Here is a 57,671-nt window from a genome sequence, read left to right as displayed (position 1 = left end):
CGACGCCGTGATCGCGCCAGCAGCCAGTGCTTCCTTGAGCATGAGTATCACTCCGTCGACTCCGTGACTGTTCCGGGGAACACCCGGACGCACGGAGCGCGAATCGATCCATCGAACCTTGGATCCAGACCCTGATTCTCACGCTAGAGGTAACAAAAGGCTCCGTCACCCAGCAATGCGCAAACAACCGCTTTCCGCAACAGAAAACAAATGCGATCGGAGGCGTTGTCGGGCCATTTCCCCGTGCCGACAATCCCTTTACGCCGGTCCCTGGATTCCTGCCACATCATTGAGGCGCATTGGTTGCGATCGCACATGTTCGGCCGAGCCCCGTCTCCGGTCCCTTCCGGGTCGTCACGGTGAATCGCTGACCGAAACCGCGCGGGTCCTCGAGGTTGCCATGACCGCCGTCAGGAAAGCGGGGCCGGTGAACGCCTCACTCGTCGCACGGCCGGCTATTCCGGTTCGGGGACCAGGTCACGGCTGCCGTGCTCCGCCGGCGAGGCCGCGCTCGTACGCGGCAGGACGGTGAAGGCGATGAGGACGGCGCCGACCAGGAGCACCGCGCCGAGTGTCATGCCGAGCGCGTACCCCTCGGTGAGACCCTCCATCGTGGTGGTCTCGCCGGTGCGCGCATGGGCGGCCGTGCCGAGAGCGGCCAGCCCGAGTGAGGCGCCGATCTGGCGTGAACTGGCGAGCCAGCCTGAGGCGGTGCCCGTCTCGCTCGGCGCGACACCGACGGTGGCGGCTGAGACGACCGGTCCGAGGCAGAGCCCGAAACCGACGCTGGTGACGAGCGACGGACCCAGGACGTCGGCGAGGAAGGAGCCGTCGGCGCTGATCAGGCCGAACCAGGCGAACCCGGTCGCGGTCACCAGCCCGCCGATGACCAGCATGGTGCGGAGCGGGAGACGGTAGCCGAGTTTGACGGCGACGGCGGCGCCGGCGATCACACCGATCGCGAAGGGCAGCAACTCGATCCCGGCCACGGTCGGACTGGCATGGAGCACCTGCTGGAGGTAGAGGGACGCGAAGTAGAACGACGACGCCATGGCAGCGCCGAGGAGAAGGTTGTAGGAGTTGGCGCCGGCGACCGAGCGGTTGGCCAGCAGGCCGAGCCGGATCAGCGGATCGCGGCCGGTGGTCCGCTCGACGTGGACGAACGCGGCCAGCAGCGCGGCGGCGATCGTCAGGGTCGCCAGGGTGACCGGCGAGGTCCACGCGTACTGGTCGGTGCGGACGACGCCGAACACGAGCAGGGACATCCCCGCAGTGGCCAGGACGGCGCCCGGCACGTCCGGGCGGCCGCCGGGAGCCGTGGGCGGAGCGGAGGCGACACCCCGCCAGGCCAGGGCCAGCGCGACGGCGGCCATCGGGACGCTGACGAACATCACCCAGCGCCAGCCCGCGTACTCGGTCAGCACACCGCCGATCAGGACGCCGAGGGCGCCGCCTGCGGCGTTCACCGCGCTCCATATCCCGTAGGCCCGGACGCGGGCCTTGCCGGAGGGGAAGGTGACGGTCAGCAGCGCCAGCGCGGCCGGAGACAGCGCGGCGGCCCCGATGCCCTGCAGGGCGCGGCCGGCCACCAACTGGCCGGGCTCCTGCGCGAAGCCGCCGGCGAGGGAGGCGAGGCCGAAGACGGCGAGCCCGAGCAGCAGCACCCGCTTGTGCCCGTAGCGGTCGGCGATCTTGCCGCCCAGGAGGAGCAGCCCGCCGAATGTGAGGGCGTAGGCGTGGATCACCCAGGTCAGGCCGATCACGCCGAAGCCGAGGCCGGCGGCGATCCGCGGGAGTCCGAGGTTCACGACCGACAGGTCCACCGACACCATGAACTGCACCACGCCACCGCGGCAAGGGTGAGCCCTGGCCGAGCGGCCGTGTGGACGACCGGTTGTCCGCTCGCCGATTTCGTGTCCGTCACCGTTCCCCCATCCTCTGGCCGGTTCTCGTGAGCATTTTCGTACACGTACCGAAAGTACCTCGGAACCGGTTCGGTGTCGACGGCCGAAGCCCCGGTTGGCGGAGGGGAGTGGCCGGACGGAATGATGGGACGGTGTCCCGACGCAATGCCTCGCACGGCCGCACCGGTCGTCCACCGGTGACCTCCCGGGCGGAGATCCTGGAGGCGGCCCGCCGACTCATCGACCGGGACGGCTGGGAGAAGCTGAGCATTCGCCGACTGGCCGTGGAGCTCGGTATCGGGACGATGACCCTGTATCACCATGTACGGGACAAAGAGGACCTGCTGCTTCTGCTGATCACCGAGTACGCGGACCAGGTCCCGCAGCCCGACCTGCCCGGCGAACCGCGGGACCGCATCGTCGCGACCGCCACCCTGATCCACGACGCCCTCGCGGCCTGGCCGTGGGCCGCGGAGGTCCTCACGCCGACGGGTTCGTCGGCCGGCTGGGCGAATCAGTGTGGATGGTCGAAACCATCGTGGCCGGAGCCATCGACCACGGATGCACGCCCGAACAGGCCGTGCACGTCTTCCGCCACATCTGGTACTACACCGTCGGCGAGATCCTCGTTCGCGCCCACTCCGCTCGGCAACCGGCGGACGCCGGGCGACCCACGGACGGCGACCCCCTCTTCAGCGGCCTCGACACGTCGCGGATGCCACGCCTGGTCGCCATCGGCGACCGCTGGCGGACGCTGGCCGCACAGGACACCTACCCCCAGGGACTGCGGGCCCTCGTCGACGGGCTGCTCGCCCAGGCCGCGCCGGCGGCGCCGGGTGAGACGGCGTCCGCGGAGCGGGGTGAATAGGCCCTCGTCTCCCGCGCGCGAGCACTCGGGTAGGGGTGCGGTAGTCCCGGGATAGCGCACGTCCCTAATTAATGAAGTGTGCTGAGGATTCACTTCACGGTCCAGGATATGGGCCGAATTCGCATGAGTGCGGGACTCGGCCTGGTGACGGAGGGCGTGTTCGCGCTGGACCTGTTCCGGCGCAACGGGGCGTTCTTCGACGGCTGGCGCAAGCAGGTGCGTCAGCGGCTCGGGTCGCGCGTCGCGGACCTGGAGCCGCTGCTTCGCGAGCGCCGGGCACTGTCCGAACTGCTGGAGACGTTCCGGCGCGGGGCCGCGGACAGCGGCGCCGACGCCCGGGTGGCGGGACTGGTCTTCGAGTTCTGCAGCGCGGCCGTCGTCCCGTACTGGGACAGGGTGCAGAGTCGCCTCGAGGCCGAGCGGGCCGTTCGCGGCAGGATCGGCATCACGACGGGGGTCGAGGGGCTGCTCGGCACCCTGCACCCCAACGTGGAATGGCAGCCGCCACTGCTGGAGATCCGCGACGACGAGGAACGGCACGTCGAGCTACGCGGGCGCGGGCTGCTGCTCAGCCCGTCGCTGTTCCTGCGCGGCAGGTCCTGTGTGGTGATCGACGGGGGCGACGAGAGACCGCCCGCCCTCGTCTACTCCATGCGGGCCGACGTGTCCGACGTCATCGGCGTCGAGGCCCCGCCCGAGCAGGCGCTCGGCGCCTGGTCGGGCACACGAGAGCGGCGGCGCTCCAGGCGCTCGCCGAGAGCTGCACCACCGGCGAGCTCGCCCAGCGGCTGGGCATCTCGCTGGCCGGCGCCAGCAAGCACGCGACGGTCCTCCGCAGGGCCGGGCTGGCGAACGCCTCACGGAGCCGGAACACCGTGCTCCACACACTGACGCCGCTGGGCGTCGCGCTCCTGCAGCGCCGTGAGCCCGTCCAGGCTCACTGACCACGAGAAAAGGGGATCCACGATGAGCACCAACCCGTTTGAGGACCCGGACGGCACCTACCACGTCCTGGTCAACGAGGAGGGCCAGCACTCGCTGTGGCCCGCGTTCGCCGAGGTGCCCGCGGGATGGTCGGTGGCCAAGGCCGCCACCGACCGGCAGTCGGCGCTCGACTACGTCACGGCGAACTGGACCGACATGCGTCCGGCCAGCCTGATCACTTCCATGAACACACCGTGAAGGGACCGACCGTGCTCACGATCAAGCTCACCGAGAACGAGACCGCGCTCGTGCGGGAACTCGTCGAGGAACTGTGCGAACGCCACGAGAGCGTGGAGTCGCCCGAGTTCCAGCGCGAGGGCAAGACCTACGCGCAGGAGCTGCCGCGCCGGCTGCGCGCGGAGCTGAACGGATTCACGGCGGCCGAGCGCCACGGCGCCTGCGTGATCTCCGGGCTGCCCGTCGACGACGCCGAGATCGGCCCCACGCCGGCGCACTGGAAGGACAAGCCGGTGCCGTCGCCGACGCTGCGGCACGACATCGCCTTCTACCTGATGGCGTCCCTGCTGGGCGAGCCCATCGGCTGGGCCACGCAGCAGGACGGCTATCTCATGCACGACATCCTGCCCATCAAGGGGCACGAGCACGAACAGATCGGCTCGGGCTCGCAGGAGGTGCTCACCTGGCACACCGAGGACGCCTTCCACCCGCTGAGGACGGACTACCTCGGGCTGGCCTGCATGCGCAACCACGACGCGATCGCGACAACCGTCGCCGACGTCGCCGACATACGGCTGGACGAGGCCACCGCCGAGGTCCTGCGCCAGGAGCGCTTCCGGATCCTGCCCGACCACTCCCACCGGGCGGAGAACGCGCACGTGCCCGCGGAAGCGAGCGGGCTCGGCCGCAAGGCCGCCACGCTGATGCGAAGCAGCCGGGAGATCGTCGAGGAGGAACTGCGCTCGCCGACGGCGGTCGCGGTGCTGTTCGGCGATCCCGACGATCCCTACATCCGCATCGATCCGCATTTCATGCAGGGCGTTCAGGGAAGTGCGGAGCAGGAGGCACTCGATGAGGTGACCCGCGCGCTCGACGCCGCGCTCACCGAAATCGTCCTGCGGCCCGGCGACATCTGTTTCATCGACAACTACCGGATGGTGCACGGGCGGAACGCGTTCACGCCCAGGTTCGACGGCACCGACAGGTGGTTGCGCCGTCTCAACATCGCGAGGGATCTGCGCAGGTCCCGGGGCCGGCGGCTCACCGCGCGATCCCGCACTATCTACTGACCGGAATTCGAGGAAAACGGCGGAGAGCCGGACTGAGCGTCGCTCCGAGCGCCACGGCGCCCAGGGCCGCGGCGCACATCAGGAGGCTCTCCGCCCCGCCCCCGGCCAGGGTGACCGTCAGTCCGCCGGCCACCGGGCCGACCGTTCCCGCGAGATCGGCGCAGAGGCCGACGACCCCGCTCAGCCGGCCGCGCATCTCGTCCGGGGCGATCGACAACTGGTAGCTCACGATCGTGGCGTTCGTGACGGGCAGGAACACCGCGGCCAGCCCGAGCAGCGCTCCGAGCGGCACACCGCCCGGCACGAACGCCATCGACGCCGCGATCGCGGCGAAGGCCCACGACGAGCCGATGATGATCACGGGGGCGGGCAGCGCGTCCTGCAGGCGGCCGGCCACCACGGCCCCGAGCAGCCCGCCGACGCCGAAACAGGCCATCATCAGCCCGATCTCCCCGGAGGCCACCTCGGCCTCGCCCGACGCCACCAGGATGACGACGATGAGCGCGTGGAACGCGAGGTTGACGAAGACGATCCACACCGCGGTCGTCCTGATCACCGGCTGCCGCAGCAGCCAGCGGAACCCGCTCAGCAGCGCGTCCCTGGCCGGCTCTCGTCCGGCGTCCGCCGCGGACGGGACCGGGCGGCGGGGCAGCCGCAGGAGCAGCAGCGCGGCGACGGAGACGGCCATCAGGCCGGCGTCGATCGAGAACGGCCCCAGTTCGTGCACGCCGAAGGCGAACCCGGCCAGCGCCGGGCCGAGCAGGAGAGCCGCGAACGGGCGCGCGGCGTTGCGCGTGAGCGCCTCGCGAAGCTGGGAGGCGGGCACGACCTGCGGCAGCACCGCGTGCTCCGCGGGCTGGAACACCGAGCTGAAGACGCCTTCGAGCACGGCCACGAGCGCGAGATGGGGGAAGGAGTAGAACCCGAGCGGCAGCGCGATCACGACGCTGCCCATCGCCGCCCCGCGCACCACCTGTGACAGCAGCAGGATCTTCTTGCGGTCCCACCGGTCGGCCAGCACGCCCGCGGGGACGTTCGCGATCATTCGTGCCGCGGCCAGCGCCGAGGTGAGCAGCCCGACCTCCACCGGCGAGGCCGCGTGCGCCAGCAGCAACAGCGGAAAGGCGATGAACACCATCTCGCTCGCCAGCTCCGACAGGAACATGTTGCTCCACAAGATGGTGTAACCGCGGTTTCTGGACAACGGAACCGGCTCCGGCCCGTCCTGTTTCCGCGCGGCCTCATTTCGTGTCATCGCCATGTCGTGTCCTCGCAGCAGTGGAAAAACAACCGGTCCGCGTCGATGCTGCGCCGGAATTCGCCGCACGGCCAGGTATTTGACGGGTACGCGAAAGCCGAAGGCCACGCCGCCGGCGAGCCATATTTCTGCACCATTCAACTTGATTGCCCGCGGTGCCGGGCGGTCACATTCTGGAACCGCCAGACGCGTCCGCCCCGGATGCGGTGACGACAAAAGCAACTGGAGGTCATGTCGTGAATGCCGCGACGATTACCGGCACACCCGGCAGGGTGGCCGCGGGGGAGCCGGCGCTCGCCCCCGTGCGATGGTGGCCCTCGCTGGGCGTGGGCGCCGCCCTGGCCGCCATGGTCCTCGCGCTGTCCGGGCGGCACGGGTATCACCTCGACGAGCTGTACACGAGGGTGGCCGGCCGCCACCTCGGCTGGGGGCAGATCGACCAGCCGCCGCTGGTCGCGCTGGTCGCCAGGGTGGAGACCGCCGTGTTCGGCGACAACCTCACCGCCCTGCGAGTGGTGCCCGCACTGCTGATGGGCGTCACGGTGGTGCTCGTCGGGCTCATCGCCCGCGAGCTGGGCGGAAGCCAGAGGGCGCAGCTCCTGGCGACGGTCGCCGCCGCCGTGTCGGGCCTCGCCCTGATCACCGCGCACCTCCTGGGCACCAACGATTTCGACGTCCTGGTCTGGGTCGCCGTCTGCTGGCTGGCGATCCGGCTCGCCCGCACCCGTGACCCCCGGCTGTGGCTGGCGATGGGCGTCGTGGCCGGCGCCGGCCTGTACGCCAAGTACCTGCTCGTCCTGCTCCTGCTGTCCATCGGGGTCGGCATGCTGGTCGGCGGGCCGCGGCGGCTGCTGTTCCACCCGTACGTGCCGGCGGGCGCCGCGATCGCGGCCCTCATCGCCTCGCCCGTCCTGATCTGGCAGGCGACGCACGGCTGGCCGCAGTTCGAGATGGCGGACGCGCTGTCGATCGCGCTCGCGGACCTGTCGCGGATCTCGTTCCTGCCGATGCTGATCCTCGTGGTCGGGCTGTTCCTGACCCCGTTCTGGATCGCGGGCCTGGTGGCCCTGCTGCGCCGCGCGCAGTGGCGTCCGTACCGGTTCGTCGCGGTGGCCTACCTCTTCATGATCGCGCTGCTCATCGCCATCGGAGGCCAGGCGGTCTACGCCGGCGCGCTGCAGTTCGTCCTGCTGGCCGCCGGATGCGTCGTCGCGGCGGACTGGGCGCGGACCGCCGTACGCCGCTGCCTCGCCGGGGTGGCGCTGGCCGCCAACCTGGTGACGTCCGCGGTGCTGCTGCTGCCCGTCCTGCCGATCCAGGCCTACGCGGACAACCCCCTGCTGGCACAGCTCGCCATCACGCAGTTCGACCAGGCGGGATGGCCGGAGCTGACCGCCCAGGCCGCCGCCGTCTACCGCGCGCTGCCCCCGCAGGACCGGTCGCACGCGGTCTTCTACGGCAACCACTACGGCCAGGCGGGCGCCCTCGACAAGTACGGCCCCGCCTACGGCCTGCCGCCCGCCTACAGCGGGCACAACTCGTACGCCGACTTCGGCCGCCCGGCCGACGACAAGACGGTGGTCGTCACGATCGGCGTGGACCGGGCGAAGTTCTCGCAGCTGTTCGCCCAGTGCACCCCCGCCGGCCGGTTCACCGTCGACCTGCCCGTCTCGGACGCGGGCCAGGAGTTCATGGTGTGCCGCGGGCCGCGCGAACCGTGGTCGCGGCTGTGGCCCCGGCTGCGCTGGATCGGCTTCCAGTGCCCGTACACGGCCATGGCCGTGACGGCGGCGAGCAAGGAGGGGTGTGTCTGAGCCGGTCGCCGAGCCCTGGAGAGGAAGACCGCCGGGAAGTCCTTCCCGGCGGTCTCGTCGTGGTCCGGGTGCGGCCGGCGTGCGCGGTGACACCGAGGGTGGCATGACATGGAGAGGGAGGGTGAGGCGACCCCACCCTCCCTCTCGGCCGGCCGGCTCGGCGTCAGCGGAAGGCGAACGCCGACAGCAACTGCTCCGGGTCGGTGAGCCGGGGGCCCGAGGGCAGGCCGTCCTTCTCGACGAACCGCTTGAGATAACCGGCCCCCTCCGTGCCGCCTGAGCCCTTCATGTTCGGCAGGTACGTGCGGCCGAATCCGTAGTGCCTGCCCCGCCAGACCAGCAGCCGCCGTTCCAGCGCGGCGTACGCGTCGGCCACCTCGGGGTCCTCGCTGGTGCCGGCCGCGTCCCGCAGGGAGCGGAACTTCCGCAGCCGCGGATCGCCGATCACCCGGAGATGGTCGAAACGGGCGAAGGTGTCCCTCTTGCGATCGTCGTATCCGTACACCACCAGCTCCATCAGGTGGTAGTTCAGCGACTGCACCGCGCTCGCGTCCCCGGTCGCGTCGCGGAAGCCGAGGAACAGCTCGGGCGTCAGCGTCTTCAGCGCATGGAAGATCGCGTTGAGCAGTTCGGCGCACGCGTCCACCTGGTCCATCCAGAACAGGCATCCGGCCCGGTCGCGCTCGACCAGCGAGACGGCCCGGCGGGCGGCCAGCCGGGTCATGAAGAAGGTCAGCTCGCACGCCTGCACGGCCCGGATGAAGATTCGCTCGTCGTGCTTGTCCGAGCGGCGGAAACCGCAGAACCGCCTGAGCACGAGCACCTGCCGGTCGAGCCGTTCGTCGCCCGCCAGGCTCCGCACCAGGTCCGCGCCGCGCGGCGCACCCTGCGGCGTCACGGGCATGGCGGCGATCCGGTCCAGGACGGGCCCCAGGCGGCGCAGGCGTTCCGCGATGTGGCCGGGCGGCTCCCGGTGGCGCGCCGCCTCCTCGTGCTCCCGTTCCGACAGGTCGGTCAGGATCGCGTGCATCGCCAGCAGGGCGCCGCCGTAGGCGTCGTCCTGCTGGGCCAGGAACCACCCGAAGACGTGCAACCCGGTGTAGCGGTAGTACTCGGGAATCGCCAGGCGGTGACTGAACGGACGGGTCAGGAGCCGCATCTCGACGTCGTCCCCCGCCACGGCCTCGTCGTAGCGGCGGGACAGGTCGGCCAGCTCCTCCCGGCTCAGCTCGGCGAGCGCGGTCGAGGCCAGCAGGCCGGCGAGCGCCTCGCTGTGCCCGGGGAACGCCGTACGGAAGGTCTCGGTGGTCATCTCGCCCCCACTGTCACCGGGCTCCGCCGCCGACGAGCAGGTGCTTGTCGGCCGTGGAGCGGCGGACGGCGCAGTCGGCGAACCCGGCCCGCCGCAGCAGGCCCAGGTACTCCTCCGGAGTGCGGTGCCGGCCCTGGGTCTCCAGGTGCATGGACAGGTTCATCACGGCGGTCGACAGCGGGCCGCCGCGGTCGGGGTCGAAGAGGCGTTCCATGACGAGCACCCGGCCTCCGGGCCGGCAGGCGTCGTACGCCTTGCGCAGCAGCCCTTCGCAGGTCTCGTCGTCCCAGTCGGACAGGATGTAGCCGAAGGCGACGCAGTCGCCCTCGGGCAGCGGGTCGCGGAAGAAGTCGCCGCCGGCGAAGGTGAGCCGGTCGCCGAGTTCGTACGCCTTCGCGCTCTCCGCCAGGTAGGGCCCGACCTGGGGCAGGTCGAAGACCGTCGAGCGCAGGCGCGGATAGGCGAGCAGGGCCGCCACCGAGAACGGGCCGCTCGCGCCGCCCACGTCCACCAGCCGCCGGACGTCGCCGAGGTCGGCGAGCCTGGCCAGCTCGTGCGAGACATGGAAGCTGAGCTGCCACATCGCGGTCAGGAAGCGCCGGACCGAGTCGTCGTCGCGGTAGAGCGTGGCGAACGGGTCCGGCAGTACGGCGTCGACGGCGGCCTTGCCGCGCGACAGGTAGTCGTGCACCTGGCCGAACCGCTGCGCGGTGCTGCCGACCAGGTGGTCGACGAACCCCAGCAGATAGCGGGGCTCCCGGCTGTCGAGGTAGGGCCTGGTTCCCTCGGCCAGCGCGTACCGGCCTTCCCCGGTGCGGGTGAGCACCTGCAGGGAGACCAGGACGAGCAGCAGGCGCTCCAGGGTCTCGCCGTCGACGCCGAGCGCGCCGGACAGTTCGGCGGCGGTGGCGCTCCCGTGGTCGGCGAGATGGACGAACACGCCCGACCTGTCGGCGAAGTGCAGTGAATGAGTGGCGTAGATTCCGAAGACCGCGCGTTCGAGATGCACTGGGATCATGGGCGAAATCCTTGATAAGAAGATGACGTGTCCGCTCGCGCGTCGCGCTCGTTTCGCGCGGGCAGGGGGATGTCACGTCAGTTTCCGCGGGTGCGCGGCACGGCCCCAAGGATTTTTCTCCGCCGGTTAAACGCGGACGCCCGGCGTCCGCCGGGCGGTGGCATTTCGCGACCTCAGATTATTCCAGGTGCGGGCGCGGAAGGCGGCCTTGTTGACGTCTCGGTTGATAAGCGAGTTCGGAAGCGTGTTCGGGGCCGGAACGGCTGGCGGACGCTGTAATTGTCGGGCACGATGAGCAGAGTCGGGGTGCGCTCTACATAACTTTCGGGAATGGCGATGACATACGCGGTCAGGTTGGAATCCGTGAACAAGGTGTACGGAGGTGGGCGCAACGCGGTGCGGGCGCTGGACGATGTGTCGATCGCGCTGCCACGCGGGACGTTCACCGCGATCATGGGTCCGTCGGGCTCGGGCAAGAGCACGTTCCTGCACTGCGCCTCCGGTCTCGACCGGTCGACCTCCGGGCGGGTGTGGCTGGGGGAGACGGAGCTGTCGCGCCTGAAGGAGGAGCAGCTGACGGTGCTGCGCCGTGAGCGGGTCGGGTTCGTGTTCCAGGCATACAACCTGCTGGACGCGCTGACCGTCGAGCAGAACGTCACGATGCCGTTCCGCCTGGCGGACCGGCCCGTTCCGTACGACCGGCTGCGTGCCGCGCTGGCCCAGGTCGGCCTCGCCGACCGGCACGACCACTATCCGGGCCAGCTTTCCGGCGGGCAGCGGCAGCGGGTGGCCGTCGCCCGCGCGCTGATCCACGAGCCCGAGGCCGTGTTCGCCGACGAGCCGACCGGCGCGCTGGACACGCGCACCGGCCGGCAGATCCTCGAACTGTTACGGCGGATCGTGGACGACCTGCGGCAGACGGTGGTGATGGTGACCCACGATCCGGTCGCCGCCTCCTACGCCGACACGGTGGTGTTCCTCGCCGACGGCAAACTCGCCGGTGACATGAGCAAGCCCACGCCGGAGCGGGTCGCCGACCGCATGACGCGCCTTGGTGAGTGGTGACATGACGCGGCGGGTGTTGTCGAGACGTGCGCTGTCCCTGGCCTGGAGCACCATCAAGGGCCGCAAGGGCGGGTTCGTGGCCGCGTTCGTCGCGGTCGCGTTCGGGTCGGCCGTCCTCACCGCGAGCGGGATCCTGCTCGAGACCGGCCTGTCCTCCGGTGTCCCGGCCGAGCGCTATCGGGCGGCCGAGGTGGTGGCCGGCGCCCCGCAGACCTTCCCGGTCGCCGAGGACGTCGACCCCCGCTACTCCGAGCGGGTCCGGCTGCCGGCCGGGCGGGTCGAACAGGTGCGGCGCGTGCACGGCGTGCGGGCCGCGGTCGGGGACGTCAGCGTCCCGATGAGCCTGGTGACGAAGGACGGCCGGGTGCTGGCGGGTCCTGACGGCGCGCCCCTGCTGGGCCACGGCTGGCCGGCCGCGGTGCTCACCCCGTTCGCGCTGACCGCCGGACGGCAGCCGCAGACGCCGGACGAGGTGGTGCTGGAGTCCCGGCTCGCCGAGGAGGCGGGCGTGTCCGTCGGCGGCACGGTGACCCTGGCGGTCGGCACGACCTCGTCGGCCTACCGGGTGGCCGGTGTGGTGACCCCGCGCGGCGGGCCGCTGACCAGGCAGGGCGCGCTGTTCCTGACCGAAGATCGGGCACGGAGCCTCACCGGGCAGCCGGACCGGGTGGACACGGTCGGCGTGCTGGCCGCTCCCGGGGCGGACCCCGATGAACTGGCCGCGGACATCGAGAAGGCCGTACGCGGAGTCGTGACCTACACCGGGGACGAGCGCGGCGACGCCGAGATGCTCGACGTGGGGGCGACGCGGGCGTTCGTGATCGAACTGGCCCTGTCGTTCGGCGCCACCATGGTGATGGTCGTGGTGATCGTGGTCGCCGGCACGCTCGCGCTCTCGGTGCAGCAGCGGCGGCGGGAGCTGGCGCTGCTGCGGGCGATCGGGGCGACGCCCAAGCAGGTCCTCGCCATGATCGGAGCCGAGGCGACCCTCGTGAGCGCGGCCGGCGCGGTGGCCGGCGCGGTGCCGGGGATCGCCCTGGGCTTCCTGTTCCATCGGGTCTTCGCCGCGGTCGGCGTGCTGCCCGAGGACTTCGAGCTCGTGGTCGGCCCGCTGCCCGTGCTCGCGGCCATGCTGCTGTGCGTGGCCGGCGCCCGGATGGGCGGCTGGATCGCCGCCAGGCGCGCCGCGAAGGTCAGCCCGATCGAGGCGATCGGCGAGGCGGCCGTGGAGCCGCGCAAGCTGGGCTGGGTCCGGCTGACGATCGGCTCGCTGCTCGTCCCCGCCGCCCTGGCGGCCGCCGTCGTGCTGCCGATCGCGCTGCCGGGGGAGTCGGCCGTGGAGGGCGCGAGCAGTTCGGCGTTCCTGCTGGTCGTCGCCGTCGCCCTGCTCGGTCCCCGGCTGCTCACCGGCGCCGTCGTCCTGCTCGGCCCGCGGCTGAACCGCAGCCGGGGGGCCAGCGGGTTCCTCGCCGTCGCCAACGCCCGCGCCAGGTCACGGCGGCTCAGCTCGGCCACCACGCCACTGATCATGGGCGTCACGATGGCCGCCGCGCAGATCTTCAGCGCCACCACGCTGAGCGCCGCCGCGCAGGACCAGGTCGTGGACGGGCTCCGAGCCGGCTACGTCGTGACCCCCGCGACCGCCGGACTGTCACCGGAGCTGGCCGGCGTGCTGCGGAAGACGGCAGGCGTGTCGGACGTGACCCCGGTCGTACGGACGCAGACGCTGATCACCTACACCGACGGCGACAGCCGGCAGTACAAGATCTTCCCCACTCAGGGCGTCGAGCCGCGGGGCATCGCGGCGACCATGGACCTCGGCGTCCTGCGGGGCGACCTCGCCGGCCTGAGCGGCGAGGCGGTGGCGCTGAGCCGGATGGCCGCGGGCACCGTGGGGGTGGATGTCGGCGGGACCGTCGACCTGCGCCTCGGCGACGGCACGCCCGTGCGGGCACGGGTGGTGGCGATCTACGAGAAGGGCCTCGGCTTCGGCGACGTCACGCTCCCGCACGACCTGGTGATCCGGCACACCACCGACCGTCTCGACTCCTGGATGCTGGTCAGGGCGACGGGCGGGGACGCCGGGCTGCGCCAGGCCCTGGCGGCCTACCCGACGGCCCGGGTGGCCGACCGGGAGTCCTTCATGGCCGCCCAGGACGACGCCGAGGCGGGAGGCGACGCGGTCGGCCTCATACTCAACGCGGTCCTGCTCGGCTACATCGCCATCGCCGTGGTGAACACCCTGGTGATGGCCACCGCGGCGCGCGTACGCGAGTTCGCCATGCTGCGGCTGATCGGCGCCCGGCGCGAGCAGGTGCTGTCGATGATGCGCGGCGAGGCGCGCATCATCACCGTCGCCGCCGTGCTCATCGGCACGCTGGCCGCGCTTCCCTCGCTGGCCGGCATCGGCATCGCGGTGAGCAGACGGCCCCTGCCGTCGATCCCGCCGCTCGCCTACGCGGGCATCGTCGTGGCCGCCGTCCTCGTCGCCTGGCCGTCCATCATGATCTCCGCGCGCGTCGCCATGCGGCGGCGGCCGGTGGAGGCCATCGGCGCCGAATAGGCGCGAACGCGTTGACCATCCTTTTTAGCGACCCAGTCAATGACATGGATCTATCCCATCATTCCGGGCGAAGCTGGCATTCCCTGAATGGGTCAAATCCAGATTTATTCGTCGATGACGGAGGTCGACCATGTCGGTACGGGAAATCGAGGATCCGGTCCCGCTGTTATTGCCGGCCGATCGTCACCGGTCCGCGGCGGGCACGCACATCCCCGCCGCACACCGATTCACGATCACCGGAGAACTCGCCGACGAGCTGCGAAAGCTCGGCGCCCGTCATCACACCTCGCTGTTCACGATTCTGGTCGCCGCATGCCAGGTGCTGTTCGCCCGCTATTCGGGTCAGCAGGACGTCGCGGTGGGCGTGGCCACCGGCGGGGATCACCCCGGGAAACTGATCCTGCGCTCGCGGGTGGCGGGCACGCAGCCGTTCGAGGCCTTCCTGGCCACGGTGGGGGAGACGGTGCTCGCCGCCCGCGCCGAGGGCGGCGCGCCGGCCGGGACGCGCGTGCTGGTGGTGCAGGGCGAAGCGCCGGCGGATCCGGTGGACCTGGCGGTGGCCCTGAGCGAGCGGACCGGCCCGATCGAGGTGGCCGGTCCGATCGAGCTGACCATCGCCTACGACGCCGGGCTGTTCCTCGCCGGCACGGTCGAGCGGATGGCGGCCACGCTCACGACGACGCTGGCCGCGGCGGCCGCGGACCCGTCCGTACCGCTGTCCGAGTTGCCGCCGCTGACCGAGGCCGAGCGGCGGCGGGTGCTCGTGGAGTGGAACGACACGGCGCGGGACTACCCCGCCGACCGGTGCGTGCACGAACTGGTCGCCGAGTGGGCGCGGTCCTGCCCCGACGAGCGCGCAGTGATCTCCGACGATCTCACCCTCACGTACGCGGAGCTCGACGGCATGGCCGCGAGACTGGCCGGGCGCCTGACAGCGGCGGGCGTGACCGCCGAGTCCCGGGTCGGCATCCTGCAGAGCCGCGCTCCGCACGCCGTCGTGTCGATGCTCGCGGTGCTCAAGGCCGGCGGCGTGTACGTGCCCCTGCACGACAGCTATCCGGTGGACCGGATCCGCTGGGTGCTGCACGACACCGGCGCGACGGTGCTCCTCACCGACCGGGCGATGGGCGCCAAGGCACGGGAGGCCGGATTCCCGGTGATCGTGGTGGACGGCCCGGAACACGACGACGCCCCCGCCGCGCAGCAGTTGCACGATTCCTTCGCCGTGCAGCCGCACGATGTCTCCGCCGTGCAGCCGCACGAGGCCCCCGCCGCGCATGCCGGTCAGCTGGCGTACGTGATGTACACCTCGGGCTCCACCGGCACGCCGAAGGGTGTGGCGGTGACCCACCGGAACATCGTGAGCCTGGCGTGGGACCGCCACGCGCGCTCGGAGGCGCACCGGCGTTTCCTGTTCCAGTCGCCGCACGCATTCGACGCCGCGACGTACGAGGTGTGGGTGCCGCTGCTGACGGGCGGCCAGGTGGTGGTGGCCCCCGCCGAGCTGACCCCGCGCGAGCTGACGCGGGTGACCGAGGAGCACGGCGTGACCGCCGTGTTCATCACCGCCGCCCTGTTCCGCCTCTTCGCCGAGGAGTCCCCGGAGTGCTTCGCCGGGCTGCGCGAGGTGTGGACCGGGGGCGAGGCCCCGTCCCTGCCCGCCGTGGAGCGGGTCCTGCGCGCCTGCCCGGACACGGTCGTGGTCAACGTCTACGGCCCCACCGAGGTCACGACGTTCGCCGCGGCGCAGGTGCTGACGCCGGAGCACGTGCGCGCCGGCGTCGCGCCGATCGGCCCGCCGCTGGACAACACGCGGGCGTACGTGCTGGACGGGTTCCTGCGGCCGGTGCCCGTCGGCGCACCCGGCGAGCTGTACCTGGCCGGCGACGGCGTGGCCCGGGGCTACTACGGCCGCCCCGGGCTGACGGCGGGGCGGTTCGTCGCCGACCCCTTCGAGTCCGGCGGCCGTATGTACCGGACCGGGGACACCGTGCGGTGGAACGGGAACGGCGAGATCGAGTTCATCGGCCGGGTCGACAACCAGATCAAGATCCGCGGCTTCCGCGTCGAGCTCGGGGAGATCGAGACGGCGCTGCGCCTCTTCCCCGGAGTCTCGGAGGCCGTGGTCGTGGTGCACGAGGCCCACGGGACCCGCGGCCTGGTCGCCTACCTGGTGGCGGACGGGGCCGAGGAGGCGGAGCTGCGGCGGTTCCTGGGCGAGCGGCTGCCCGGCTACATGGTCCCCTCCCGCTTCGTCATGCTGGACGCGCTGCCGATCAACGCCAACGGCAAGATCGACCGGCGGGCCCTTCCCGACCCCGGCGCCGGGACGGGCACCGAGACGGTGGCTCCGCGCACCGATCCCGAGCGCGTGCTCGCCGGGATCTGGTCCGAGGTGCTCGGGGTGGCGGACGTCGGCGTGACCGACGACTTCTTCACCCTCGGCGGTGACTCCATCCTGAGCATGAAGGTGGTCTCCAGGGCCCGCGCCCGCGGGCTCGTCCTGTCGGCCAAAGACGTTTTCGTCCATCCCACGGTCGCGGAACTGGCGGCGGCCGCCGAGGCGGTGTCCCTCCAGAACGAATACCCCCAGACGTCCGCGCCCCGGAGCCCAGGCCGCGCCGCCGGTCTCGGCGGGGACGGCGCCGAGGACGTCTACCCGCTGACCGCGATGCAGAGCGGCATGCTGTTCGACGCGCTCATGGCGCGCGACTCCGGCCTCCACCTCATCCAGTTCGACCTGGTGCTCGACGGGGTCGACGACCCGGAGGCGCTCGTACGGGCCTGGCAGCGGGCCGTGGACCGGGACCCGATCCTGCGCACCGCCGTGGTCTGGGAGGACGTGGACACCCCGGTGCAGGTGGTGCACGAGCGGGCCACGCTGCCCGTCGTCCACCTCGACTGGCGGGAACTGCCGGAGCAGGGCAGGCGCGAGGCGCTGCGCCGGCTGCTCGACGAGGACACCGCCAGGGGCGTCGACTTCACCGAGGCTCCGCTGAGCAGGCTGTACATCGCCAGGATCGGCGACACCGCCGTCCGGGTCGTCTGGTCGGTCCACCACATCGTGATCGACGGCTGGAGCGCCTCCGTCCTGCTCGGCGACATCCTCGCCGACTACGCGGCCGTACGCGACGGCGAACCGCAGGCGGCTCCACCCGGAGACGGCGAGCCCGCGCCACCGCCACGCCGGGCGTTCCGCGACTACGTGGAGTGGCTCGGCCGGCGCGACGAGCCCGCGGCCGAGGACTACTGGCGGGAACGGCTGACCGGCTTCGACACGCAGACGAAACTGGCCTTCGACCGGCAGCCGGGCGAGGGCTACCGCCCCCGCGCGACCCGATCGCTCCAGGTGGACCTGCCGGAGGAGCTGGCCGCCGCGATCGCCTCCCGCGCGCAGGCCACCAGGCTGACGATGAACACCCTCGTCCAGGGCGCCTGGGCGATCCTGCTGTCGCGTTACAGCGGCGAACGCGACGTGTGCTTCGGCGCCACCGTGTCGACCCGGCCCGCCGACCTCGACGGGGTGGACGCCATCACGGGCATGCTCATCAACACGCTGCCCGTACGGCTGGAGGTCGACAACGGCCGCGACCTGCTGTCGTGGCTGCGGGAGACGCAGCGGGAGCAGGCCGCCGCCCGGGAGTTCGACTGGGTGCCGCTGCCCCGGATGCAGGCGTGGAGCGGCGTGCCCGCGGGCGTCAACCTGTTCGACAGCGTCCTGGTCTTCCAGAACTACCCGTTCGACCCCGACATGGCGCCGGACGGCCTCGACCTGCGGCACATGGCCGTCGAGTTCATGACGAACTATCCGATCGGCCTCAGCGTCTTCCCCGGGCGCACGCTGTCGATGCGGCTGCTCTACGACCCCGAGCTGTTCGACCTCGCGACGATCGAGCGGGTCTCCCGGCACCTGCTGACCCTGCTGGAGTCCTTCGCCGCCGATCCGCGGCGGGTCATCGGCGAGATCTCCATGCTCGGCCGCGAGGAGCACCGGATGCTGGTGCGGGAGTGGAGCGGCAAGCCCGCCGGCTACTCCATCGAGCGCCGCATGGACGAAGTGATCAGCGAACGCGCCCGCAGGTGGCCCGGCGCCGTCGCGGTGGAACGCGGCGGGGAACGGCTGACCTACGCGGAGCTGGAGACGCGGGCCAACCGGCTGGCCCAGTACCTGACCGGGCTGGGCGTCGCCTCGGACGTACGGGTGGGCGTGGCCGTCGAACGCGGTCCCGACCTCGTCGTCGCGATACTCGGCGTGCTCAAGGCGGGCGGCGCGTACGTGCCCTCGACCCGGACTACCCGCCCGAGCGGCTCCGGGTCATGATCGCCGAGTCCGGGCCCGCGGTCGTGCTGACCCACGAGCACCTGTCCGCGTCGTTCGCCACGGCGCCGGTCCGCACGGTGTGCCTCGACCGGGACTGGCCCGTCGTCGCCGGGCACCCCGACCGCGTGCCCGACACCCCTCGCGGGCCGCGCGACCTCGCCTACGTCGTGTACACCTCCGGCTCGACCGGCCGCCCCAAGGGGGTCATGGTCGAGCACCGCTCGCTCTACAACACGGTCGAGGCGGTGCGCGACCTGTGGCTGACCCACGACAGCAGGGTCTTCCAGCTCTGCCCGATGAGCTTCGACGCCGCCTCGCTCGACCTGTTCAGCACCCTGGCGGCGGGCGCCACCCTCGTGGCCCCCGTCGCGGCCTCCGGATACGGCGGCGCCCAGCTCATCGAGGAGCTGCGGACGAAGGCCGTGACCGCCGTGACCATGCCGCCCACCGTCCTGCCCGCCCTGGACGCCGCCGCGCTGCCCAACCTGGAGTTCGTCCGGGTCGGCGGCGAGGTGCTCACCAGCGAGATGGCGAGGATCTGGTCGCGCGGCCGGAGACTGGTCAACAACTACGGCCCGAGCGAGGGCGCCATCGCCGTCACGCTGTTCCCGGTGCGGCCCGGGACCGAGTACGACAACGTGCCGATCGGCGGGCCCATCCCCAACGACCGGGTCTACGTGCTGGACGACCGGCTCTCCCCGGTCCCGGTCGGCGTGACCGGCGAGCTGTACATCGGCGGCGACGCCGTGGCCCGCGGCTACATCGGCCGGCCCGACCTGACCGCGGAACGGTTCGTCGCCGACCCGTTCGGGCCTCCCGGCGCACGCCTGTACCGGTCCGGCGACCTCGTCCGCTGGAACGCGGACGGCACGCTGGAGTTCGCCGGCCGCGTCGACGACCAGATCAAGATCCGCGGCTTCCGAGTGGAGCTGCGCGAGGTGGAGAACGTCCTCGCCGGCCACGACGGCGTGGCCGAGACGGCGGTGGTCGTCCGGCAGGACCACGCGGGGAACAAGCGCCTGATCGCCTACTGGGTGCCCGCGCCCGGCGTGCCCGCGCCCACCGCCGACGAGCTGCGCGCGCATCTGTCCGGCTTCCTGCCGGACTACATGGTCCCCGCCGCCTTCGTGCCGATGACGAAGCTGCCGCTCAACCGCAACGGCAAGCTCGACAGGGAGGCCCTGCCCGACCCGGGTACGCAGGACGACGCCGGGGACGGCTACCTGCCGCCGCGGAACCCGACGGAGGCGGCGCTGTGCCGCATCTGGTCGGAGGTGCTGGCCATCGACCCCGTCGGAGTCGAGGACAACTTCTTCGACCTGGGCGGCGACTCCATCAGCAGCGTCCGGCTGGTGTCGAGGATGCGCGGCGCGTTCGGCGTCGACATCTCACCCAACGACCTCTTCGACCGGCCGCGCATCGCGGCCCTGGCCGAGCGGATCCAGGTCAAGATCCTGGAGAACGTGTCGGCGGCGGCGTCCGGAATCGACGCCACTCACGGGATCTGAAAGGCAGCCGACATGTCCACCTCTTTCGAAGACAAGCTCGCCGCCGTACCCGCCCATCTCAGCGAGCTCATCAGGCGCCAGCTCGCCGGCGAGTCCGCGGCGCCCGCCGAGGACCGTCCGATCCGGCCCGTGCCGCGCACGGCCGGCCTGCCCATGTCGTCCGCGCAGCAGCGCCTGTGGTTCATGGCCGAGCTGGAGCCGGACAGCGCGGAGTACAACGCGCTGCGGGCCCTGCGGCTGCGCGGAGACCTCGACGTCGAGGCGCTGACCGTCGCCGTCAACCGGGTCGTGGAGCGGCACGAGTCGCTGCGCACGACCTTCGACGCCGTGGACGGCCGCGGCGTCCAGATCGTGCACGAGCACGTGGACCGCGCGCTCCCGGTGGTCGACGTGTCCGGCCGGGGCTCCGCCGCCCGGGTGGAGGAGTTCCTGCTCAGGGAGATGGGCTCGCCGTACGACCTGCGGGGCGGGCCGCTGCTGCGGGTGACGCTGCTGCGGCTGGGCGAGCGCGACCACGTCCTGGTGCTCGGCGCGCACCACATCGTCGTCGACGGCTGGTCGACGGGCAACCTCCTCGCCGAGCTGGCGGCGGTGTACACGGCCGAGCTGTGCGGGACGCCGGCGCAGCTGCCGCCGCTTCCCGTGCAGTACGCCGACTACGCGGCCTGGCAGCGGGAGCGGGAGGCGGACGGCACCCTGGACGGCCCGCTCGCCTACTGGCGCGGCCGCCTTGACCGCATGCCCGTGCTCGAACTGCCGGCCGACCGGCCACGCCCGCCGGTGCGCACCCCGGCCGGAGCGGTGCACGAGTTCGAGGTGCCGGCGGAGCTGGTCGCCCGCCTCAGGGAGCTGGGCAGGAGCAACGGCGCGACGCTGTTCATGGTGCTGGTCGCCGCCGCGAAACTCCTGCTCGGCCGCTACTCCGGCGAACGCGACATCGCGGTGGGCACCGTGACCTCGGGCCGCGGCCACCCGGACCTGGACCACCTGATCGGCTCCTTCATCAACACGCTGGTGCTCCGCTCGCAGGTGGACGAGTCCCTGTCGTTCACCGCGTTCGTCCGGCAGGTGCGCGCGACCCTGCTGGAGGCGTACGCCAACGAGGAGGTCCCCTTCCAGCGCCTGGTCGAGGCCCTGCGGCCCGAACGGGACCCGAGCCGGCCGCCGCTGGTCCAGGTCATGGTCAACCTGCAGAACCTCGCGGACGGCGCTCCCCGGCTGCCCGGTCTGGAGGTGTCGGAGATCCAGCCGCCGATGAACGTGGCCAAGCTCGACCTCACCTTCGACTTCTACGAGGACGCCCGGTCGCTGACGTGCTACCTGGAATACAGCACCGACCTGTACGACCGGGCCACCGTCGAGCGCCTCGCCGGTCACCTGGTCACGCTGCTCGGCGCCGTCGCCGCCGCCCCGGACGCGCCCCTGTGGACGCGGGACATCCTGCCCGAGGCCGAGCTGCGCGACCCTCACCGCCGCGGCGCTCGGCCCGTCCTCCGGGCCCGTCCCCGCCCGCCGCGTGCACGAGCTGTTCGACGAGCAGGCCGCGCGCCGGCCGGACGACTACGCGGTGAGCTGCGGGGACGAGCGTCTGACGTTCGCCGAGCTGGCCGCCGGGGGCAACCGGCTCGCCCGGCACCTGACCGGTCTCGGTGTCGGCCCCGGCGCGCTGGTGGGGATCTGCCTCGAACGCGGCGTGGACGCGGTCGTCGCGATGCTGGGCGTGCTCAAGGCCGGCGCCGCCTTCCTGCCGCTCGACCCCGAGCACCCCGCGCAGCGGCTGGCGACGATGCTGGACGACGCGGACGCCTCCGTGGTGATCACCGAGCACCGGCTGCGCGACCGTCTCGCCGGACACGACGCCACGCTCGTCGACCTCGACCGGGACCGCCAGGTGCTCGACGGGCTGCCCGCGCTGTCCCCGGACGTCGCCGGCACCCCCGACGACCTGGCGTACGTCGTCTACACCTCGGGATCGACCGGCAAGCCCAAGGGCGTGATGGTCAGCCACCGCAACGTGCACCACATCATGCGGGCCTGGGACGCGCGCTACGGCCTGAAGCGGCTGCGCGGGAGCTGCCTGTCGGTGTCCAGCGTCGCGGTGGACGTGTTCTTCGGCGACTTCCTGCTGTCCGCGATGTTCGGCGGCGAGCTGCTCATCTGCCCCCCGGAGGTGATGAGCGACCCGCCCGCGCTGGTCGCGATGCTGCGCGAGCGGGCCCCGGAGATCATGGTCACCACGCCGTCGCTGGCCAAGGCGATCTCCCAGGAGCTCGCCGCGGCCGGCGGCGCCCTCGACTCGCTGCGCGTGCTCGCCGTCGGCTCCGAGCCCTGGCCCGCCGACGACTGCCGCGCGCTGCTCGACCACGTCGCCGCCCACACGATCGTCGCCAACGCCTACGGCGCGACCGAGACGACCGTCGACTCCACGATCTTCGACGTACGGGCCGAGCCGATCGGCTCCGCGGCGACCGTACCGGTCGGACGGCCCATGCTCGACACCCCGGGTGCACGTGCTCGACGAGCGCATGCGCCCGGTGCCCGTGGGGGTGTTCGGCGAGGTCTACATCGGCGGCGGCGGCGTGGCGCAGGGGTACTGGAACCGGCCGGACCTGACCGAGCAGCGTTTCGTCCGCGACCCCTTCTCCGCCGAGCCCGGGGCCAGGCTGTACCGGACGGGCGACGTCGGCCGCCGGCGCGCCGACGGCAACCTGGAGCTCGCCGGACGGGCGGACGACCAGGTGAAGGTGCGCGGCTTCCGGGTCGAGCTGGGCGAGGTGGAGGCCGCGATGACGCGCCACCCCGGCATCGCCGCCGCGGCCGCCGCCGTCCGCAGGGACGAGTCGGGCCGCGAGCGGCTGGTCGGCTACCTCGTCCCCGCCGGGGACCGGGCGCCCGACCTGGGCGAGCTGCGGGCCTTCCTCGCCGACATCGTGCCGGACCCGGCGGTGCCGTCCGCCCTGGTGACGCTGGAGGCGCTGCCGATGACGCCCAGCGGCACGCTGGACCGCCGCGCCCTGCCCGCTCCCGCGAGGGTGGAGCGGGCGGCCGGCCGTCTGGTGGCGCCCCGTACGCCGGCCGAGACCGTGCTGGCGGAGATCTGGGCGGAGGTCCTGGGCCTCGCCGGAGACGAGGTCGGCGTCGAGGACAACTTCTTCGCCCTCGGCGGCGACTCTATCCTCGGCCTGCAGGTGGTCTCCCGCGCGCGGCGGGCCGGCCTGCGGCTGACCGCCAAGCAGATCTTCCGGCACCAGACCGTCGCCGAGCTCGCCGCGGTCGCCGTCATCGAGGACACGCCCCGCCCGGCGGCGCTCCCTGTCGCCGGCGACGTCCCGGCGACGCCGATCCAGCGCTGGTTCTACGAGGAGTTCCCCGGCGCGCCCGGCCACTTCAACCAGTCGATGTTCCTGGAACTGGCCGCCGACGCCGACGCGGGCGCCCTGCGTACGGCGTTCTCGGCGGTGCTCGCCCACCACGACGCGCTCCGGCTGCGGGCCGAGCGTACGGCCGGCGGCTGGCGGCAGCACCACGCGGAGGCAGAAAGCGGCGAGGTGTTCCGGACGGTGGATCTGTCGGGACTCGACGGCCCCGCCCAGGACCGCGCCATGCGTGAGGCCGTCGGGCGGGCGCAGCGCGGGTTGCGGCCGGACACCGGGCCGCTGATCCGCGCGGTGTTCTTCACCCTCGGCGGGGACCACGCGCCGCGGCTGTTCGTCACCGTGCACCACCTCGTGATGGACGGCGTCTCCTGGCGCATCCTGCTGTCCGACCTGGTGACCGCCTACGAGGGAGCCGGGCTGGAGGCGAAGTCGAGCTCCTTCCGCGACTGGGCGGTCAGGCTCGGCGAGGCGGCGGGCGCGGGCAGGTTCGACGGGGAGCTGCCCTACTGGACGGACGTCGAGCGCGACGTCACGGACAGCGCGCCGCTGCCGGTCGACGGCACGGGAGACAACACGGTCGGCTCCGCCCGCACCGTGTCGGTGCGGCTGGACGCCGGGACCACCCAGGCCCTGCTGCGCGACGTGCCCGGCGTCTACCGCACGCAGGTCAACGACGTGTTGCTCGCCGCGCTGGCGTCGGTCCTGTCCGAGTGGGCGGGCGGTGACACGGTCGCCGTGGAGATGGAGGGCCACGGCCGCGAGGACCTGTTCGACGACGTCGACCTGTCCCGTACGGTCGGCTGGTTCACCACCCTGTTCCCCGTCGCGTTGGCCGTGCCGCCCACGCGGGACTGGGGCACGGTGATCAAGACGGTCAAGGAACGGCTGCGCGCGGTGCCGTCGTCGGGGCTCGGCTACGGCGTGCTGCGCCACCTCGGCGGCGCCCTCGGGGCCGGCCGCGGCTGCCAGGTGGGCTTCAACTACCACGGCCGCTTCGACATGACCACCGGCGACGACGGGCTGCTGCGCCGATGGCTGCCGAGCCCGGTCCCGGACCGCGGCCCGGACCTGCCCCGGCAGAACCTCGTCGAGATCACCGGCATGGTCCGGCAGGGGCGGCTCGAGTTCGAATGGGAGTACTCGGCCAACCTGCACCGCGAGGAGACGATCGCCCGGCTGGCCGAGCGGTTCGCGGCCGCGCTCGGGCAGATCGCCGAGCACTGCGCACTGCCCGGCGCGGGCGGGCGCACCCCGTCGGACTTCCCGCTGGCCGGGCTCGACCAGGGGGGGCGTGGACAGGCTCGCCGGCGACGGCCGGTCGGTCGAGGACGTCTACCCGCTGACCCCGATGCAGAGCGGGCTGCTGTTCCACTCGCTCGGCAGGCACGACGGCGACATCTACTACACGCACTTCGGCCTCGTGCTCGACGGCGTCACCGACCCCGGCGCCCTCGCCGCGGCCTGGCAGCGGGTGGTCGACCGTACGCCCATCCTGCGCACCGCGGTCGCCGGCGAGGACGTCGGGAGGCCGCTCCAGGTCGTCCACCGCGACGTCCCGCTTCCCGTGGCCCACCACGACTGGCGCGGGCTGAGCGAGGCGGAGCAGCGCGAGCGGCGGCAGCGGCTCTGGGACGAGTCCGCCCGGCAGGAGCTCGACCTCGCCACCCCGCCGTTGATGCGGCTGCACATCGCCCGGCTGTCGGAGACCACCGTGCACATCCTGTGGTCCTCGCACCACATCCTGCTGGACGGGTGGAGCTTCGCCGACGTGCTGTCGGAGGTGTTCGAGGAGCACTCCGCGCTCACCTCCGGCCACGTCACCACGCCGAGGACCCGTCGTCCCTACCGCGACTACGTGCGGTGGCTGGCCGAGCAGGACGAGAGCGCCGCGGCCGGTTACTGGAGCCGGGCGATGGCCGGGTTCACCGCGCCCACCCCGCTGCCGTACGACCGCCCCCCGGTGCGGTCGCACCAGTCAAGGGACACGGCCTGCCTGAACCTGGCGCTGCCGCCGGAGCGCGCCCGGCGGCTCGAACGGTTCGCCAGGGACGCCCGCGTGACGGTGAACACCCTGATCCAGGGCGCCTGGGCGATGGCGCTGTTCCGGTACGGCGGCGAGCGGGACGTCTGCTTCGGCACCACCGTGTCCGGCAGGCCGGCCGACCTGCCCGGGTCCGACGAGATGATCGGCCTGTTCATCAACACCCTGCCGGCCAGGGTGCGCGTGGAGGGCGACCTCGACGTGCTGTCGTGGCTGCGGCGCATCCAGGAACAGCAGGTGGACGCGCGGCAGTACGAGTACGTGTCGCTGGCACAGGTGCGCCAGTGGAGCGAGATCCCGCACGGCGCCAACCTCTTCGACAGCGCCGTGGTGTTCGAGAACTTCCCGTACGACGACGAGGCGGCGGCCAGGAACGGCCTGCGGATCCGTGAGCTGGTCAGCGTCGAGACGTCGAACTATCCGCTGACGTGCGTCGCCCACCTGACCGACACGCTGCGCATGCGCCTGGGCTACGACCCCGGCCTGTTCGACGAGGACACCGTCCGGCGCTTCGCCGACCACCTGCTCGGCCTGCTGGAGGCCATGGCCGACCACCCGGACCGCCCGCTGCGCGCGCTTCCCCCCGGCCGGCGAGGCCGAGCTGCGCAGGCTGCTGGTGGACTGGCAGGACAGCGCGACCGGCTACCCCGCCCGCTGCCTGCCCGGCGTCTTCGCCGAGCAGGCCCGTCGCGTCCCCGGCGCGCCGGCGGTGGTGTGCGGGGACGAGCGGCTGACGTACGGGGAGCTGGACGCCCGTGCCAACCAGCTCGCCCACGAGCTGGCCGCGCGGGGAGTGGGCCCGGAGGTCCCGGTCGGCATCTGCCTCGAAGGCGGGCCCGGGATGGTGACGGCGGTGCTCGGCGTGCTGAAGGCGGGCGGCGCCTACCTGCCGCTCGACCCCTTCTACCCGCGGGAACGGCTGTCGTACATGCTCGACGACGCCGCGGTGCCCGTCCTGCTCACCGAGAGCCGCCTGGCCGACCGGCTGCCGCCGACCCGGGCCCAGGTGATCTTCCTGGACGAGCGGCGGGAGGCGATCGCGCGGCGGCCCCGTACGGCGCCCGAGCCCGCCCTCGTGCCGGACAACCTCGCGGTGCTCGTCTACACCTCCGGCTCCACCGGCGTGCCCAAGGCGGCCATGGTCACGCACCGGGGCCTGGTGCGGCTGGTCATGGCCCCCGGCCGGCACACCTTCGGTGGTGCGGGGACCATCGCCCAGCACCACTCGATCTCCTTCGACGCCTCGCAGAACGAGCTGTGGAACGCGCTGCTCACGGGAGCCTGCCTGGCCGTGCAGCCCGGCGACTTCCGGTCGGTGGACCAGCTCGACGACTTCCTGCGGGCGCACCGGGTCGAGGCCATGTCGTTCTCGGCCGGCTTCTTCCACGCCATCGCCGACACCGACCCCGGCATCCTGTCCGGGCTGCGCAAGGTCGTCGTCGGCGGCGAGGCGCTGTCGCCCGCGCACTGCGCGCGGGTCAGGGGCGCGCTGCCCGGCCTGGAGATCGTCAACGCCTACGGCCCCACCGAGTGCTCGGTGACCGCGAGCTGCTTCCCCGTGGACGAGGTCGCGGCGGGCGACGGCGCCGTCCCCATCGGCAGGCCGGTCGCCCACTCCAGGATCTACCTGCTCGACGGCGACCTGAACCCGGTCCCGACGGGGGTGGCGGGTGAGGCGTACATCGCCGGCGACGGCGTCACCCGCGGCTACTGGGACCGTCCCGCGATGACCGCGGAACGGTTCGTGGCCGACCCGTACGGCCCGCCGGGATCGCGGATGTACCGCACCGGCGATCTGATGCGGTGGCGTCCGGACGGCACGCTGGAGTTCGTCGGCAGGACCGACGACCAGGTCAAGGTGCGGGGCTTCAGGATCGAGCTCGGCGAGATCGAGAAGGTGGTCACCGCCCACCCGGCGGTCGCCCAGGCCGCCGTCGTCGTACGGGAGGACCAGCCCGGCCACAAGCGCCTGGTGGCGTACGTCGTGGCGAAGGCGGGCGCCGGGGCCGAGCCCCGGGAGCTCGGCGCGTTCACCGCCGGGAAGATCCCCGAGTACATGGTGCCCGCGGCGTTCGTCGTGCTCGACCGGCTGCCGCTCACCTCCCACGGCAAGGTGGACAGGCGGGCGCTGCCCGAGCCGGGCCAGGACCTGGCCGGGCGGCCGTACCTCGCCCCGCGCACACCCGCCGAGGAGACCATGGCCGCCATCTGGTCGGAGGTGCTCGGCGTCGCCCGGGTCGGCGTGCGGGACAACTTCTTCGAGCTGGGCGGCGACTCGATCCTCAGCATCCAGGTGGTCTTCAAGAGCAGGAAGGCCGGCCTGTCCGTCTACTCCAGCGACCTGTTCCGCCACCAGACCATCGAGGAGCTCGCCGCGGCGGCGGGCCGGAACGCGCCGGTCGCGGCCACCCAGGCGGTGGTCTCCGGGGAGGTTCCGCTGACCCCGATCCAGCGGGAGTTCCTCGGCACGCACACGGTCGCCCCGCACCACACCGTCCAGTCCGTGCTGGCCGAGCTCACGGCGGACGTGGACGAGGAGGCCCTGCGCACCGCCCTGGCGGCGGTCCTGCGCCAGCACGACGCGCTGCGCATGCGCTTCGTACGCGATGAGGGCGGGGACTGGTCGCAGCACAACGCGGCGGAGGAACCGGCGCAGGTGCTGCACCGGCACGACCTGTCGGGGGTCGCGGAGCCGGACCGGCGCCGCGTCATGGACGAGCTGGCCGTGGCGGCCGACTCGACCATGGACCTGGCCGCCGGTCCGCTGGTGCGGGCGCTGCTGTTCGACTTCGGGCCGGGCGCGCGGCCGTGGCTGTACGTCACCGTGCACCACCTGGTGGTCGACGCGGTGTCCTGGCGGGTGCTGAACGACGACCTGGACACCGCCTACCGTCAGGCCGTGAGCGGCGAGCCCGTGGACCTGGGGCCGAAGACGTCCTCGTTCCAGGAGTGGTCGCGCCGGCTCACCCGGCACGTCGCGGACGGCGGGTTCGGCGAGGAGGTGGCGCACTGGTCCGCGGTGCCGGAGAGCACGCCGCTGCCCGTGGACCGCGACGGCGACAACGTCGTGTCGTCCAGGAGGATCGTGCGGGTCTCCCTCGGGGAGCGTGAGACCTCCGCGCTGCTCCACGTGGCGCCGGGAGTGTTCCGCGCCCGCGTCAACGACGTGCTGCTCGGCGGCCTGGCCTGGGCGCTGTGCCGGTGGACGGGCGAGGACCGGCTCGTCATCGAGCTGGAGGGCCACGGCCGCGAGGAGATCTTCGACGACGTCGACCTGTCCCGCACGGTCGGCTGGTTCACCAGCTCCTATCCGGTCCTGCTGGAGGTCCCGGCCTCCGGCGGAGAGGACTGGACGCCGGTGGTCAGGTCCGTGCGCCGGTCCCTGCGCGCCCTGCCGGGCAACGGCCTCGGCTACGGGGCGCTGCGCCACCTCGGCCGTTTCCCGCTGACCGGGCGCGGCACGCCCCAGGTGCTGTTCAACTACCACAGCCAGATCGACGAGATCACCAGGACCGACGGCAGGTCCCTGTACCACGCCTTCCACGACACCATCGGCCAGGAGCAGCACCCGGACGAGCGGGTGATCCACCCGCTGGAGGTCGTCGGCGCGGCGCAGGGCGGGCGGCTCTCCTTCGACTGGCACTACTCCGAGGGCCTGCACGACCGGGCCACCGTCGAGCGGGTGGCCGGGGACTTCCTGGGGGCGTTGCGCTCGCTCGCCCGCTCCTGCGACCCGGCGATCGAAGGGTGAGGACGCCCATGGACGACATCTCCGAACGGCTCGCGCACCTGGTGCGGCGGCACCGCGTCCCCGGAGCCCAGCTCGCCGTACGGTGGCGGGGCCGGACGTTCACGGCGGAGGCCGGTGAGGAGATCTGCGGGAGCGGCCGGCCGGTCACCGCCCGGTCGGCGTTCCCGCTGGGCTCGCTCACCAAGCCCTTCACCGCCACGCTGGCGATGATGCTGGTCGCCGACGGCGACCTCGACCTCGACGCGCCGCTGGCCGGTTACCTGCCCGGGCTGGGGTCCCCGGCCGGGCGGGCGACCCTGCGGCAGCTCCTCAGCCACGCCGCCGGGCTGCCGGCGAACGTGGACGAGTCGGCGGCGGGCCTGACCCGCCGCCGCTGGGCGGCGTCCGACGGCACCGCGCCCGTGCACCCGCCCGGTTCCGCGTTCTCGTACTCGAACGCCGGCTACCTCCTGGCGGCGCACCTCGTCGAGGTGGTCACCGGGATGGACTGGCGGGCGGCCGTGGAGTCGTTCCTGCTGCGCCCGCTCGGCATCGAGCCGCTGTTCGCGGCCGACGCCGGGCGGGCCGGCGCCGCCCTCGGCCACGTGGTGCGGCCGGACGGCCGCGCGCTGCCGATCGCCGAGCAGTCGGTCACGCTCCTGGAGGAGCCCGTCGCCGGGCTCGCGGGCAGCGCGAGCGACCTGCTCGCGTTCGCCGGACTGCACCTGCCCGGACACGCCGGGCCGCGCCTGCTGGACCGCGACGACGCCGCGGAGATGCGCGGGGACCAGCTGGGCGGCCTGGCCGCCGGCCCGTTCGGGCTGGCGGACGGCTGGGGCCTCGGCTGGTCCCTGTACGGCGGGCCGGCGAAGACGGCGGGGACGGCTGGGACGGCGGGATCGGCCGGGTCGTGGTTCGGGCACGACGGCACGGGCGACGGCGCGTGGTCCCATCTGCGGGTGGAGCCGGACGGCGGCACCGCGGTGGCCCTGACGGCCAACGGGACCAACGGCGCCGTGCTGTGGGAGGCGGTGGTCGGGGAGCTGCACGGGATGGGCCTCGACGTGGGCCACTACCCCCTGGGAACGCTGACCGACCCGGGGCCGCCCGTACCGGGGCCCGCGGAATGCGCCGGCGACTACGCCAACGGTTCCTGGACCTGCGCCGTCGAGGCGGCGGACGACGGGCTGTACCTGTCGGTCGGTGCGGGACCGCGCTGGCGGCTGTCGTGCACACGTGACCTGCGCTTCACCACCGAGGGGTCGGACGCCGGGTCGATGCCCTACGTCGGCAGGTTCCTCCGCGATCCCGCAACCGGCCGGGTCGGCCTGGTGCAGATCACCGGCCGGCTGGCCCGGCGCCGCCGCTGACTCCGAGCAGATCCTCCTCGATCACGGGGAGGATCTGCTCCGTCATCTCGTGGATGAAGAAGTGCCCGCCCTCGTAGAGACGCACCCGGCACTCCGCCGTGGTGTGCCGGCTCCAGTGCCGCATCTCCCCGGCGGTGGCGTGGTCGTCGTCGCTGCCGCCGAACACCGACACGGGGCAGTCCAGGGGCGGCCCGGGACGGTAGCGATAGGTCTCCGCCACGGTCATGTCGGCCCGCATCATGGGCAGCAGGGCCTCGAACAGCTCCGGATCGTCCAGCAGCTCCGGGGGAGTGCCCCCGGTCTCGCGCAGCCAGCGCGTCAGCTCGGGCGTGGGCGCCTCACGCACGAAGGGCCCGCGGGACGGGAGGTGGGGCGCCGACCGGCCGGACACGAGAAGCCTGACCGGCGCGCCGAGCCCCGCGCGGCGGATCCACCGGCAGCTCTCGAAGGCGATGATCGCCCCCATGCTGTGGCCGAACCAGGCGTGCGGGCGGTCCAGCAGGGGCGAGACGGCCCGGACGAGCTCGGGCACGAGGTCGTCGGCCGAGGTGTACGGGGTTTCCCCGAAACGTAATTCCCGCCCCGGCAGCCGAATCGCGACAACTTCGATGCCGGGTGCCAGCAACGGCGCCCAGGCGCGATAGGCGCTCGCTCCGCCGCCGGCGTGCGGGACGCAGAACAACCGCATTCTCGGCTCGTCCAGAGTTTTCCAGCGGACGTCCCAGCCGCTGACCGACGTCATTGTGAAAGCCTGGCTTCTGGTTATGCTCGTCATCGGGCTCCCCCTCCGGGCCGGAAATGTCGCGGGCGCGGCCGCGTACGGGAGAAACCGCAGGCAGCCACGCAAGTATGGTCCTTTCCGCCGTCGCCGGAGTCGAGATTTTTGAATTATATGGAAAACGTGCAGGACGCCACTTCCCGGCCCTTGCCGCTTTTGCTCCGGTGATTCATCATCGCTTGTGTCCCCAACTGAGCGAGGTGCGTGATGACCGTCCTGCAGAATTCGGTGTCCGTGGATCTGGGAAATCTCACCCAATACGAATTCCTGGCCCTCAACAGTCCGCTCAATCTTTCCGACGGCCATGCCCGTCAGGAGCTCACCGCCGGCCAGGCCAGGATCGTCGAGGAGCTCCCGGCCCTGTGGGCGACGCGCTCAAGCGGCCGGTGGCCGAGGTGGAGGCGGACGCCCGCAGCGCCTTCTTCGGCCTGTTCGGCCAGCACAGCTACCCGAGAGGCGAGGGCCGGGTGCTGGCCTGCTACTCCTCGTCCGTCGCGATGGAGATCTTCGCCAGGTCCCTGGCGACCGTGAGCGACGCGATCGGCCTGATCCACCCCACCTTCGACAACATCCCCGACATCCTCCGCGGCGTGGGGCTCGAACTCCTGCCTATCGAGGAGGACGAACTGCACCACGGCGACCTCGACCCGTACCTGATGAGCCGGGTCGGCGCCATCTTCGTCACCACCCCCAACAACCCGACGGGCCGGGTGGTGCCGCAGGAGCGGCTGCGCGCCCTGGCCGAGCAGTGCGCCCGCTATGACGTGGTGCTCGCCCTGGACACGTGCTTCCGCGGCTTCGACACCCGGGCGCACTATGACCACTACGAAGTGCTCCGCGAGAGCGGCTGCCGGTGGGTGGTCATCGAGGACACCGGCAAGCTGTGGCCCACGCTGGAGCTCAAGATCGGCTGGCTGGTGTCGGCGGAGGACGTAGGCCTGCCGATCGAGAAGGTGTACTCCGACATCCTGCTCGGCGTGTCGCCGTTGATCATGTCGATGGTGCGGCGCCTCGCCGAGGACGCCGCCGGCGGCGGGCTGGCCGAACTGCACGAGTTCATCGCCGGCAACCGGGCGCTGCTGCGCAGCGCGCTGGCCGACGTGCCCGACGTCCACTTCCTCGACCCGGGCTCGCGCGCCAGCGTGGAGCGGATCGGCATCGGGTCGCGTTCCAACCTGGCCGTGTGGTCGGCGCTGAGCGAGCACAACGTGTTCGCGCTGCCGTGCCAGAAGTTCTTCTGGGCCGACCCCGCCCGCGGCGAGGGAATCCTGCGCATCGCGCTGGCCAGACCGCCGGCCTCGCTCGCTATGGGTGCGGCGGCGTTGCGGACCGTGCTCTCGGAGAGCTGATGGGCGCGGCCGGGAAGGCGGCCGGACCGCTGTCGCACCGCAGGCGGTGGTATCCGGACGTCGTGCAACAGGTGGCCCCGCCCGGGACGTTCGACCTCGGGCCGGGCTACCTGGATCCCGGGCTGCTGCCGGTGGACCTGCTTCGCGTGGCCTACGCCGAGGCACTGGCCGAGTTCGGCTCGGCGGCGCTCAGCTACGGCCCCAACTCGGGAGCGCTGCCCCTGCGGGCACTGCTCGCCGACCGTCTCGGCCCGCCGTGCACGCCCGACCACATCATGGTGACGTCGGGTACGTCGCACGCGCTCCACCTGATCGCCACCATCCTGTTCCGGCGGCACGACGTGGTGCTCGTCGAACAGGTGGGCTACGACCTCGGCCACGCCATCCTCGCGGATTCGGGCCTGCGCCTGAGGGCCGTCGAGATGGACGACTCCGGCATGGTGCCGGAGGCGCTGGAACGGGCGCTCGGCGCGGCCGGGGACACCCCCGCCTTCGTCTATCTCAACCCCACGTTCCACAACCCCACGGGGCTGCTCGTGCCGTCCGCGCGACGGCGCGAGCTCCTCGCGGTCGCCGCCGCGTACGGCGTGCCGGTCGTCGAGGACGACGCGTACGCGGAGATCAGCCTGACCAGGAGCGGGATGCCCGACTCGATGGCCGCGCTGTCCGGGTATCGCGGCGTGATCCGGCTGGGCTCCTTCTCCAAGTCCCTGGCCCCCGGCCTGCGCCTCGGCTGGCTGGCGGCCGATCCCGAGACGGTGGCCAGGATCCAGGCGCACCACGTGTTCGACAGCGGCGGGTCGCCGAACCACCTGGCCTCGCTCGCGGTGACCACACTGCTGGCGACCGGCGCCTACGACCGGCACCTGACCTGGCTCAGGTCGGCCCTGCGGGACCGGCGCGACGCGCTCGCCGCCGCGCTGTCGGCGAACCTGCCGGAGAGGTTCGTGTTCGACCGGCCGGCGGGCGGGTTCTTCCTGTGGGTCACGACCGACGGGAAGCGGGACGAGCGGGGACTGGTCACGGCGGCGCGGAACGCGGACGTCAGAGTGCTGGCTGGCGCGCGGTTCGGCCGGCCGGCGCGGCCCAGCGTCAGGCTGGCCTACAGCTTCAACTCCCCGCCCAGGCTGACGGCCGCGGCGCACCGCCTGGCCGCCGCCTGGAAATCCACAGAACGGAGACTCCCATGCTCCTGACAGAACCCGGCGGACCCGGACCTCGCGGATACAGCCTCCCCCTGTCGCCGTCCGGAGAGTCGGCCATGGTCAGCCCACCCCCCTGGCACTTCTCCGGTGACGTGATCATGGTCGAGTACCGCACCGACCCCGATGCGGCGGCGGCGTTCCTCCCGCCCGGGGTGGACCCCGGGCCCGATCCCGGCGCCGCCGCCGCCGTCTTCGCGCACTGGCACTGGCGTTCCGAAACCGGGCAGGAGGCCGGCGACCCGGCGCGCAGCCAGTTCAGCGAGTTCCTGATCCTGCTCGGCTGCACGGCGGAGGGGCGCCCGATGGCGCGCTGCCCCTACGCCTGGGTGGACAGCGCGGTGCCGATGGCCCGCGGCTGGATCCAGGGCATGCCCAAGCAGTTCGGCGCCGTCCACCTGACCCATCCCAAGGCCGTGGGCCGCACCGGCCCGCACCTGGCCGAGGGCGGGGTCTTCCACGGCGTCGCCTCCCAGTACGGCTCCCGCATCGCCAGGGCGAGCGTCACCCTGTCGGGGCGGGTGGCCGAGCCGCCCGCGCTGCACGCGGTCCCGCTGGTGCACACCCGGCATTTCCCGGCCTGGGTGCCGCCGGAGGAGCCGCTGTCGCAGCTCGTGGTCTCGGCGGTCGACGACGTACGGTTCGGCGAGATCTGGTCGGGACAGGCGAGTCTCGACTTCGCCGGCGACCTGCAGGGGGATCTCGCCGCTCTCAGGCCGGTCGAGGTGGGCGGCGGTTTCGTCTTCTCCTACTCCGAGACGCTGCGCCACGGCCGGGCGCTGTCCGGCGAGGCAGGGCGGGGATAGGCCAGAGGTAGCGGCGCCATGAAGGATCCAATCATGAGATTCACACGAGCGATCGCCGCAGCCTTCGTCACCGTCTCAGCCCTTCTGGTCGTCGCGCCCGTCGCGGCACACGCGACGCCCTCCGTGCCGTCGGACCCGCCCTGGGATGTGCCCATCGCGTATTGAACCGGCTCTAGGGCATCGCCCTCGCCAGGCCGGCCAGCCCCTCTCGCGCCCGAGCGGCACCCGCGTCGTCGCCGAGCGCGTGGTACAGCGTCCGGGCGACCGTGTAGTCGGCCGCCGCGAGCGTCATCTCTCCGCTCTTCACATATTCCGCGGCCAAGGCGCACCGCGCCTTGGCCTCCGTACGCCGGTCGCCGGCGATCTGCGCCAGCTCACAGCCCTCCAGCAGATTGAGGAACCCATCGTGACGCCGGCCTCTCCTGATCTCGAGGTCGCCCAGATCGACCAGGATGAACGCGGTGCCCACGTGATGGTCGAGCGATCGGGTGATCCGCAGGGCGTTCCGGAACCCCGTCTCGGCGGTGTCGGGATCGCCGGCCTGCGCGTCCAGCACCGCCATGGTGTGCAGGATCTGCGCCTCCAGCCCGAGGTTGCCCGCCGTGTGCGCCAGCAGCCTCGCCTTCTCCAGGTACACGCGGGCCGTCGCGTCCGCGTGCCGGTCCAGATAGATCTTCGCTATCCCGTGCACGCCCCGGCCTCGCCCCCGCAGTCGCCCGCCCTGGCAAGCAGCGCGACGGCCCTGGTGTACATCTTCTCCGCCCCCTGCAGGTCCCCGCCGGCCCGGTTGATGGCGGCGAGGTCGCTCACCGCCAGGCCCTCGCCCGCGGCGTCGTCGAGGCCGTGGAACAGCTCGGCGGAGCGTTCGAGCAGTTGACGCGCCTCGTCCCGGTCGTGCCGGATGATCGCCCTGTGCCCCTGGGAGTAGAGCATGACCGCCTCGCCGCGTACGTCCCCCGACTGCCGGGCCGCCTGCAGCGCGCAGTCGGTGATCGTGCGCCACACCTCGAAGTGGCCACCCGCCTCCAGGAGGGGGAACAGGGCCAGCGCGAGCTCCCAGCAGTACTCCGCCTGGCCCAGCTCGGCCGCCTGCTGCGCCGCCGCCGCGAATCGCGTGGGCTGCGACTCCAGCCACACCGGCGCCCAGCCGGGCGGCAGGCGGTCGAGCCAGCGCTCCGGCGGCTGCCAGCGCGGGGCGGAGCCGCGCACGACGCCCCAGTGACCGCCGCGGACGGCGACGTAGGCGGCGTCGCTCATGCTGAGCAGCGCGCCGAAGAACCTTTCGAGCGCCGACGCCCGCTCCTGCGCCGGATCCTCTTTCATCGCGCGGTTGTGGGCCAGCGCCAGCACCAGGTCATGGCAGGTGTAGGCGGGGCCCTCGTACCCGCTCGCGCCGGCCGGCGTGAGGAAGCCGGCCTCGCTGAGCTGGTCGAGGCGCTCCTCCGCGGCAGGGAGCGGCATGTCGGCCAGGGCGGCGGCCGTCCACGCAGACACGGTGCGGTGACCCAGCAGGCCGATGCGCCTGAGCAGCGTCCGGGTGTCGGCCTCCAGCGTGCCGTACGCCCACTCCAGCACCGGCTCGACCTCGCGCAGCTCCGACAGGATGCGCTGCCGCACGCCGAGCCTCGCGGCCACCTTCCCGATCGGCCAGGCGGGCCTGGCCGCCAGCCGGGAGCCGACGATGGCCAGGGCGAGCGGCAGGCCGAGGCACGCTTGGATGATCTCGTCCACCGCCTTCGGCTCCGCGGCCATCCGGTCGGTTCCGGCGTTCTGCGCCAGCAGGGCTCTGGCGTCGTCGGGTTCGAACGGCTGCAACGGGATCAGGGTGGCGCCGTGGAACTGGGAGGCCCCGGCACGGCTCGAAACGATTACCGCACAGCCGGCGCTCCCCGGCAGCAGCGGAGCGATCTGCTGGGCGTCGGACGCGTCGTCCAGGACGATCAGCAGGCGCTTGCGTGCGGTCAGGGAGCGGAACAGCACAGACCGCTCCTCTATGTCGGAGGGGGTGGCCGGGCCGCTCACGCCCAGGGCACGCAGGAACCTGCCCAGCACGTCGTGCGGCCTGGCCGGTCGCGGGCCGGCGCCGCCGAGGTTGGCGAACAACTGGCCGTCGGGATAGTCCGCGGTCACGAGGTGCGCGACCTCGAGCGCCACGGTCGTCTTGCCGACGCCGCCGTTGCCCACGATGACGACGACCGGCAGGTGCCTGCGCTGCTGGGGGGTCAGCGCCATCACCGCCTGCTTCAGCTCGGCGTCCCTGCCGATCATCGACGGCAGGCCCGCGGGAAGCTGCTGCGGGGTGAACGCGGCCACGGGCGCCTGCTGCAGGGCGGAGTCCTGCCGCAGGATCTGCTCGTAGAGGTGCTGCAGATCAGGCGAGGGGTCCACCCCCATCTCGTTGACCAGGCGGTTGCGCAGGTCGGCATAGGTGCGCAACGCCTCGCTCGTGCGCTGCGCGCGGTAGAGGGCCAACATGAGCTGGCCCGCGAAGCGCTCCCGCATGGGATGGGCGGCGGTCAGCAGGTGCAGCTCCGGGATCACCTCCGTATAGCGGCCCAGCTCGAACTGCACCTCGATGTTCTCCTCCACCGCCGCCAGGCGCAGTTCCTCCCACCGGTGCGCCTCCGTCACGAAGACGTCGCCGTCGAAACCGGCCAGCGCGGGGCCCCGCCACAGCTCCAGCGCCCGGCGCAGGGCGCGGTCCGCGTCGTCGCTACGCCCGGAGCGCAGGGCGGCGCGGGCCTGCGCGACCAGTTGCTCGAAGACTTTCGCGTCGACGCTGTCGGGAGCGGTGACCAGCAGGTAGCCGTCCGTGTTGGTCTGAATCGACGCGGTGCCGAGCAGGTAGCGCAGCCGCTTGACCGCGCCGTGGATCTGGGTGGACGCGGTCTTGCGCGGGGAGTCGCCGTACAGGGCGTCGATGAGCTGATCCTTGGAGACCGCCTCGCCGGGGGAGAGGAGGAGGCGGGCGAGCACGGTGCGGTCCCGCACCCCCGCGACGGGAATCTCCGTCTCACCGCGGCGGACGATCAGTGGGCCGAGTATTCCATAGTTGAAAACTGGAACCATCTGCTCCGCCTTGTCCACAGGTTACTGCTCTGCGCCCCCGCGACATTTATCGGGTTCGTGCCGAGAAATGTTCGCAGATACCCGTGCCTCCGCACCTCCTGACCGAACACCCCGCCCACAGCGCTCCGTGGCGCATTCGTAACCGATTGTTCACTGGTTTGGGCTTGTCCCATTTGGGATGTTTATTGGGTTATTCGGCGTTTGTGGCAAGGGTACGGATTGAACTGTACTCACCATAACTGGAGAAGTGAAGACGGCCGGACAGGCGCAGTTGTACCGCCAGGTAATGACACGGCGAATTGATTGCCCCGCCGCTGCTCGCGACGGGATTCACGCGGCGGTGGCGTGCCGCCCCCCGGCGAGCCTCCCGGCGTACGCTGCCGGCTCACGGGGGGATGCGGCTAGGACGGGCACCGGCCGGGCCCGCCGTGACAGTGATGGGCGGCGGACTGCGCCCCTCGTCCGGCGTCCGAATCCGGGGGCGTCACCGCAGCCGGGCTCGCCCGCCACGCTCCCGGCGGCGGGCGAGCCCGGAGTCTCTCACCTCCGGCGCCGCCTGCCGAACCTCAGTGCGAACGGGGTCAGCATGGACTCGACCTGGACCGCGAGGCTGATCTTGCTGGAGCCGGCCCTGCGCTCCTCGAAGTGGATCGGGATCTCGACGATCGACTGGCCCATGTGCTCGCACAGATGGTTCATCTCCACCTGGAAGCTGTATCCGTCGCTCCGGACCGTGTTCAGGTCGATGTGTTCCAGCACCTCGCGCCGCCACATCTTGAAACCGCCGGTGACGTCGCGAATGGGCAGTTTCAGGATGGCGTTGACGTAGATTCCGGCGAACCTGCTCAGCAACCGCCGGTGCCGGCCCCACTGTGCCGAGAGCGAGCCACCGGGCACATATCTGCTGCCGATCACCAATCCGGCCTGCGCGGCCATGATCGTGCCCAGCATCCGGGGGATGTATTCGGGCCGGTGACTCAGGTCTCCGTCCATTTGCACGACGAAATCGGCGCCACGGGCGAGCGCCTCTTTCATTCCTGCCACATACGCCCGCCCGATGCCTTCCTTGGCTTGGCGGTGCAGAACGACCATGCGGTCCGGATGGTTCTCGTTCACCTGCCCGGCGAGGTCGTCGGCGAGCGCTCCGGTGCCGTCCGGCGAATCGTCGTCCACGACGATCAGCCGGATCCCGGGCATTTCCAGGTCGTAGATCCGGCGGGTCAGCTCGGCGATGTTGCCCGCCTCGTTGTACGTGGGCACCACCACGGCCACATGAGCGTCCCGCCACGGCGACGGCAGGGGAGGGGCGTCGGTGACAAGCGTCCTCGAAATGGTTTCCATCACGCTCCCTCTGCGTGCCGGGCGACAGAGTTGCTCGATGTCCCGGGAAATGGATTTCTGTTTTCCGGGTCAGTGCAATCGTAGCCGGGCGGGGCAGGAGGAGTAGACGGCCGGCGGCGGATTTCCGTCTCCGGAAAACCTGGAGGTCCGCGTCGTCGGCGCCCCTTCCGAAATGTGGTGGCTTCGACGCGAGCGGAAGCCATCTCTTCATGAATACGGCGATCCCGGATAAAGAAATCGACGAGAATCCGTCTCGCGCGGAACCGACGTGACCAGCCGACGCCGTCTTCCGGGAATGGTTCGACGAGTCAGACCCTGGCCTCTTCTCCGACCTCGGCAGGGGGAGCCGAGGCCGCCTTCGGCGCCCGGCGTCCGGGCATCCACCAGTTGGCCCTGCCGCACAGTTCCATCACCGCGGGGACGAGGATCATCCGGATGACGGTGGCGTCGATGAGCACGGCGACGGCCATCCCCAGACCTCCCTGCTTGACCGCGACGTCGGGGCCGAGCAGCGAGGTCGTGAAGACGGCGACCATGATGGCGGCCGCGGCCGTGATGACCTTGGCGGTCCGCGCCATCCCGTGAGCGACGGCCGTCCGGGTGTCGCCTGTGCGTTCGTACTCCTCACGGACCCGTGAGATCAGGAAGACCTCGTAGTCCATGGACAGGCCGAACAGGACTGGGAAGATCATCATCGGCACCCAGGTCGTGATCGGCATGGTGGTGGGGAAACCGAGGGCCGAGCCCAGCCAGCCCCACTGGACGACCGCGACGAGCACGCCGTAGGCGGCGCCGATCGACAGCAGGTTCATCACGGCGGCCTGCAGCGCGATCGTGACCGATCGGACCAGCGCGGTCAGCAGCACCAGGGACACCGCGATGACGACCGCGATCATCAGGGGCAGGCGCGAGCCGATGTCATCGGCCATGTCGATCGTGCCGGCGTTCGGGCCGCCGACGTAGACCCCTTCGCCGCCGGGCGTCTTGGGCAGCACGTCGTCGCGGAGCCGGTGCACCAGGTCCGCGGTCGCCTTGTCCTGGTATCCGGTCGTGGGGAAGGCCATGAAGATCGCGGCCTGCCCGTCCTTGCTGACCTGGGGCGGCGTGGCGTAGGCGATGCCCTCGGTTTTGCCGACCGCCTCGATGACGGGACGCAGATCGGCGTCCTCGGAGCCGACCTCGGTCGCGAAGACCAGGGGTGCGCCGTAGCCGGGGCCGAAGCCCTCGGAGAGGATCTCGTACGAGACGTAGCTGCTCCTGTCGTGGGGCTGGACACTGGCGTCGGGGTTGCTCAGCCGCATCGACAGCGTGGGGGCGGCCAGCACCACCAGGGCCGCGCCGGCCAGCATCGCGGCGACCAGCGGCTTGCGCTGCACCGCGTCGGCCCAGCGCTCGGCGAGAGTACGGCGCTGCCGGGACGGGACACCGCCGGTCTCTCGCCGGCGGGCCGTGCGACGGGGCAGGCGCAGCGAGTTGATCTTGTGGCCCGTGAAGCCCAGGAACGCCGGCAGCAGGGTCACCGCGGCGATCATCGTCACCAGCACGATCACCGACGTGGCGACGGCTACTCCGGTCATCAGCCGCTGTCCCATGACGACCAGGCCCATCAACGCGATCACGACGGTCGTGCCGGCGAACAGGACCGCGTGACCGGCCGTCGTGATGGCCTTGACCGTGGCGGTCTCGGGTTCGTCGCCGTCCTGCAGGCCGTCCTTGTAGCGGGTCACGATGAACAGTGCGTAGTCGATGCCGACCCCGAGCCCTATCATCGCCGCCATGATCGCGGTGAAGTCCGGCGAGGGGACCAGATACCCCACCAGCTTCATCAGGGCGATGCCGGCGGCGATCGCCAGCAGTGCGGTCACGATCGGCAATCCCATCGCCACCAGCGACCCGAAGGCGATGAACAAGATCACCGCTGCGGCCGCGATGCCCACGCTCTCGGCCGAACCCTGCTGGGGTGTCTCGGCCTTCTCCGCCAGAGTCCCGCCCAGCCCCAGCGTCACGCCGTCACCGGAGGCGTTCCTGACCAGATCCACCAGGGGCCGGACCGCGGCCTTGTCCACCTCCTTCCGGGCCAGCGGAATGGTCGTACGGGCGATACGACGGTCCTGTGTCACCAGGCTCTTGTCCTGATAGGGCGAGGTCACCGGTCCGACAACGGGTGAGGTCGCCAGATCGGCGAGGACCTTCTCGATCTTCTGCCGGGCTGCGGGGTCGTCGATCCCCTTCTCCGCCTTGATCGCGAGCGTCAGCGTGTCCCCCTGCCGCTCGGGGAAGTGCTTCTCGATCAGCGCCTGCGCCCTGGCGGAGTCGGAGTCTCCGCCGGAGAAGTCGTTGTCGGGGGCGGCGCCGTAGCCGAAGCCGGTGAACGCCACGGCGAGCACGCCGACGATCCAGGCCAGGAGGACCAGGCGACGGCGCCGGAAACAGAATCGAGCCAAGTTCGCCAAGACCCCATCTGCACGGGGAGTCTCGGTTGTCATCATCTTCTCCTTCTGAAGCGAATAGGGATCAAGAAAGCCGTGAATCGCCTGTTTTCGACGTGGGATCGTCCGGCGCATCCGGCGGGCGCCACGGTGACCACGCGGACAAGCGTCACGAGCACCGCCGCGACGAGGACGGCGAGCGCCGGCCGGGCGCGCCGGAGCGCCAGTGTGGCTCCGGCTGCGAACCATGCGGCAACGCTCAGCGGGGCGACGACGTGGTCCAGGGCGATCCACAGCCCGGTGGTCACGGCGCCTGTCGTGCGGGTGTGGCCGGCCTGGACATCCGTCCGGCCTGGCGGACGATCCTTACGGCCACCGCGAGGATGGCGAGGCCGTTGACCGCGTGCAGGCCGAAGACGAGTTCGCCGGCCGGCGTGCTGCCGCCGGTGCCGTCGAACGCCGAGGCGATCGCCCGGATCACGACCTGGACGACCGCGAGCCCGGCGACCAGGCCGCTCATGCCGATGAGCCGCCCGGGCATCCGGGCTATCGCGGCGACGACGGTCACCAGGACCGCGAGCAGGACGATTCCGGCGCCCAGCATGCGGTGCGCCTGGAAGGACTCGTCGTTGGGCGCCGTGTCGAACGCGCCGCCGGCAGCCAGGAAGAACTGTGCGACGACGGCGAGCGCCTGCAGGGCCGCCAGGCCGACGAAGAATCTACGCATGCCGCGCTCCTCCAGGTTGGTGAGGGTGATCAGTCGCGGCGGCAATCGTCGCGCCGGTGCGGCCGCCGTGGCCTCTGCCGGTGGATGGCGGCGTCTACGCAATCGGGCGTACACGACTCGTGTCTCGCTACGTCTGCCGGTGTAGCAGGTCGCGCGTCTGGGAGGAGTGTTGCCCCTGCGCGGCAACAGTAGGATCACGACATGGAACACCGCACCGTGTCTTTCCCCCTGCGGAGCGTGACGCAAGACGTGGTGCTCGCGCTCTTCGTCACCGTGATGCAGGTGCAGGGCACGGTCGCCCGCGTCGCCGCCGAGGGGGCGCCGCGTCCGCTCACCGACCTCGGAAACCTCGGATTCGTGCTGTTGGTGGTGAGCGGCCTGGTCGTGACCGTCCGCCGCCGGTGGCCGGTTCCGGTGTTCGTCACCGCCGCACTCGCCAGCTTGGTGTATTACGGTCTCGACTTTCCGGACGGGCCCGGCTGGCTCGGGCTCTTCGTCGCCCTGTACACCCTCACCGCCTACGGTGACGGGCGCCGATCGCTGGTGATCGCCGGTGTGGGTATCGCGGTGCTCACCGTCGGCTGGCTTGTCGCCGCCGCCGACATCGAGCCACGTGCCGCCATCGGCTGGGTGTTCTTCCGGATCGGCGCGTCGGTCATGAGCGCGGCCCTTGGCGAGTCGGTCCGGTCCCGGCGGGTCATCGCGGCCGAAGCTCAGGAGCGCGCCGAGTTGGCTGAACGTACCCGCGAGGAGGAGGCGCGGGCGCGTGTCGACGCCGAACGGCTCCGAATCGCGCGTGAAGTCCACGACACGGTCGCGCACGCCATAGCGATCATCAACGTCCAGTCCGGGGTCACCGCGCACGTGCTCGACAAGAGACCGGAAGGGGCCCGCGAAGCGTTGCAGGCCATCCAGCAGACCAGTGCCCGGGCGCTGCGGGAGATGCGAGCCATCCTCGGCGTGCTCCGTGACGACAACGACGGCCGGGTGCCCTACCCCGGGCTGGAGCAGATCGACGAACTCACCGCCAAGGCACGCGAGGCCGGACTGGACGTCACGCTCGAGGAGATCTCGCCCGTGACGCCGTTGCCGAGCGCGGTGGACAGTGCCGCCTACCGGATCCTCCAGGAATCGATCACGAACGTGATCCGCCACGTCGGCCCGACCCGGGTGACGGTCGCGCTGAACCCGGGGATCGACGTCCTGGAGATCCGCGTGACCGATGAGGGCCGCCGCACCGGATCCGGTGACGGCTCAGCGGATCGACCGTCCGGCAACGGCAGGGACACACCGGCGAAGGCCGGCCGCGGGATCCTGGGCATGCGCGAGCGCTGTCAACTGCTCGGCGGAGAGCTCGACGCCAAGCCGACTCCGGGCGGTGGATTCGAGGTCACGGCCCGGCTGCCCCTCGTACCGACCGGGTCGCGCCTGTGAACACGGTGTCCGGGTCACCGTCGGCCACCGCTCCGATCAAGGTGCTGCTCGCCGACGACGAGCGGCTCGTACGATCCGGGTTCAAACTGCTGCTCGACGTCGAAGACGACATCACCGTGGTCGGAGAGGCGACCAACGGCGCCGAAGCCGTCGAGCGCGCCCGCGCCGCCCGCCCCGACGTCGTCCTCATGGACATCCGCATGCCGAAGCTGGACGGAATCCAGGCCACGACCCAGATCACCGCGACGCGTGGGCTGGAGCGCGTCCGGATTCTCATCCTCACCACCTACGACACCGACGCCTACGTTTTCGAAGCCCTGCAAGCCGGTGCCAGCGGCTTTCTGCTCAAGGACGCCGGACCGGCCGAGCTCCTGCACGCCATCCGGGTGGTCGCCGCGGGAGAGGCCTTGCTCGCGCCGCGGATCACCAGACGTCTCATCGGCCAGTTCACCGCACGGCGAACGGCGGCCAAGACGGCGGAGGACCGGCTCGCGGTGCTCACCGAGCGCGAGCGAGAAGTGCTGGCCCTGGTGGGGCGGGGCCTGAGCAACGCCGAGATCGGCGCCGAACTGTCCCTCAGCCCGGCCACCGCGCGCACGCATGTCAGCCACGCGATGGCGAAACTGGGTGCGCGTGACCGCGCGCAACTGGTCGTCATCGCCTACCGAACGGGACTGGTCAGCCCCGACGCGTGACCCGCCCAGCGCACCACGACGCGGCACGTATCGATCAGACGGCCGGACGGTCGCGCAGTTTCCGGTGCGAGCTCTGGACAAAGCGGACGTGATCGGAGACGGTGAAGTTTGTAAACGTTACCGATTACGTTTGCGAAGGGCGATTCACGTGGCCAAGGTCGACTCTGGATGGCGTTGGGCGATGTCGCCCCCGTGCGGTCCGAATTACTTCACGAGGTCTCGCTGGTGGCGGTTTTCACAGGCGGTTCCCGCGCTTCGCCTGATACGCGGATGTTCGACCGCGCATCTGGAGGAATCGGTGGTGGCGAGGCGAGGGCCGGACGCGAGGCGGTCTGGCCGGGCGGGTTCAGACGCGACCGCCGGTGTCATCGATAACGGCGGGAATGAGGTTCTAGCGGTGTTTGGGGTGACCGGATGACCACTGTGAGGCGGGAATCTCGAGCGATTTACACCGATCCGGCCGCGCCCGTGGGGGAGCGCGTCGCGGATCTCATGGCCCGGATGACCCGGGAGGAGAAGCTCGCGCAGTTGGGGAGTGCTTGGGCGTTCTCTGTGATCGAGGGTGGCCGGTTCTCGGCGGAGCGGGCGCGGACGGTCCTTCGGCACGGCTTGGGGCACGTGACTCGTGTCGCGGGTGCCACCAGTCTGAAGGCGCCGCAGGTGGCGCGGGTGGCGAACGCGATCCAGCGGTTCCTGATGACGGAGACTCGGCTGGGGATACCGGCGATCGTGCACGAGGAAGTGTGCTCCGGACTGATGGCGCGGGAGGGGACCATCTTTCCTCAGGCCATCGGTGTCGCGAGCACCTGGGAGCCGGAACTCAACCGGCGGCTGGCGGATGCCGTTCGCACGCAGATGCGCGCGATGGGAAGCCACCAGGGGCTCTCACCGGTGCTGGACGTGGTACGGGACCCGCGGTGGGGCCGGACGGAGGAGACCTACGGGGAGGACCCCTACCTGGTGGCCCGCATGGGCGTGGCGTTCATCCGGGGTCTCCAGGGCGCTTCTCTGACGGAGGGCGTCATCGCGACGGCCAAGCACTTCGTCGGTTACGGAGCGTCCGAGGGCGGATTGAACTGGGCCCCGGCGCACCTGCCACCTCGTCTGCTACGGGAGGTGTATCTGTATCCGTTCGAGGCGGCGGTCCGCGAGGCGGGACTTGAGTCGGTGATGGCCGGCTACCACGAGCTGGACGGGATCCCCTGCCATGCCAACCGTGAGCTTCTCAGCGATGTCCTCCGTGGGGAGTGGGGCTTCACGGGGACCGTCGTGTCGGACTACTTCGCCGTCGACGATCTCCATTCGTACCACCACTTCGCGGAGGACAAGCGGCGGGCGGCGGCTCTCGCGCTCACCGCGGGTACCGACGTCGAGCTTCCGGCCACGGATGCGTACGCGGGCGCGCTGGCAGGCGCCCTGGACGCCGGTGAGGTCGGCGAAGGGGACCTTGACCAAGCGGTCTCGCGGGTTCTTCGGCACAAGTTCGAGCTCGGCCTCTTCGAGAACCCTTACGTGGACGAGACCGCGGTCGCGTTGACGGTGAACGTCGAGCGGCACCAGGAGGTGGCGCTCGAGACAGCTCGCCGCAGCCTCGTCCTGCTCAAGAACGACGGCATCCTGCCGCTGCGGCCCAGCACCGGGACGGTGGCTCTCATCGGGCCGAACGCCGACGACGCCCGGCACCTTCTTGGTGACTACTCCTTCGCCGCGCATGTCGAGTCGTTGGCTGAGGCGCGCGAGCGGCGGGGCCTGCTCGGCCAGACGATGACGATCCCGGACGACCTCGAGATCGAGGGGAGCACGGACGGGGTGCCCACGGTGCGCGACGAGCTCACGGCCCGCCTGGGTGGCCGGGTGCGCTACGCGCACGGGTGCGACGTGATCGATACATCGAGGGACGGTTTCGACGAGGCGGTCGCGGCCGCCGCGGCGGCGGATGTCGCGGTGCTGGTCGTGGGAGATCGTTCGGGGTTGACGATCCGGGCCACCACGGGAGAGTCGCGAGACAGGTCCAGCCTGGAGCTCCCTGGTGTCCAGGAGGAGCTGGTTCGTGCCGTCGTCGCCACCGGCACCCCCGTGGTGGCGGTACTCGTCGCCGGCCGGCCCATCGGCAGCGACTTCCTGCACGAGAAGTGCGCCGCGGTGCTGATGGCCTGGCTGCCCGGGCAGACGGGGGCGCGAGCGATCGCCGAGGTTCTGCTCGGCGAGGTGAACCCGAGCGGGAAGCTGCCCATCTCTTATCCGCGCACCGTGGGCCAGATACCCGTCTTCTACGGACACAAGGTGTCCGGCGGGCGGTCGCACTGGCACGGTGACTATGTCGAGTCGCCCGCCGGCCCGCGATACTGCTTCGGTCACGGACTCGGGTACGCCCCGTTCGTCATCGAACAGGCCACGCTGGACCGCACCGAAGTGCCCGCCGGGGACGGCGTCACTGTGGAGGTGACCGTGGCCAACATCGGCGATCGAGCCGGTGAGGAAGTCGTTCAGCTCTACATCCGCGACCCGCGGGCGACGGTCACCCGGCCGGTGCTCGAACTGAAGAGCTTCGCGCGCGTGTCCGCCGGTGCCGGGCGGCGCACGGCCATACGCTTCCACCTGCCCACAGGCCAGCTGGGCTTCTATGACCGAGACATGAACTACACGGTAGAAACCGGACATATCGAGGTGTATGTCGGCTTCTCCTCCGACACACACACACTCGTGGGCACGTTCACCGTCACCGGCGACGCTGACCGGCCGAAGGTCCCAAAGGCCTACACGGGCACGGTCAGTGTCGGCGCGCTGCCGCCGGCGACCTCACGTGACCCGCTCGGATGAGATGGCCGGCCTGTTCATTCTGGTCATGTCCTTATGAGGCCTCTTGTGTTCGCAATCGTTCTCGCTTACGTTAAAAATCGGAAACGTAACCGATAACGATTGCAATCAGAGAGGGCCGTATGGCCGATGGCGGAACTCCGGTGACGATGAGTGATGTCGCGCGGCTGGCCGGCGTCTCCGTCGCAACCGTGTCGCGAGTGGTGAACGGGCGTTACGGCGTCAGTGCCGGCACCACCGCGCAGGTCCGCTCGGCCATTGAGCGGCTGGGCTACGAGTCGAGCCTGGTCGCGACGAGCCTGCGGCGCAGCCGTACCAACGTCCTGGGCCTGGTGACCCACAGCTTCCAGTCCTACACGGCCGAGGTGCTCAAGGGTGTGATGGAGGCCTTGACCCAGTCGGGCTTCGACTTGATCATCTACGCCAACAGCGACCTCTACGGGACGTATTCGGAGGGCTGGGAGCAGCGGCATCTGACCCGCCTGTCGGGCACGCTCACGGACGGATGCATCGTCGTCACGCCCTGGGGTGAGGTGCGGAGCAGCACGCCGGTCGTGGTCATCGATCCGGTGCGGGACTCGACGGTGCCGTCGGTGATGGCGGACAACCTCGCGGGTGCCACCACAGCGGCCGAGCATCTACTCGGCCTGGGTCATCGGCGTATCGGATTCATCACGGGCCGTTCCAATCTGGCGGCCGCCTGGTCCCGTGAGGAGGGTTACCGGAGGGCGCTGACCGAAGCCGGTGTCCCAGTCGATCCGGCGTTGATCGGCAGGGGGGATTTCAACCCCGAGTCGGCGGTTCCGTTGGCGCGCGTGTTGCTGGGAAGGGCGGACCGTCCGACGGCGATCTTCGCGGCGAGCGACGGGCTGGCCCTGAAGGTCCTGGAGGTCGCGAGGGAGTTGGGGCTCAGCGTCCCCGGCGACCTGTCGGTGATCGGCTTCGACAACATCCCGGAGGCCGCGTTGGCCGAGCCGGGGCTCACCACGGTGGACCAGTCGATGTACCGACTCGGATACGAGGCCGCACGAATGCTGAAGGGGCTCGTGACCGGTGAGTGGGAGGGCCCCCGCCAAATACTGCTCCCGACCCGATTGGTGGTCCGCGGTTCCACAGCGCCACCCAAGAGCACGCCACCGAAGATCACAACGAGACCCTGACCCCCGGCTACAGGTGCACTGATCAGATGCACCTGGCGTTCGGGAACACACAACGAGTCAGTGACGAACGGAGGTGCAGACACACAGAAACCGCGTCACATTCACCGAGCAACTAGGTCGGCTGAGCGGCCTCACCCGCTGCCGACCACCAAAGGGAGTTTCGGTATGACGTTATCGTATCACGGCAGGATGCGTCCTACGGGCGCACGACGGCTCTCGGCGGCGATCGCCGCCGGGGCCATGGCGATCGCGGCAGTGTCGTTCGCACCGCGACCAGCGGCTGCGGACACACCCTGGCTGAGTGTTTCGGAAGGCGGCTACGCGTCGTTCACCGTCCCGGCGGCCTACATCGAGGCCAACGCGGGCCAGGTGTCGCAGGTGGTCATCGAGGGGAACTTCGGCCCCTCCTCCACCTGGGCGGAGTTCGGTCTGACCCGCCGGGGCGACGTCTGGTCGGGGGTCCTCGGCCCGCTCAAGGCGGGGCTGTACTCCTACCAGGTCACGGGCGACGACACCAAGGGCCTGAAGGATCCGACGAACAGCGCCGGCGTGGCGTCCAAGCCTCTGTGGAGCACCTTCTTCGTGGCGGGTGACTCGGCGCGCCTGCTGGCGGATGCGCCTCAGGGGCAGGGCGGCAAGGTCGAGACCCTGACCTACCAGGTCAAGAAGCAGGAGCGGTCGGCTCTGGTATGGACGCCGCCGCGGTACTCGGCCAAGGGCGCCAAGGCCTACCCGGTGCTGTTCCTGCAGTCAGGCGAGGGGCAGAGCGCCACCGACTGGCTCGATCTCGGCCGGGCCAAGCAGATCCTCGACAACCTGTCGGTCCAGGGTGCCATGGAGCCGATGGTGGTCGTGATCAGCGGTGGTGACGGGCCGGCTGACGACAAGGAACTGAAGGATCTTCGCAAGGCGGTCGCGGACAAGTATCACGTTCTCCGCGACCCGGCGCACCAGGCCGTCGCCGGCGTGTCCGAGGGCGGGGCGCAGGCGCTACGTGCGACTTTGGCCAACCCGGGTCAGTTCGCTTACGTCGGCTCGTTCTCGGGCCTGCTGACGGAGAGCGCCGGCCGGCCGACGCGAAAGCGATCAACCGCGGCCTCAAGCTGGTGCGCCTGTACACCGGGAACGTGACCGATCCCGCGTACAACGCGACCGTCCGCCTCACGAGGGCGCTGGACCGCGCCGGTGTCAGGTACGAGTTCGACGGGGTCAACCCCGACGCCGGGGCGAACTGGAACGCCTGGCAGGAGAACCTGATCGATTTCGTGCCACGGCTGTTCCGCACGGTGCCGGACCACGGTCCGAGCGCAGGGCACGGGCGGTTGAAGGGCGAGATCACCCCGCCCGCAGCCGGCACCACCCCGACGCCGTACGTGACCGAGGACGGCTTCGTCACCTTCGAGACCACGACGGACTTCACGGACGCCAAGCACGTCACGCTCTGGGCGAACGACGCTCCCGGAGGGAGCTGGCTGCGCATCCCGATGTCCCGTGAAGGCGACCGGTGGCGGGCGACCGTCGGCCCGCTGGACCCGTGGTTCTACTACTACAAGTTCATCGTCGACCGGGTCTCGGTCAAGGACACGTCGAACCCGACGAAGGTGACCACCGAGCCGACCTGGAGCACCTTCTTCATCTCCGGACAGAGGTCACGCCTGCTCTCGGACGTTCCCGCCGGTCAGGGCGGAAAGGTCGAGAGCCTGACGTACCGGAGCAACGTGACGAACCAGGACCGGACCGCGTTGGTGTGGACCCCGCCCGGATACGACCCGAAGCGCGCGCAGCCGTACCCCGTCTTCTACCTCCAGCACGGTGGCGGCCAGAACCACACGGACTGGGTCGAGATGGGCCGCGCCAAGCAGATCCTCGATCACCACTTCCTTGACGGGAACCTGGTGCCGATGGTGGTCGTGATGAGCAACGGCAACGTGTCCGATTTCAACAAGGAGCTGCTGGACAACATCGACCCGGCCGTCCGTGCCCGCTACAACGTCTCCGGCGACCCGTCGCAGCAGGCCCTCGCCGGCCTCTCGATGGGCGGTGGGCAGACGTTCGGGATGCTCAAGGCGCACCCGGGCCGGTTCGCCTACATCGGAGCGTTCTCGGCCGGGTTCGGCAGCGGCGCCGGCGTCGACGTGGCGGCGATCAACAACGGGACCAAGCTGCTGCGCGTGTACGTCGGTGACGTGACCGATTTCGTGTACCCGTCGTTCATGGCGGGACTGACCACGATGGACAACCTCGGCGTCCACTATGAGTTCGACGGGGTCACCCCCGGGCCGCACGGCTGGGACGTGTGGCAGAAGAACCTCATCGACCTGGCTCCGCGCCTGTTCAAGCGCTAGTCAGGCCCGTTCGAGGTGACTCCACCGGGACCCCCGGGGGTTCCCGCCCCAGTGATGATCTTCGGACACGGGAGCGTGTGAGCGCTCACATGAGAAATCGGCACGAGGGACAGGGCGCGGATCGTGTCATCCGTGCCCCGTCCCGGCCGATCCCTCGACCTCAGCGGCGGCGCATGGACCCTTGTGCGCTGTGACCCCGAAGGGGAGAACATGTCAACGAAGACGAGAAGACTACTTGTCACGGCGGCCATGCTCGCCGCCGCGAGTGCGCTTGCCGCCTGCGCCCCCGACGTGGGAGGGGGCGGAAGCACCGCGGGTGGAAGCGCCGCGGGCGGAAGCACCGCGACGGCGAACAACGCAGGCGGAAACAACGCGAGCAACTGCACGAACACGATCAGCAAGAAGGACCTGCCGGTCGTCACCTTCTGGGGCTGGTACCCCAACATGCAGCTCGTCGTCGACAATTTCAACAAGCAGAACAACGAGGTGCAGGTCTGCTGGACCAACGTCGGCCAGGGCGGTGACGAGTACGACAAGTTCCAGACGGCCATATCGGCGGGCAGCGGCGCCCCCGACGTGATCATGATCGAGGCGGATCGGATCCCGACATTCCAGATCCAGAAGGCGCTCGTCGACATCAAGAAGTACGGCTATGACGCCGTCCAGGCCAACTACGGCCCGGGCGCGTGGAAGGACGTCTCGATCGGTGGCGCGGTCTACGGCGTGCCGGTCGACGGCGGACCGATGGCGATGATCTACCGGAAGGACGTCTTCGACAAGTACGGCATCAAGCCGCCGAAGACGTGGGCCGAGTACGAGCAGGCGGCGCAGAAGGTGAAGGACGCGGGGGGACCGCTGTTCGGCGACTTGGGCGCGAACGTGCCGGCCGTCACGATGGCGCTGCAGATCCAGAAGGGCGCGAATCCGTTCACCTACGATCCGGCGCGGCCGGAGTCGATCGGTATCAAGCTGAACGACCAGGCATCCAAGGATGTGCTCGACTACTGGGGGCGCCTCGCCAAGAAGGGCCTGGTCGGGACGCAGGACCAGTTCACGCCGGAGTACATCGCCGGGGTGGTCAACGGTAAGTACGCGACGTACATCTCGGCGGCCTGGGCGCCCGGATACCTCACCGGCGCCGGCGTGGGCAAGGGCAAGGACACCGGCAAGTTCGCGGTGGCGCCGCTCCCGCAGTGGGATCCCGACAACCCGGTGCAGGTGAACTGGGGCGGCTCGGCCTTCTCGGTGACGAGCCAGGCCAAGAACCCCGCACTCGCGGCGAAGGTGGCGTACGGCCTCTACGCCGACGAGGAGTCGCTCACCGACGGCTGGACCAACCAGATCATCTTCCCGCTGAACCTCAAGGCGCTCAACGATCCCGAGTTCGTGGACCTCAAGGTGGCGTTCTTCGACGGCCAGCAGGCGAACAAGGAGGTCTACGTCCCCGCGGCGAACGCCTACAAGGGCATGACCTACGCCCCGTTCGGCCAGTACTACTACGACGCCATGACGAAACAGGTCAGTGCCCTCATCGAGGGCTCCGTCACCGGCGCGCAGGCCGCCGACCGGCTTCAGGAGGACGTGGTGGGCTACGCCAAGGAGCAAGGGTTCACCGTTCAGTGACAACACGGGTGGGCCGGTCCGTCCCCGGCCGGCCACCCGTGACCCCCGGCATCGACTTTGCGGAGCCCACAATGACCCTCCTGATCGAGGAGAGTGCAGCGAGCACTCAAGAGAAAGCGCACAAGGTTCGCGGCAAGGTGCGCCTTCGTGAGCACCTGATGGGGTGGCTCTTCGTCGGGCCATTCGCGATCGTCTTCCTGGCGCTTCTCATCGCGCCGCTCGCGTACGCGTTCTACCTCAGCCTCTGGCAGAAGAAGCTGATCGGCGGCACCAGCTTCGTCTTCCTCGGCAACTACGTGAAGGCGTTCACCGACCCGACTTTCCTCTCCGGGGCGTGGTTCGTCATCCGTTTCTCGCTCGTCGCCATCCCGCTGCAGATCGTCATCGCGCTCGCGATGGCCCTCATCCTGGACGCCGTGACCACGCTGTTCACCCGCTTCTCCCGCCTCATGATCTTCCTCCCCTATGCCATTCCCACGGTCATCGGGGCGGTCATGTGGGGATTCCTGTACAGCAAGAGCTTCGGGCCGCTCTCCGACATCTTCGGGTTGTTCGGCGCCACCGCGCCCGACTTCTTCAGCAGCAATCTGATTTTCTACGGCCTGATCAACGTCGTCACGTGGCAGTGGGCCGGCTACTACATGATCATTTTGTACGCGGCGCTCCAGGGCATCGACCCGACACTTTACGAGGCCGCCCGAATGGACGGCGCCGGCAAATGGCAGATCGCGCTTCGGATCAAAATCCCGCTGATCGCCCCCGCGCTGCTCCTGATCCTGGTCTTCTCACTCATCGGCACCCTGCAGTTCTTCAACGAACCACAGATTCTGCGATACCTCGCGGCCGGCACGATCCCACCGGGATTCACCCCCAACATGTACGCGTACCAGCAGGCGTTCGGGCTCGCGAACTTCACCTACGGATCGGCGATCTCCTTCGCCCTCGGCGGGATCGTGTTCGTCTGCGTCTACGCCTTCCTGTTCTTCACCCGCAAGCGGAGGAGCTTCTTCTGATGACCGGCAGCTCCGGCGCCGGCGCACGCCGCCGTCCCCAACGCCACCTCCCCCTGCAGATTTTCCTCGGCTTCCTGGTCGTGTACTTCCTCGTGCCGTTCTGGTGGGTCATCGTCAACAGTTCCAAAGACGCCCCCGGCCTGTTCGGCGGCGGCAACACCCTGTGGTTCGCCGATCGGGTCGACTACTTCGGAAACCTCGAGCGACTGTTCACCTACGACGGCGGCATCTACGGCAGGTGGATCCTCAATTCCACGCTGTACGCGTTCGCAGGCGGGATCGGCGCCACGATCCTGGCCGTCATGGCCGGCTACGGATTCGCCAAATACCGGTTCGCCGGCAGACGCTTCAGCTTCTCGGTCCTGCTCGGCGCGTTGATGGTGCCCGCGACCGCCCTGGTGATTCCGACCTTCATGATGTTCTCCGGGCTCGGCCTGACGAACACGATCTGGGCGGTGATCCTCCCGTCACTGCTCAACCCGTTCGGGGTCTACCTGATGCACGTGTACGCGCGCGACGCGGTTCCCGACGAGATCCTGGACGCGGCGCGGGCCGACGGCGCGGGTGAACTGCGGACGTTCCTCCAGGTCGCGTTCCCGCTGATGCGGCCCGCGGTGGTCACGGTGCTGCTCCTGTCCGCCGTGGCGTCCTGGAACAACTACTTCCTGCCACTCGCCATGCTCTCCGACAACCGCCTGTTCCCCGTCACCGTCGGACTCGGCCTCTGGCAGGGAATCGCCTCGGCGAACAACGCGGGCAGCACCTCCCTCTGGAGCCTCATCATCCTGGGCGCGCTCGTGTCGGTGATCCCGCTCATCATCGCCTTCTTCACCCTCCAGCGGCACTGGCGCGGCGGACTGTCCGTCGGGGGCCTGAGGTAGCCGCGGCCGGTCGCCCAGCAGCCAATCGAAATGACAGAGAGGTGTGCCGATGTCGATGACGAATCGCCCGCTGCGCAGCCGGCAGTGGTTCGGAGCGGAGGGCCGCAACGGGTTCATTCATCGATCGTGGATGCGCAACCAGGGGTTCGCGGACGACGTCTTCGACGGCAGGCCGGTGATCGGCATCGCCACGACGTGGTCGGAGCTGACGCCGTGCAACGCCCATCTGAGCGACCTGGCCGAGTCGGTGAAGCGCGGCGTGTGGGAGAGCGGTGGCCTGCCGCTGGAGTTTCCGGCGATGAGCCTGGGGGAGCCGCTGATGCGGCCGACGACCATGCTCTACCGCAACCTGCTGGCGATGGAGGCGGAGGAACTGATCCGGGCCAACCCTCTCGACGGGGTGGTGCTGCTGTCCGGCTGCGACAAGACCACGCCCGGCTTGCTCATGGGCGCGGCCAGCGTCGACCTGCCGACTCTGATGGTCACGGGCGGTCCGATGCTGAACGGCAAGTTCCGTGGCCGTGACATCGGGTCGGGCACCGACGTGTGGCGTTTCACCGAGGAGCTGCGCGCGGGCCGGATGACCGCGGCGGATTGCGCCGAGGCGGAAGTCTGCATGTCCCGCAGCCGCGGGCACTGCATGACCATGGGGACCGCCTCCACGATGGCCTGCGTGACCGAGGGCCTCGGTGTCCAGCTGCCGGGGGCCGCCGCCGTACCCGCGGTCGACTCCCGCCGGTACGCGCTCGCACACGCCGCCGGGCGCCGGATCGTGGCCATGGTCGAAGAGGACCAGCGGCTGTCCACGGTGCTCACCCGGGAGGCCTTCGAGAACGCCATCCGGGTGAACGCCGCGATCGGCGGCTCAACCAACGCCGTGGTGCACCTGCTCGCGATCGCCGGGCGCCTCGGCGTCCCCCTGTCGCTGGATGACTTCGACACGCTCACCGCCGATGTGCCCATGCTGGTTAACCTGATGCCCTCCGGCACGTACCTGATGGAGGACTTCGCGTACGCGGGCGGACTGCCGGCGGTGATGAAGGAGATCGCCTCCCTGCTGCACCTGGACCATGTCACCGTCAGCGGGAAGAGCGTGGCCGACAACATCAGCGGTGCCCAGTGCTGGAACCGAGAGGTCATCGGCACCATGGAGGAGCCGTTCCAGCCCGCCGGGTCGGGGACCGTCGTGCTGCGCGGGTCGCTTGCGCCGTCCGGAGCCGTGCTGAAGGTCTCCGCCGCCTCGCCCCATTTGCTGCAGCACACCGGACCGGCGCTCGTGTTCGACCGGATCGAGGACTATGTCGCGGCGGCCGACGACCCGGACCTGGACGTCACCGCCGACACGGTCATCGTGGTACGAAACGCCGGACCACGCGGCTACCCCGGCTTCCCCGAGGTGGGTAACGTGCCCATGCCGCGGCGGCTGCTCACCGCCGGGGTCACCGACATGGTGCGGATCTCCGACGCCCGCATGAGCGGCACCGGGTACGGCACCTGCATCCTGCACGTGGCCCCGGAGGCGTCCGTGGGCGGTCCTCTCGCACTCGTGCGTACCGGCGATCTGGTTCGGGTCGACGTCCCGGCGCGGTGTCTGGACCTGCTGGTCGACGACGCGGAACTCGAGCACCGCCGCGCTGCCTGGCAGCCCCCGCAACCGGCCGCCTCCCGGGGATGGGTACGGCTGTACAGCGAGCACGTCCTGCAAGCCGACAGGGGCGCGGATTTGGACATCCTCACCGGCGGCAGCGGCAGCGCCCCGCCCCGTCACTCACACTGACCAACGCCGTGGCGGCTTGGCCGAACCGGGATGTCAGGAAGGCCGCCGCATCGTTTTCCTGGGCACCACCGCCCACCCGGCCACGAGCTGGGTTACGCAGGCGGTGAAGAGCGGCGCAGGCCCATATGCATCGCGGGTCGCCGGGCCAGTCTGCGGGGGGCGCGGGCGGGGTGGTTCGCCCGAATGCCACCGCGCCACCGTCTCGACACCTGAGACGGCCGCCGTCTAAGATCGATTCAGGCACCCACCCTCGTCGAGCTTTCACGCTGCTCCGAGAATGCGATCCTCGGCGCAGATCTTTGTCGCTACAGCATCGAAAGAGGAATACGTGGTGCAATTCGCTCAGCGCCCATCGAAAGTCCGTCGCGCCACGGCAATTCTCCTCATGACAGTCGTCGCGCTGGCGTTCTCCCCGCCCGCGCGCGCGACCGCGGATCCCACAATTTCGCTAAGAGGGGTGACGGACTGGGACGGAGACGGCCACCAGGACCTCATCGCCATCGACAGCAGCACCGGCTACTTATGGCTCTATCCGGGCGAGAGCAAGCGCGGCTACAGCAGTCAGCAACGGGTGAGAATCGGCAACGGCTGGAACGATTACTACGTCCGCGGGATGACGGACTGGGACAGGGACGGCCACCAGGACATCCTCGCCATCCAGCGCAGCACCGGCCTGTTGTGGCTCTATCCGGGCGAGAGCAAGCGCGGCTACAGCAGCCAGCAACCGGTGGTAATCGGCAACGGATGGGACGGGTACCACATCCGTGGACTGGCGGACTGGGACGGCGACGGCCACCAGGACATCCTGGCGCAGTACCAAGGCAACGGGCTGTGGCTTTACCCCGGCGAGAGCAAGCGAGGCTACAGCAGCCAGCCAAGGGTGGGGGTCAGTAAGGCGGCCGGCGCCATCTATTACTACCGGTGGGTGGCGGACTGGGACGGCGACGGCCACCAGGACATCATCGCCAACGGTCGCCTGAACGATCTGTTGATTCTCTATCCCGGTGAAGGTGTCCGAGGCTTCAGCACTCAACCGCTGGTGCAGATCGGTAACGGCTGGCAACGGTATCTCGTCGCCAGCGTCGCGGACTGGGACGGGGACGGTCACCAGGACATCCTCGCCATCAATTACGACACCTGGGACCTGTGGCTCTACCCCGGCGAGAGCAAGCGCGGCTACAGCAGTCAACCACCGGTGAAGATCGGCAACGGCTGGATAGGCTAGCTGATCCAGTGACAGTTCGCGATCTTGAGGCGTTTGGGTCGCATGGAGCGGCACCGCGGGCCGGATCGAGAATTGCCAGATCGGGGTGTTCCTGGCCTACGCCACCCCGGCCGGGCGGGCGCTGCTGGACCGACGGCTCTACCTGCCCGCCCGCACCTGGCTGACCGACCTCGACCGCTGCCACGCGGCCGGCGTCCCGGACGAGATCGCCTTCGCCGCCGAGCCCGCCCTGGCCACGGCCATGGTGCCGGCCATCGCTGATCACCCCGTCGACCCGCCCGTAGGGTGAACCCGGCGGTCTTGGTCTGCTCGGCTTGTCTTTCCACGACCAATGGCATGCGGCTGCTTCCGGCGGCTGTCGGCTGCATGTCCGGGTAGGCGTGATCAACCACGAAACCGCAGGTGAGACCGCGGATGGCTGGTCGTACGTGGTAGGGCGGGTGGGACTTGAACCCACGACCCACGGATTATGAGTCCGATGCTCTGACCGGCTGAGCTACCGCCCCGCAATGGTGGAGTCTCTCACAACTTAGCGGGTGAGGGGATCTGCGCGCGGAGGCGAGCGGCGGCCTTCGGCCCTGGGCGTAATCCCCGCCCGATCGTCCTGCGGATGATCGTCC

The 57,671-nt window shown here is 70.7% G+C and carries 37 protein-coding genes, 1 tRNA gene and 7 pseudogenes (1 of these 45 running past the window's edge); 32 read left to right on the top strand and 13 right to left on the bottom strand.

The window, feature by feature from the left end; all coding sequences use genetic code 11:
* Positions 1-42: the beginning of a hypothetical protein gene (locus B1L11_RS45060; protein WP_143737175.1), read on the bottom strand. Its footprint begins 465 nt before the window's first position; only the first 42 of its 507 coding nucleotides appear in the window; the start codon lies at positions 40-42; its stop codon lies off the left edge, out of view.
* A 413-nt stretch (positions 43-455) separates the two neighbouring features.
* On the bottom strand, positions 456-1,844 hold the full coding sequence (locus B1L11_RS10735) for an MFS transporter (protein WP_256862405.1): 1,389 nt from the start codon (positions 1,842-1,844) through the stop codon (positions 456-458).
* 38 nt (positions 1,845-1,882) lie between these two features.
* Here B1L11_RS10735 and B1L11_RS53835 point away from each other — a divergent pair.
* From B1L11_RS53835 to gntD, 5 genes and pseudogenes are all read left to right on the top strand, one after another.
* A pseudogene (locus B1L11_RS53835) lies at positions 1,883-2,194 on the top strand (hypothetical protein); the annotation flags it as partial.
* A 233-nt stretch (positions 2,195-2,427) separates the two neighbouring features.
* Positions 2,428-2,772, top strand: coding sequence for a hypothetical protein (locus tag B1L11_RS50280; protein ID WP_256862407.1), 345 nt, complete (start codon positions 2,428-2,430; stop codon positions 2,770-2,772).
* A 123-nt stretch (positions 2,773-2,895) separates the two neighbouring features.
* Positions 2,896-3,663 carry a hypothetical protein gene (locus tag B1L11_RS50275; protein WP_079314336.1) on the top strand — a complete coding sequence of 256 codons (768 nt, stop codon included), beginning with the start codon at positions 2,896-2,898 and terminating at the stop codon, positions 3,661-3,663.
* Between the two features lie 75 nt (positions 3,664-3,738).
* On the top strand, positions 3,739-3,954 hold the full coding sequence (locus B1L11_RS10720; RefSeq protein ID WP_079314335.1) for an MbtH family protein: 216 nt from the start codon (positions 3,739-3,741) through the stop codon (positions 3,952-3,954).
* Entirely contained in the window at positions 3,951-5,003 is a 1,053-nt protein-coding gene (gene gntD / locus B1L11_RS10715; RefSeq protein WP_179155076.1) for a guanitoxin biosynthesis L-enduracididine beta-hydroxylase GntD, read from the top strand. Before B1L11_RS10720 ends, gntD begins: the two co-directional genes overlap by 4 nt.
* Here the strand turns inward: gntD and B1L11_RS10710 are convergent.
* Complete coding sequence (locus B1L11_RS10710; RefSeq protein WP_079314344.1) at positions 4,993-6,258, bottom strand: MFS transporter; 1,266 nt, start codon at positions 6,256-6,258, stop codon at positions 4,993-4,995. The genes gntD and B1L11_RS10710 overlap by 11 nt on opposite strands.
* Before the next feature lie 239 nt (positions 6,259-6,497).
* Between B1L11_RS10710 and B1L11_RS10705 the strand changes: the two genes are divergently transcribed.
* On the top strand, positions 6,498-8,075 hold the full coding sequence (locus tag B1L11_RS10705; protein WP_143737174.1) for a glycosyltransferase family 39 protein: 1,578 nt from the start codon (positions 6,498-6,500) through the stop codon (positions 8,073-8,075).
* Between the two features lie 163 nt (positions 8,076-8,238).
* Here the strand turns inward: B1L11_RS10705 and B1L11_RS10700 are convergent, their stop codons facing one another.
* Positions 8,239-9,387, bottom strand: a complete 1,149-nt coding sequence (locus B1L11_RS10700; protein ID WP_079314332.1) for a tryptophan 2,3-dioxygenase family protein — start codon at positions 9,385-9,387, stop codon at positions 8,239-8,241.
* A 13-nt stretch (positions 9,388-9,400) separates the two neighbouring features.
* The gene (locus tag B1L11_RS10695) at positions 9,401-10,405 is read right to left on the bottom strand and encodes a methyltransferase (RefSeq protein WP_079314331.1); all 1,005 of its coding nucleotides are present in this window, start codon (positions 10,403-10,405) and stop codon (positions 9,401-9,403) included.
* 363 nt (positions 10,406-10,768) lie between these two features.
* Here B1L11_RS10695 and B1L11_RS10690 point away from each other — a divergent pair, with 363 nt between their 5' ends.
* The 10 genes and pseudogenes from B1L11_RS10690 (at position 10,769) to B1L11_RS10655 (ending at position 30,380) form a co-directional block, all read left to right on the top strand.
* A complete protein-coding gene (locus tag B1L11_RS10690) occupies positions 10,769-11,470 on the top strand; it encodes an ABC transporter ATP-binding protein (protein ID WP_306291629.1) in 702 nt (233 codons plus the stop codon).
* 13 nt (positions 11,471-11,483) lie between these two features.
* Positions 11,484-14,033: an FtsX-like permease family protein gene (locus B1L11_RS10685; RefSeq protein ID WP_256862404.1), complete on the top strand. Its 2,550-nt coding sequence runs from the start codon at positions 11,484-11,486 to the stop codon at positions 14,031-14,033.
* 130 nt (positions 14,034-14,163) lie between these two features.
* A pseudogene (locus tag B1L11_RS10680) lies at positions 14,164-19,280 on the top strand (amino acid adenylation domain-containing protein); the annotation flags it as partial.
* Positions 19,278-19,862, top strand: a complete 585-nt coding sequence (locus B1L11_RS54710) for a phosphopantetheine-binding protein (RefSeq protein ID WP_372974664.1) — start codon at positions 19,278-19,280, stop codon at positions 19,860-19,862. The pseudogene B1L11_RS10680 and the gene B1L11_RS54710, both read left to right, overlap by 3 nt.
* 12 nt (positions 19,863-19,874) lie before the next feature.
* Positions 19,875-21,305: pseudogene (locus B1L11_RS54705) on the top strand (condensation domain-containing protein); the annotation flags it as partial.
* Between the two features lie 73 nt (positions 21,306-21,378).
* A pseudogene (locus B1L11_RS54700) lies at positions 21,379-22,299 on the top strand (AMP-binding protein); the annotation flags it as partial.
* 88 nt (positions 22,300-22,387) lie between these two features.
* Positions 22,388-24,511: pseudogene (locus B1L11_RS54695) on the top strand (condensation domain-containing protein); the annotation flags it as partial.
* 76 nt (positions 24,512-24,587) lie between these two features.
* Positions 24,588-25,796, top strand: a pseudogene (locus B1L11_RS54690) (condensation domain-containing protein); the annotation flags it as partial.
* 100 nt (positions 25,797-25,896) lie between these two features.
* A complete protein-coding gene (locus B1L11_RS10660; RefSeq protein WP_079314324.1) occupies positions 25,897-29,031 on the top strand; it encodes a non-ribosomal peptide synthetase in 3,135 nt (1,044 codons plus the stop codon).
* A gap of 8 nt (positions 29,032-29,039) precedes the next feature.
* On the top strand, positions 29,040-30,380 hold the full coding sequence (locus B1L11_RS10655) for a serine hydrolase (protein ID WP_079314323.1): 1,341 nt from the start codon (positions 29,040-29,042) through the stop codon (positions 30,378-30,380).
* Here B1L11_RS10655 and B1L11_RS10650 read toward each other — a convergent pair.
* Entirely contained in the window at positions 30,349-31,122 is a 774-nt protein-coding gene (locus B1L11_RS10650) for a thioesterase II family protein (RefSeq protein WP_179155075.1), read from the bottom strand. The two genes, B1L11_RS10655 and B1L11_RS10650, sit on opposite strands and share 32 nt — an antisense overlap.
* 398 nt (positions 31,123-31,520) lie before the next feature.
* Between B1L11_RS10650 and mppP the strand changes: the two genes are divergently transcribed.
* From mppP to B1L11_RS50270, 4 genes are read left to right on the top strand one after another with little or no spacing between them, the layout of a single operon-like run.
* Entirely contained in the window at positions 31,521-32,507 is a 987-nt protein-coding gene (gene mppP, locus B1L11_RS10645) for an enduracididine biosynthesis enzyme MppP (RefSeq protein WP_218671011.1), read from the top strand.
* Positions 32,507-33,703 (top strand): aminotransferase class I/II-fold pyridoxal phosphate-dependent enzyme, encoded by a 1,197-nt coding sequence (locus B1L11_RS10640; protein WP_079314321.1) that lies wholly within the window; start codon positions 32,507-32,509, stop codon positions 33,701-33,703. Before mppP ends, B1L11_RS10640 begins: the two co-directional genes overlap by 1 nt.
* A complete protein-coding gene (gene mppR, locus B1L11_RS10635) occupies positions 33,694-34,515 on the top strand; it encodes an enduracididine biosynthesis enzyme MppR (protein WP_079314320.1) in 822 nt (273 codons plus the stop codon). Before B1L11_RS10640 ends, mppR begins: the two co-directional genes overlap by 10 nt.
* A 33-nt stretch (positions 34,516-34,548) precedes the next feature.
* Positions 34,549-34,680: a hypothetical protein gene (locus B1L11_RS50270; protein ID WP_256862403.1), complete on the top strand. Its 132-nt coding sequence runs from the start codon at positions 34,549-34,551 to the stop codon at positions 34,678-34,680.
* Positions 34,681-34,687: 7 nt separating this feature from the next.
* Here B1L11_RS50270 and B1L11_RS10630 read toward each other — a convergent pair whose 3' ends face one another.
* From B1L11_RS10630 to B1L11_RS10605, 6 genes are all read right to left on the bottom strand, one after another.
* Positions 34,688-35,206, bottom strand: coding sequence for a tetratricopeptide repeat protein (locus tag B1L11_RS10630; RefSeq protein WP_079314319.1), 519 nt, complete (start codon positions 35,204-35,206; stop codon positions 34,688-34,690).
* On the bottom strand, positions 35,194-37,584 hold the full coding sequence (locus tag B1L11_RS10625) for a BTAD domain-containing putative transcriptional regulator (RefSeq protein ID WP_143737172.1): 2,391 nt from the start codon (positions 37,582-37,584) through the stop codon (positions 35,194-35,196). The genes B1L11_RS10630 and B1L11_RS10625 overlap by 13 nt, the downstream gene beginning before the upstream one ends.
* Positions 37,585-38,124: 540 nt before the next feature.
* A complete protein-coding gene (locus tag B1L11_RS10620; RefSeq protein WP_079314317.1) occupies positions 38,125-38,925 on the bottom strand; it encodes a polyprenol monophosphomannose synthase in 801 nt (266 codons plus the stop codon).
* Positions 38,926-39,233: 308 nt separating this feature from the next.
* Entirely contained in the window at positions 39,234-41,369 is a 2,136-nt protein-coding gene (locus tag B1L11_RS10615) for an MMPL family transporter (protein WP_256862402.1), read from the bottom strand.
* A 41-nt stretch (positions 41,370-41,410) separates the two neighbouring features.
* Entirely contained in the window at positions 41,411-41,662 is a 252-nt protein-coding gene (locus tag B1L11_RS10610; RefSeq protein WP_079314315.1) for a hypothetical protein, read from the bottom strand.
* Complete coding sequence (locus B1L11_RS10605; protein WP_079314343.1) at positions 41,659-42,081, bottom strand: DUF6220 domain-containing protein; 423 nt, start codon at positions 42,079-42,081, stop codon at positions 41,659-41,661. The genes B1L11_RS10610 and B1L11_RS10605 overlap by 4 nt, the downstream gene beginning before the upstream one ends.
* 237 nt (positions 42,082-42,318) lie before the next feature.
* Here B1L11_RS10605 and B1L11_RS10600 point away from each other — a divergent pair, with 237 nt between their 5' ends.
* The 12 genes and pseudogenes from B1L11_RS10600 to B1L11_RS10545 form a co-directional block, all read left to right on the top strand.
* Positions 42,319-43,515, top strand: a complete 1,197-nt coding sequence (locus tag B1L11_RS10600; RefSeq protein WP_256862401.1) for a sensor histidine kinase — start codon at positions 42,319-42,321, stop codon at positions 43,513-43,515.
* A 35-nt stretch (positions 43,516-43,550) separates the two neighbouring features.
* Positions 43,551-44,210 (top strand): response regulator transcription factor, encoded by a 660-nt coding sequence (locus tag B1L11_RS10595; RefSeq protein WP_218671017.1) that lies wholly within the window; start codon positions 43,551-43,553, stop codon positions 44,208-44,210.
* 414 nt (positions 44,211-44,624) lie between these two features.
* Entirely contained in the window at positions 44,625-47,030 is a 2,406-nt protein-coding gene (locus tag B1L11_RS10590) for a glycoside hydrolase family 3 N-terminal domain-containing protein (RefSeq protein WP_079314312.1), read from the top strand.
* A 146-nt stretch (positions 47,031-47,176) separates the two neighbouring features.
* On the top strand, positions 47,177-48,187 hold the full coding sequence (locus B1L11_RS10585; RefSeq protein WP_218671009.1) for a LacI family DNA-binding transcriptional regulator: 1,011 nt from the start codon (positions 47,177-47,179) through the stop codon (positions 48,185-48,187).
* A 189-nt stretch (positions 48,188-48,376) separates the two neighbouring features.
* Complete coding sequence (locus B1L11_RS10580; protein WP_179155074.1) at positions 48,377-49,318, top strand: esterase family protein; 942 nt, start codon at positions 48,377-48,379, stop codon at positions 49,316-49,318.
* Positions 49,315-50,532, top strand: a complete 1,218-nt coding sequence (locus B1L11_RS10575; protein WP_143737171.1) for an esterase family protein — start codon at positions 49,315-49,317, stop codon at positions 50,530-50,532. The genes B1L11_RS10580 and B1L11_RS10575 overlap by 4 nt, the downstream gene beginning before the upstream one ends.
* 210 nt (positions 50,533-50,742) lie before the next feature.
* Positions 50,743-52,155 (top strand): ABC transporter substrate-binding protein, encoded by a 1,413-nt coding sequence (locus B1L11_RS10570; protein WP_079314308.1) that lies wholly within the window; start codon positions 50,743-50,745, stop codon positions 52,153-52,155.
* Positions 52,156-52,193: 38 nt separating this feature from the next.
* Positions 52,194-53,168 carry a carbohydrate ABC transporter permease gene (locus B1L11_RS10565; RefSeq protein ID WP_218671008.1) on the top strand — a complete coding sequence of 325 codons (975 nt, stop codon included), beginning with the start codon at positions 52,194-52,196 and terminating at the stop codon, positions 53,166-53,168.
* Entirely contained in the window at positions 53,168-54,049 is an 882-nt protein-coding gene (locus B1L11_RS10560; protein ID WP_079314306.1) for a carbohydrate ABC transporter permease, read from the top strand. Before B1L11_RS10565 ends, B1L11_RS10560 begins: the two co-directional genes overlap by 1 nt.
* Positions 54,050-54,098: 49 nt before the next feature.
* Positions 54,099-55,826 (top strand): IlvD/Edd family dehydratase, encoded by a 1,728-nt coding sequence (locus tag B1L11_RS10555; protein WP_079314342.1) that lies wholly within the window; start codon positions 54,099-54,101, stop codon positions 55,824-55,826.
* 385 nt (positions 55,827-56,211) lie between these two features.
* Entirely contained in the window at positions 56,212-57,051 is an 840-nt protein-coding gene (locus B1L11_RS10550; RefSeq protein ID WP_179155073.1) for a VCBS repeat-containing protein, read from the top strand.
* 28 nt (positions 57,052-57,079) lie between these two features.
* Positions 57,080-57,313 (top strand): annotated as a pseudogene (locus tag B1L11_RS10545) (transposase); the annotation flags it as partial.
* Positions 57,314-57,480: 167 nt separating this feature from the next.
* Here the strand turns inward: B1L11_RS10545 and B1L11_RS10540 are convergent.
* A tRNA-Ile gene (locus B1L11_RS10540) sits at positions 57,481-57,557 on the bottom strand.
* Positions 57,558-57,671 lie beyond the last annotated feature (114 nt).

It is taken from the genome of Microbispora sp. GKU 823, assembly GCF_002027145.1.
GTDB classification, from domain to species: Bacteria; Actinomycetota; Actinomycetes; order Streptosporangiales; family Streptosporangiaceae; genus Microbispora; species Microbispora siamensis.
This window is presented reverse-complemented; position numbering and strand designations above follow the sequence as displayed.

Excerpts from the sequence above, each read along its gene's own strand:
- B1L11_RS50280 (WP_256862407.1), top strand. The coding sequence starts at position 2,428 with ATGGTCGAAACCATCGTGGCCGGAGCCATCGACCACGGATGCACGCCC.
- B1L11_RS10720 (WP_079314335.1), top strand. The coding sequence starts at position 3,739 with ATGAGCACCAACCCGTTTGAGGACCCGGACGGCACCTACCACGTCCTG.
- mppR (WP_079314320.1), top strand. The coding sequence starts at position 33,694 with ATGCTCCTGACAGAACCCGGCGGACCCGGACCTCGCGGATACAGCCTC.
- B1L11_RS10585 (WP_218671009.1), top strand. The coding sequence starts at position 47,177 with ATGAGTGATGTCGCGCGGCTGGCCGGCGTCTCCGTCGCAACCGTGTCG.
- B1L11_RS10640 (WP_079314321.1), top strand. The coding sequence starts at position 32,507 with ATGGGCGCGGCCGGGAAGGCGGCCGGACCGCTGTCGCACCGCAGGCGG.
- B1L11_RS10560 (WP_079314306.1), top strand. The coding sequence starts at position 53,168 with ATGACCGGCAGCTCCGGCGCCGGCGCACGCCGCCGTCCCCAACGCCAC.
- B1L11_RS10695 (WP_079314331.1), bottom strand. The coding sequence starts at position 10,405 with ATGATCCCAGTGCATCTCGAACGCGCGGTCTTCGGAATCTACGCCACT.
- B1L11_RS10655 (WP_079314323.1), top strand. The coding sequence starts at position 29,040 with ATGGACGACATCTCCGAACGGCTCGCGCACCTGGTGCGGCGGCACCGC.
- B1L11_RS10700 (WP_079314332.1), bottom strand. The coding sequence starts at position 9,387 with ATGACCACCGAGACCTTCCGTACGGCGTTCCCCGGGCACAGCGAGGCG.
- B1L11_RS10625 (WP_143737172.1), bottom strand. The coding sequence starts at position 37,584 with ATGGTTCCAGTTTTCAACTATGGAATACTCGGCCCACTGATCGTCCGC.
- B1L11_RS10555 (WP_079314342.1), top strand. The coding sequence starts at position 54,099 with ATGTCGATGACGAATCGCCCGCTGCGCAGCCGGCAGTGGTTCGGAGCG.
- B1L11_RS10620 (WP_079314317.1), bottom strand. The coding sequence starts at position 38,925 with ATGGAAACCATTTCGAGGACGCTTGTCACCGACGCCCCTCCCCTGCCG.
- B1L11_RS10550 (WP_179155073.1), top strand. The coding sequence starts at position 56,212 with ATGACAGTCGTCGCGCTGGCGTTCTCCCCGCCCGCGCGCGCGACCGCG.
- B1L11_RS10570 (WP_079314308.1), top strand. The coding sequence starts at position 50,743 with ATGTCAACGAAGACGAGAAGACTACTTGTCACGGCGGCCATGCTCGCC.
- B1L11_RS50270 (WP_256862403.1), top strand. The coding sequence starts at position 34,549 with ATGAGATTCACACGAGCGATCGCCGCAGCCTTCGTCACCGTCTCAGCC.
- B1L11_RS10710 (WP_079314344.1), bottom strand. The coding sequence starts at position 6,258 with ATGACACGAAATGAGGCCGCGCGGAAACAGGACGGGCCGGAGCCGGTT.
- B1L11_RS10590 (WP_079314312.1), top strand. The coding sequence starts at position 44,625 with ATGACCACTGTGAGGCGGGAATCTCGAGCGATTTACACCGATCCGGCC.
- B1L11_RS10580 (WP_179155074.1), top strand. The coding sequence starts at position 48,377 with ATGCGTCCTACGGGCGCACGACGGCTCTCGGCGGCGATCGCCGCCGGG.
- B1L11_RS50275 (WP_079314336.1), top strand. The coding sequence starts at position 2,896 with ATGAGTGCGGGACTCGGCCTGGTGACGGAGGGCGTGTTCGCGCTGGAC.
- B1L11_RS10650 (WP_179155075.1), bottom strand. The coding sequence starts at position 31,122 with ATGACGTCGGTCAGCGGCTGGGACGTCCGCTGGAAAACTCTGGACGAG.
- B1L11_RS10605 (WP_079314343.1), bottom strand. The coding sequence starts at position 42,081 with ATGCGTAGATTCTTCGTCGGCCTGGCGGCCCTGCAGGCGCTCGCCGTC.